This window comes from Streptomyces diastatochromogenes, from assembly GCF_002242805.1.
GTDB lineage: Bacteria > Actinomycetota > Actinomycetes > Streptomycetales > Streptomycetaceae > Streptomyces > Streptomyces diastatochromogenes.
The window spans coordinates 55660-99149 of the sequence record NZ_MCGQ01000002.1; the positions used below are offsets into that span (position 1 = coordinate 55660).

At 67.9% G+C, this 43490-nt stretch carries 19 protein-coding genes; 7 read left to right on the forward strand and 12 right to left on the reverse strand.

Annotated features, from left to right (window positions below; all coding sequences use genetic code 11):
• Positions 1-881 precede the first annotated feature (881 nt).
• The 6 genes from BEK98_RS00985 (at position 882) to BEK98_RS01010 (ending at position 12861) form a co-directional block, all read left to right on the forward strand.
• Entirely contained in the window at positions 882-3659 is a 2778-nt protein-coding gene (locus tag BEK98_RS00985; protein WP_167444066.1) for a protein kinase domain-containing protein, read from the forward strand.
• Positions 3660-4095: 436 nt separating this feature from the next.
• A complete protein-coding gene (locus BEK98_RS00990) occupies positions 4096-5556 on the forward strand; it encodes a hypothetical protein (RefSeq protein ID WP_167444067.1) in 1461 nt (486 codons plus the stop codon).
• 253 nt (positions 5557-5809) lie between these two features.
• A complete protein-coding gene (locus BEK98_RS00995) occupies positions 5810-8734 on the forward strand; it encodes a putative dsRNA-binding protein (RefSeq protein ID WP_094214391.1) in 2925 nt (974 codons plus the stop codon).
• A 320-nt stretch (positions 8735-9054) separates the two neighbouring features.
• Entirely contained in the window at positions 9055-9264 is a 210-nt protein-coding gene (locus BEK98_RS01000) for a DUF6243 family protein (RefSeq protein ID WP_093896585.1), read from the forward strand.
• 646 nt (positions 9265-9910) lie between these two features.
• Positions 9911-11410, forward strand: a complete 1500-nt coding sequence (locus tag BEK98_RS01005; RefSeq protein WP_094214392.1) for a DUF4365 domain-containing protein — start codon at positions 9911-9913, stop codon at positions 11408-11410.
• Positions 11410-12861, forward strand: a complete 1452-nt coding sequence (locus BEK98_RS01010; protein ID WP_094214393.1) for an argonaute/piwi family protein — start codon at positions 11410-11412, stop codon at positions 12859-12861. Before BEK98_RS01005 ends, BEK98_RS01010 begins: the two co-directional genes overlap by 1 nt.
• Before the next feature lie 207 nt (positions 12862-13068).
• On the opposite strand, the gene BEK98_RS01015 is transcribed toward BEK98_RS01010, so the two are convergent.
• The 9 genes from BEK98_RS01015 to BEK98_RS01055 all read right to left on the reverse strand — a co-directional run bounded on the left by BEK98_RS01015 (position 13069) and on the right by BEK98_RS01055 (position 39449).
• Positions 13069-15216 carry a UvrD-helicase domain-containing protein gene (locus tag BEK98_RS01015; protein WP_094214394.1) on the reverse strand — a complete coding sequence of 716 codons (2148 nt, stop codon included), beginning with the start codon at positions 15214-15216 and terminating at the stop codon, positions 13069-13071.
• Positions 15216-21821, reverse strand: a complete 6606-nt coding sequence (locus BEK98_RS01020) for a DEAD/DEAH box helicase (RefSeq protein ID WP_094214395.1) — start codon at positions 21819-21821, stop codon at positions 15216-15218. Before BEK98_RS01020 ends, BEK98_RS01015 begins: the two co-directional genes overlap by 1 nt.
• 9 nt (positions 21822-21830) lie before the next feature.
• Positions 21831-26747, reverse strand: a complete 4917-nt coding sequence (locus tag BEK98_RS01025; RefSeq protein WP_244201693.1) for an Eco57I restriction-modification methylase domain-containing protein — start codon at positions 26745-26747, stop codon at positions 21831-21833.
• Complete coding sequence (locus BEK98_RS01030; protein ID WP_208642971.1) at positions 26744-29680, reverse strand: DEAD/DEAH box helicase; 2937 nt, start codon at positions 29678-29680, stop codon at positions 26744-26746. The genes BEK98_RS01025 and BEK98_RS01030 overlap by 4 nt, the downstream gene beginning before the upstream one ends.
• Positions 29681-29755: 75 nt before the next feature.
• On the reverse strand, positions 29756-30916 hold the full coding sequence (locus tag BEK98_RS01035) for a serine/threonine-protein kinase (RefSeq protein WP_244201694.1): 1161 nt from the start codon (positions 30914-30916) through the stop codon (positions 29756-29758).
• Positions 30917-30926: 10 nt separating this feature from the next.
• Positions 30927-32204, reverse strand: coding sequence for a TIGR02679 family protein (locus BEK98_RS01040; protein ID WP_094214396.1), 1278 nt, complete (start codon positions 32202-32204; stop codon positions 30927-30929).
• Positions 32201-36520 carry a TIGR02680 family protein gene (locus BEK98_RS01045; RefSeq protein WP_094214397.1) on the reverse strand — a complete coding sequence of 1440 codons (4320 nt, stop codon included), beginning with the start codon at positions 36518-36520 and terminating at the stop codon, positions 32201-32203. The genes BEK98_RS01040 and BEK98_RS01045 overlap by 4 nt, the downstream gene beginning before the upstream one ends.
• A complete protein-coding gene (locus tag BEK98_RS01050; RefSeq protein ID WP_244201696.1) occupies positions 36517-37866 on the reverse strand; it encodes a DUF2398 family protein in 1350 nt (449 codons plus the stop codon). Before BEK98_RS01050 ends, BEK98_RS01045 begins: the two co-directional genes overlap by 4 nt.
• 71 nt (positions 37867-37937) lie before the next feature.
• Positions 37938-39449, reverse strand: coding sequence for a TIGR02677 family protein (locus BEK98_RS01055; protein ID WP_244201701.1), 1512 nt, complete (start codon positions 39447-39449; stop codon positions 37938-37940).
• A gap of 479 nt (positions 39450-39928) precedes the next feature.
• Between BEK98_RS01055 and BEK98_RS01060 the strand changes: the two genes are divergently transcribed.
• Positions 39929-40780, forward strand: a complete 852-nt coding sequence (locus BEK98_RS01060) for a DUF5655 domain-containing protein (RefSeq protein WP_094214400.1) — start codon at positions 39929-39931, stop codon at positions 40778-40780.
• Between the two features lie 172 nt (positions 40781-40952).
• On the opposite strand, the gene BEK98_RS51065 is transcribed toward BEK98_RS01060, so the two are convergent.
• The 3 genes from BEK98_RS51065 to BEK98_RS01070 form a co-directional block, all read right to left on the reverse strand.
• On the reverse strand, positions 40953-41762 hold the full coding sequence (locus BEK98_RS51065; RefSeq protein WP_341868946.1) for an SPDY domain-containing protein: 810 nt from the start codon (positions 41760-41762) through the stop codon (positions 40953-40955).
• Complete coding sequence (locus BEK98_RS51070) at positions 41738-42208, reverse strand: hypothetical protein (RefSeq protein WP_341868947.1); 471 nt, start codon at positions 42206-42208, stop codon at positions 41738-41740. The genes BEK98_RS51065 and BEK98_RS51070 overlap by 25 nt, the downstream gene beginning before the upstream one ends.
• Positions 42209-42382: 174 nt before the next feature.
• Positions 42383-43490 (reverse strand): DnaB-like helicase N-terminal domain-containing protein (locus BEK98_RS01070; RefSeq protein WP_244201697.1); only part of this gene is annotated, 1108 nt, incomplete at its 5' end.

Genomic DNA, 43490 nt, shown 5'->3' on the forward strand with positions numbered 1-43490 from the left:
GCCCCGCCTCAGCGGACTACGTCGACCTGAAGAGGAAAGGTTACTGCAGGCGTCCGGGCTGCTTCTGATGCAGGCGCGCGGCTGGGTGGAACTGGTCGTCCCGCCGTCCGAGCAGTGCCGCCTCGTGGCCTTGCAGTTGCTGCCGACATCCTTCAGCTGTAAAAGCCGGGCGACCAGTTGTGGACACGGCAGTGGAACGGCCTCGCTCCTTCCCTCGGGTCCATGGCCCTCCTCCTGCGCTCCCTCACCGAAGACGGCTTTCTGGACAACGACGCCGGCATGCTGCCTTTCCTCAGGCCGGAGGCGGAACGCCATCTCAGCAAGCGACACTTCAACGAGCTCACAGCATCCGGCGCAGCGCTACTGCAGTTCACCGTCCTGTCCGGGTGCACAGAGATCGGTCATCCAGACCCGTCCCCTCCCGACCGAGGAACAGCTTGGACCTCGGAGGTTGCCGTACTCCTTTTCCGGGCCACCGGCCGCCTTGCCCGGGGAGTGGCTTGTCGGACGCTGGGCGCTGGTGCTGCTGAGTGTTGACCGGCCGGGCCGGCTGGGGATCCTCCTGCCGCTCTCTATTTCCTCTCGACTGACACCACTTGGGGGACGCGCTCGTGGGAATATCACACAACTGAGACTTCCTGCTGCCCTATCGTCCGGCAGGTGCGCGCCGATGGTTCATGCAGGGCGGAGGGTGCCTGTGGTCAACACCCGCGGACGGCCCGATGCCCGGCCGGGAAGCAAGAGGCGGCGAGCGGCTCACGCGCGAGATCCCAGGTGGGTGTGGACGGATCTCCCTGAACACCGCGCGTCGTGTCCGGGTGTGGGCGACAATCGCTCCGCAGGGTGTGGTGCCCGGCAGGCACGATGCACGGGGCGGGTCGATGGAGGACGTACGGGAGCTGCTGGCCGAGTACGGTCAGTGTCACAGTGACGAGGTGTCGGAGCGGGACAGGCACCGGCTCCTGGTTAACGTGGTGGCGGCCCTGATCCGGCGAACCGACGCCGAGGCGACGGTGGACTACCACTCGCCCGATGATCCGGCCGTGTTCTTCGAACTCGCCGGACGCGACTACGTGATCACCGTGACGGCTGCGTCAGGCACCGATGTGGCCGAGTCGGCCACGGCCGCGGCGCGGGCCCTTGACCAGCGGGACCTGCCTCCTGGTATGCGATGGGTCCTAGTGTGTGCGAGGACTCCGGCCAGTGCGGTGGATGATGGCCTGCGCGCAGTCCTGGGAACGCGGGGTGTGCTACTCGACCGGGACCATCTGGAGGCCGCCGTGTGCGCCCTCGTCCCGCTCGCGAAGCTGATCCGGTCGGCGTTCCGCACGCCACGGCCGCCGTACACCCCGCTGCACGAACTCCTGCTGCACGAGCCGGAGGAGCCGGCCCCTGCCCTGTCCCTGCCGACGCGGCCATCCGGACCGATCACCGTGCCGGCCCGGACGGAGCCGGGCATCGTGGCCTCCGTAGTCCTGGCCGGAGAGGACTGGCCGCTGCCGCCGAGCGGGCTTGCCTGGGAGTCGGCCGAGCGGGCGCTGATCACCACCGAGGCCGGGCTGGCCGAGGTGGATCTGCAGCGTGGCGGGGTGCGGTGGCGGCTGCCACTGCCCGGTGTGCATGGCGCCGCTGTCGTGCTGCCGGACGGAGCCGTGTGCGTCCCGTGCGGGCCTGCGGTAGTGATGTGGCGCGACGGTGAACTGCGGGCGGTGGGCGGGGGGTTCGAGCCGCATGCGAGCCTGCTTCTCGGCCCCGACGCGAGCCTGTGGGTTCTGTCCGGGTCTGGGGCGACGCTCGGCGCCGGCGCCGGCTCGACCCTTGCACTCACGCGTCTGAGCGATGAGGTCGGCGATCAGCAGCGGTTCTCCATCGCCTTCGACGCGGCGGTGCGGTCGGCCGACTGGCTTGACGGGCGGCGATTCTTCCTCGCCGCTGGCGGGCACAGCGCCGTCGTCGACCTCGCCGTCGGTACGAGCGTCGGCGGGCGGGAAGACTGGACGCCGACGCCTGTGTCCTACCCGGGCCACATGGCCTGCATGGGGAGTGACACGGTCCTGGTGGCCGGGCGGGCCGGATCCGGTATCGGCGTGGAACTGCACACCGTCGACGCGGCGGCCCACAAGAGCGACCCGGTGGCCGCGGTGCAGCTCGGCGAAGTCCTCGGACTCGCCCAGGCGCCGGAGGGCGGGCCCGCCTACCTGCTGGGTTCCTTGCCGACAAACGATATCGGCGTCGTCCACCCCGTGCTGGTGAAGATCACCGGCCACGCCCCTGCCGTCTCCCCCGCGGTCGAGGAGGAACCGGCGCCAGCTCCCGCCGCTGATCCATACGCCGCGGTGCGCCAGCAGGCTTGCGGCAATCGCGGCGACTACGCCCTGGAGAAGTTCCCGATGCCTGGCGGCGAGGGTGGTATGGGGATCGTCCACGAGGCCGTGCACAAGCCGACGGGCACCGTCGTCGCGTTCAAGAAGCCGAGGTCGCTGCGCGAGCAGCTGACCGCACGGATGCTGCGCGAAATCGAGGTCGCCCAGGCCCTCGGCGGCAACCGCCACGTCATGCCGGTCCTCGACTCGAGCCCGCGGGCCGAGTGGTTCGTCATGCCGCTGGCCCAGGACACCGCCGAACGCCTCCAGCCGCAGCTGCAGCACGACAGCCAGGAACTGCGGGCCCTGGTGGACGCGGTCGCGGCGGCCCTGGCCGATGCCCACCGCCTGGACTACCTGCACCGGGACATCAAGCCCGCTAACATCCTGCGCCTCGACGGCCGTTGGGTACTCGGCGACTGGGGCATCGTGCGCCGCCCCCGCGGCCAGACGACCAACCCCAAGCGCACTGGCACCAAGATCGGCACCGCTGAGTTCGGGGCCCCCGAACTGTCCGTCGACCCCCACAACGCGACACCCTCCAGCGACATCTTCAGCCTGGCAAAGGTCATCGGCTGGCTGCTGACGGGCATCGAGCCCGAGGCGAACGTGCCCCTTCTGCCGGCACCGGGCCCCTGGCGCAGCGTCGTGAGGCAGTGCACGTACCGGGACCCGCTCCAGCGTCCGCAGACCATCGCCGAATTCCTCGACCTCGTCGAGCGGGAGACCTCGCCTCACATCGACTTGCCGATCGCACGTGCCCAGCAACTCGTGACGGCCGCCCAAGAGGGGGACACCAATGCCGTCGGCCGGCTGCTCGCACTGGCCGCCGACCACAGCGACGACTACGAGCTCTACCTGGACGTCCTACCGAACCTGGAGATGAAGGGCGCCACTCCGCTCCTCCTCGCCAACCCCGAGCAGGCCCTCACCCTCGTGCATGCGATGACCGGGCACGTCCACGGCGATGGCAACGGCCAGCCTCACTGGAACGAGTCCAAGAGAGCCATCGCGTGGCTTCGCGGCGTCGCCGTCCGCGCCGCCCGGGAGAAGCAGTGGGAACTTCTGGAGGAAGCGGCCCGCGGTATGTGTACCTGGGACGCGGCGTCCAACGAGTGGGACCAGCACGACGCCATCCGGGACTGGCTGCGCCAACTGCGCGGGCAGGCCGCTCAGATCCTCGCCGCCGTCCTGCGCGAATACCCCGACAGCGCGGGGCACTTCGCCGACCTGACGCGGGAGCGCACCGTGGACATGGCCATCCGCGGCGCCATCAACTCCGCAACCAGTGGCTGACCCCACCCCACCCGGCGAGCAGTTTCGTGTCTGTTCATCACCCCGGCCGACCATACGCCCCCGTGACGGTTGGACAGGCGCGGACTGTGCGCATCACCAGCAGAGCCTGCACAGCAAGGAGTTCACGAGGGACGCCGGGCAGTACGAGCACAGCCATACCCATGCAGCAAAGCACAGCGGTGATCGGCTACTCGCAGCCGCGTCCCGGCATAGGAAGCCACCAGTTACGGACATCCAGCCCCGCCGACCGTGTCGTCGACCCCGAACGTCTGGAGAGTGTGTCGTGATCCGCCGGGCGCCCGCGTAGCCGATTGCGGGCCGAGCGGTGAACTCTTATTGGTGACTGTTCGGCTACTCATCAGCTGATCTCAGGCGGGCTGCCTGGCGAGTCGGCCGTACGCCGACCGGGTGTCAACAGGGGTGCTAGCCTGCGGCGATGAGCAGCTCAACCACCGGCCTGGTGCCGGTGCACATTGGCCAGCCTGAGCCCGGCTCCGAGGAAGAGCAGGGGCTGCTGCTCCGCAGGGAGCGAGCTCTGAACCAGATGGGCCCGCCAGAGCCGCTGCGTGTCCCCGGCGACGTGCCCTGGGAGCAGCACGGCCTCGTGCCGCGATGGTGGGGCATGGAGAGCAGCGACTGTCCAGCGGCCGTGGAGCCGGGCTTCTTCTCCGGGCAGGGCCATGAGGAGTTCGAGCGCTTCCTCGGCGGTGCACGGCAGCGCGGCGAGGTCGCTCTGGTCTTCGCCGTCGTCGGCCACGCGGACGGCGACCGTCCGCGTAACCCGCTGTCGTCGGTGGACGCCTCCGTACGCCTCGGTGACCAGTCCACAAGCGCCGGTGGTCGGCGCCTGCCCAAGGGGATGCGGCCCGAGATCGCGCCGGGTCTGGAGGGCGCCGACCGTGATCTGGCGCTCCGGCTGCTGACCCGTCCCGAGGGCGCGCCGTGGTGGAGTTTGAAGTTGTACGGCTCTCAGTCGTACGACGGCTACCGTTCCGGCAGGGTGGACCACCCCGCTGCGGGCGAACTGCATCCCATCCTCGTCGACTCGCTCGGGGAGCCGGTGGTCGCGGCCTGGACGCCGCCGGAGGGCGACCAGCGGTGGTATCTCATCCCCGATGCCACCCGCTGGGAGAGCGTCCTGGGCTGGCTGGTGCACCGGGCACTGCCGAAGTACGTGCCCGCAGCGCTGCGCCGTGCCCGGTCGCCGTTCTTCATCGACCCCGATCTGCAGACCGTCGGTGAGCAGAGCGCCCGCGACGCGCTGGAGGATCTGGAGGCGCGGTACGCGGCCGAGAAGCATCGCCTGGAGGATGAACTGCGACAGGCCAAGGAGACGGCGGAGCCGGTGCGGTACGGGCTGCTGTACGGCAGCGGCACCGACCTGGTCCATGCGGTCGCGCGGGTGCTGACCGCGGCGGGAATGCACACCGTGGACCTGGACGAGGAGCTCGGCGGGACGAAGTCAGCCGACCTGCTCGTCGGCGCCGACGGTATGGCATCGCGCCTGGTCGAGGTCAAGGGCGCCTCCGGTCCCGCACAGGAGCATCTCGTCGGGCATCTCCAGCGGCATCTGGAGACCTGGCCGCAACTGCGGCCCGACGAACCGGTCTCCGACGGCGTACTGATCGTCAACCATCAGCACAAGCTGCACCCGTCGGAGCGGACGGCGGCGGTGTACGCGCGGCCCGAGTTCGTCGCCTCGCTCGACTCACTACCGGTGACGGTCATCAGCACGGTGGAGTTGTTCAACTGGTGGCGTGCCGCCGACTGGGCGGCGATCCGCACCGCAGTGCTGGGCGACGCGGCCGTGACCGCACAGTCGGCGGCGCCAGTGAACCCGCCGCAACCGCCATCCGCCCAGCGGCGCCGGTGGTGGAGCGGCGGACGGCACCAGTAGCGGCACGTGGTGGGGCAACTGGCTTCACCTCTTGCCCGCGATGCAGCCCTTTCCGAACCCGCGTCAGGCGGCCTACGCTGATCGGCCAGTGCCGCCGTGATCACCGGGAGTCGTGAGGCGCGGCGGGAGGAGGGGACAGCAGGACCGGGGGCAGACCGCCGCCCGTACGCAAGCACCGGGACAGCGCACCGACGCTACCCGGGAGCGCGTGCCGGGGCCGGGCAGGGCCGAGTCACCCGGCAGGGGGAGGGCCATGAACCGCTGGGTCGGCATCGTGTCGCTGCGCGAGACTGCGCCGCCGACACCCGTGCACCGCATCGCGCTCGCCATCGATGCCGCGCGGAACCGGACGTCGTACCAGCTGGCCGGCCAGACGGTGCCGTACGCGCGGATGCGGTCGGCGCTGCGCACGCTCGGTCAGGAACACGCGCGCCACCACGAGTGGGAGCGGTACGCGTACTGCGTTGACCTGGCCGGCGACTTCTTCGACGGCGGCCACCCCCCGACCGGACTGCCCTCCTGGCTCACCAACGAACTCCAGAACCTCCTGGACGGCAGGTATGGCACATCGCCGACCGGCGGGCGGAAGGCGCACCCTCGGCGCACCGACTCGCGTCCTGCCCACCAGCGCCCGGCGTCCACCCGCCGGGTCCGGACCACACCCCCCGAAGCCGCCCGCCCGCCCCGGCCCGCGCGGTCGGCCCCGCCCGCGGCCGGACAGCGTCCGTCGCCCGAGCCGGTCCGGCCCTACTCCCGCGCCGAACGGCGGCTCGACGTCCACGACGTCACGTACCCGGCACTGTGCGAGCCGCCCGTATCGCTGGTGGGCACGTACGGGCAAGAGGTCCGCGAGATCGTGGGGAAGGCCGTGCGCGGATGGGACGCCGGCCCCGAAGTCACCGCCTGGCTCGGCCTAGCCGCCGAACACCGCAGTCACCTCTACGAGAGTCACCACGCCGACCAGGTCACACCGCACGTGCTCGGTCTGCTCGACCGGCTCGGTGCCACCGCGCTCGACGTGATTCTGCTCGACGCCTACGCGCGACGGGCGACCCCTCGGAAGGTGGGCGAACAGTCGAGCGAACACGCCCGGCGTCGTGCCGCCGCCGACCTTGCGCTCGGCGCGTGGGCTGCCAAGCAAGGGCTGGTGCGCATGGGCGCGGGGGAGGCGCAGCAGCCCGCCAGGTCCGTCTTCGAAGGAGTGGCCCGGCAGATCCTCGGCGTGCTCAGTCTCTGTGGCGAGCACGATATCGCGCAGAGGCTGGTCGCCTCCGTGTGGCCCGACCTCGACCGGCCGTCCTCGAAGACGGGAGCTGATCCCGTCACTCTGGCGCATACGGCTTTCCACAAGGAAGGACTGACCTATGACTACGACGAGGAGGGCCCGGACCACCGCAAGGTCTTCCGCGCCGTCGTCCGCACCGGAACCGGCCGCACGGCGGAAGGCACCGGACAGTCCAAGAAGGCGGCGCGGGTGGCTGCGGCACGAGCGCTGCTCGACGCATACCCGAAGGTGGCTGCGGCGGCGGGCGCCGAGCGGAAGGCGACACCCGCGAACCTGCCTACCGCGTCGCCGCTGCCCTACGCGCAGCCGGGCAACCGGCAGCGGGACGCCGTGAGCGACCTGTCGGCGATGTTCGAGCTTGGGCATCGCGCGGACGGGCTCCTCGCCCAAGCCCTCACTCATGCCTCGTGGGTCCACGAGAACCAGGCGGCGGTGACCGCCGCCCGCCAGCGCGACAACCACCTCCTCGCCCACCACGGCTCGCACGTGGTGAACCACCTCGCCGCCCACGTCCGCGTCCGCCAGACCCTCGCGCACGGCCTCACCCCCGACGAGGACGAGGCACGCATCCTCACCACCTCTGACGACGACACCGCCCGGCTCGGTGCGACCCTCCAGCTCGCCGAAGGGCTGCTGACGAGCCGCGGTGAGAGCGGACAGAGCCGCACAGCGGTGTCGGACGCCACCCAGGCGGTTGTCGCCGCGGCCTGGCGCGTCCACGGGCCTCGGCTGCTCAGGCGCCGGCCCGCTGTCCTCGACGACTGGCTCTCCGGCCTGGAACACCAGCACGACCCGGTGACCATCCTCGCCATCATGGCCACCACATACGGGATCGACCACGATTACACGTACGACGTCTCGGGGCCGGACCACCTGAAGAGCTTTACCGCCACGATCAGGCTGCGGGACGCTCGGGGCCGTGTGCACCGGTGGACCGAGCGTTTGCCCGGAACCCCCGGGAAGCCGGAGGCGAAGAGGGCGACCGCCGAGGCTGTCCTCGACATCCTCGCCGCCCCCGTCAACGGTGCCGTCGACGATCTCCCCGCACCGGAACGGGACCTGCTCGTCTTCCTCCTGCGCGCCCAACTCGATGGCCTCGGCCAGCCGACGGAAAGGCAGCGCGCCCGCATGCTCGCCCGCGGCGACCTCGGCACCGACCTCCTCACCACGGGTGACATCGAGGCGTTTCTTGCCTGGGCAGAACGCATCCGCCCCATGCTCGGGCCGGACGGCACAGCCGTACCGGACGCGCTGCGCGAGCTGTACCCGAAGGTCCTCGACGACACCCGACTCGGGCCTGGATCGCTCCTACGCCGTATGGCTGCCGAACCTGGACCCGACGTCGCGAGCGTGGTTCGGCGAAACGCGGCGGACGCCGTACGGCGAGCGCTGAGCAGCGGGCCGCAGGCCGCCTCCGTTCGCGACGTCGTGCAGGACTGGTGGCGCGATCAGGCCCCGGCCACCGGCGTCACGGTCCGCGACGACATGCGTCAGGAGGTCTTCCGCCCGCTCCCCATCCACCTCGGCGCGCTGGACGAGACCCTGAAGTGGGGCGGCGAAGCCGCCGAGGCGGCCGATACCCGCATCGACGTCGAGCTGACGGTTCAGGACGGCACGCTGCACGTCTGGCTCGGCCTCGACAGGGTGGACGTCCGGGCGGCTTGCGACGATTTCGCCCGCCTGCTGTCGCACACCCTTCCGTACACCGACTGCCTGGTCGGTGACGACCATGTACTGCTGCGCCTGCACGGCGATCTCGAGACAGATCCCCTTCATCCCTTGGCCGCCGCAGGCATGGATGCCTACGCCTCCGGGCCGAAGGACCGGCGACGGCTCATTGAGCAAGTCGCCGACGGGCCTGCGGAAGCACAGGATAAGCAGCCGTATTCGTGAGCCCGTAACGCGAGCCGGGCCACGTTCTTCGCTCCGCTTCAGCGTGGCAAGGGCGTGACAGGAATGGCGCTGCAGAGCCCCTGCTGGCTCTGGAAGGAAACGGCTGCCCCTGGGCCCTCACCGAAGGCCCGGCCGACGCCGGGACGGTGAGAACTTAGTATGCGGAGCCGACGGGACCAGGTAACGTCTTGCTCATGTTCTTCCAGACGCCGATTTACGAGTGAGAGCGTGATGGGCCCCTGCTGACGTCCTTCGACGTCGCCGTGCCCGTCCCCCACCGATGAATCCGTAGATCACTTCACAACATTCCGGGAGAACCCGTGAGCAAGAACATCAACAACCCCGTGGGCATGGGCGGCGGCCAGCGCAAGAAGCTGTCCCGCGCCGAACGGCAGAACAACGGTCCGCACCGCAACCTCGACCGCCAGGGTGCCGCCGACCAGAAGGCGGAGCTGGTGCGCAAGATGCGCGAGAAGGCAGGCACTGCGGAGGGCGCCGGGCAGACGGGCGACAACACCGCACAGAGCTGACGCACCGCCACCGTAGGGCGGCACCGCACGGGGCAGGGCCTGGACCGCGACACGTGGTCCGGGCCCTGCTGCCGTACCGGGCGCGGCCTGCCCCGCTCAGCTCTCGGCCGAGCACCCGCGTCTCAGCCGGCCAACCGGGGCAGCCGCAGATTCAGCAGCCCCGTCACCGCCACCACCCCGAGCTGCACCAGCAGCGTCACCAACAGCGCGTTCCCCCGTGCCCAGCCCGGGTGACACCGCCTCGCTGAGTTGGCCAGCGTCGACGCGCGCCAGCGGGCCTCTTCGAGTCTGAGTCGGGTGCAGTAAGCCGTCGAGAGAGGTTCGAGTGCCTCCGGAGGCAGGCCCGGTGGGCGGATGGTCGAAATCGGGTTCAGTGTATGAACTTCACCATGTCGCTGACCTGCGAAAATCACATCCCAAAGTCCGAGTGGCCGACACGTCGAGTTGGTGCAGCCCGGTGCCGCTCATTCGCTTTCGTCGTTGGTGACGGTCTCGAAAATGGTGTCGGCACAGGCATCGTCACGGCTGATCGTCAGCGGAGCGCTGGATGCGGGCGGGCCTGACTGTCAGTGGTGCCGCATACCCTGAATGAGCACCTCAGTCGGCTACTTGTCGACGAGCCGTGTCCAGCAAGGAGGGTGGGGCGATGGCTGATCGCAAGACTGTGACGCGCCAGACGTTCATCGGTGAGAAGGGCATCGCCCTGATCGAGCGACGCTGCCTGGAGATGGGCCACCTCTTCCATCCCCGGCGCGTCGATCACGGCATCGACGGACACATTGATCTGGTCGACCCCGACAGCCGTGCCGTGCTGAACATGACCCTGCTGGTCCAGAGCAAAGCGCAGGACCGGCGCTTCTCTGGCGAGACGGACGACGGCTTCCATTATCTCTGCGACCAGCGCGATCTTGATCACTGGCTGTCCGGTAACTCGCCGGTCATCCTGGTCTTTTCCCACCCCGGGAGCGATGAGGCGTGGTGGGTTGAGGTCAAGGCGGCGTTCCCGGACGCGGTCAGCCGTGCTACCCGCCGCGTGGACATCGACAAGCACACCCAGCGCTTCGACCGTGACGCCGCGCAGGCACTGCTGCGCTTGGCGATGTCTCGGACGACGGGCCTGTACTTGCGCCCCGCGCCGATCACCGAAGTGCTGACCACGAACCTGCTGCCCGTCATCGAGATGCCGTCGACCGTGCATCTGGCCCCGACGGTCTTCGCCGACTACCGCGCGGCCGGTGATGCCCTGGAGGCGCAGGGCCGGCGGGAGTCCGGCTGGATTCTGCGGGACAAGCTGGTCCTGTCGTTCCGCGACCTGCGGGACTCACCTCTGCGGGTGCTGTGCGACGGAGATCCCGAGCGGCACGAAACCAGAGAGTGGGCGGACAGCGACGACCTCGACACCCAGCATCGTTTCGCTGATCTGCTCTCCCGGACTGTTCAGGACTCCTATCCGGAGCTGCGGTGGCACAAGAACCGCAAGCACATGCACTTTCGCGCGACCTCGCACCTGGGGCCCCGCAAGGCGGGCAGAGGTCACGGATCACGTGGCCGGACCGTGTTCGGTCCGCACTATTCCAAGTCCGATCCGCAGCGCGTTGGCTACTACCACCACGCCGCACTGCGCACCAGATTCCGGCGCCTGGACGGAGTTTGGTATTGCCAGCTGGAACCGGACTACTGCTTCACCACCGACGGGTACACCGAGTACCCGTTCGCCGACCGGCTTCTGGCGGGGATCAAACGTCTCGATCGGCATCCGGCGGTCAGAGGCTGGACCCGCGTGTGGGCCAACTACCTGCGTCAGGAAGCAGATTTGTTCACGGAAGCGCGGCCTGTCCAGTTCGGTGAACTGGCCACCATGACGGTCGAGCGCGGTATCGACGACCGGTGGTGGGGGCCGGCTCCGTCCGGGGCCGCACCCGAGGACGACCAGGACCCCTCCGCCGGAGGACAGGAAAGCCTGGACGCCGTCCTGGCTGTCGCGGATGCGGACACCCAGGATCTCCTCAGCCTGCTGCAGGAAGGCGAGAGCGGCGAGAGCGATGACGGCGCTCCTCGACGAAGAAGCCCCGGAAGCAAAGCCAGGTCTGCAGGGTTGCGGACGCCCCGTCAGGGACGGGCGAGCGGTGCGAGGCGAGGCCGGTGATGGACTCGGTGATCCTTGACGAACCAGAACTGGAGTTCGGCGGAGCGGCCCGGCACATCGATCCACGGTTCGGGATCACGAACTACGGCCCCGCCGATCTCGGCGCGGCCGACGCGCCCCGGGAGATCCGCATCGGCTTGGTCGGTCCTGCGGACCAACTCGACGGGCTGCGCCGATGGCTGGAGCGCTGCCGGGAACCCATCGCGGCTAAGGACGAGAAGTACCCGCATCTCTTCCCGGAATTCCCCGGCTGCGCCATCGACCGCGGCCTGCACACCACCCTGGTCTTCAGCGACCGCAATACGCGGGCGATCAGCAGCCGCGACCTTCGCGCCATCGAGGCCGCCAGCCAGCCAGCAGCCCTGACCAACGCCGTGAGTATCTACGCGGAAGAGATCAGGTCACTGGCTGATGAGAACCGCGTCGACGTACTCCTGGTCGCCAGACCCGAGCAGCTCATCGACACCGTCGGTCGATCCGCCAACGGCCTGAAGGAGGCCGGCGACCTTCCGGCGCAGGACGGGCACGACGAGCCGACCCCGGCCCGGTTTGCCAACTTCCACGACCTGCTTAAGGCCCGGCTATTGAATCTGCGCCAGCCCATCCAGATCATTCGCCGCAGTACCTGGGACGAAGCCACCCGGCCTCCCGAGGGCCACAGCCGCCAGGACGAGGCCAGTCGGGCCTGGAACTTGCACGTCGCCCTTTACTACAAGGCCGGCGGCGTCCCGTGGCGCCTCCTACGCAATCCCGCTGATCTCACGACCTGCTATGTCGGTGTCGCGTTCTACCGCAGCGACGACGGGAGCTCTCTGAGCACCGCGGTCGCGCAGGTCTTTAACGAGCGCGGGGACGGGGTGATCGTGCGCGGAGGGCCGGCCAGGATCAGCCGCACCGACCGCCAGCCCCACCTTGCCCGTGCCGACGCGCACGCCCTCCTGGTTCATGCCCTGGACGCCTACCGGCGCGAACATCGCACCGCACCCGCGCGCATCGTGCTGCACAAGACCTCGGCCTTCACCGACGAGGAGGCCGGCGGTTTTCAGGACGCCGCGGACGAACGGTTCATTGACACGCTGGAGATGAGCTGGATCACCAGCAGCGAAGGTGCCGCAGCTTTCCGTGCGGGTGATGCGCCGCCCCTGCGCGGCACCCTCGTCATCCTCGGTGAACGCGAACTCGCGCTGTACGCCACAGGCAGCATCGAGTTCTATCGAACCTACCCCGGCATGTACATTCCACGCCCGATTGGCATCAGGCCCGTGGGCCCCACCCGGAACCCGCGTGAGCTAGCCGCCGAAGTTCTCGCTCTGACCAAGATGAACTGGAACCAGACACGTCTGGACGGGCGCCTCCCCGTCACCATGCGCACGGCCAACCAGGTCAAATCCGTCCTGCGCTTCTGCCCGCCCGACCAAGCCGTCGCCACCCGCTACGCCCACTACATGTAGTCAGCCGACCGGGCCTTTCCCTGTCCGTCGGCTCGGGTCGCACGCCGTTCGGTCCCGCTGGACACGGCATGTCACCGCTGGTCTGACGGAGTGATCGGTCGCTGATGCGACAGGCTGTACGACTTCACGTGGAGGCGCCGAGGTGCAGACGGCCGCAGCCTCACCTCGGCAGTCCATGGTCGGGATACTGGTCCCGCTCGACATTCTTTAGCCGGATACGCGAGGACCTAGGAAATGGCTGGGACGGCCTGACCAGGTGATCGACAGCTGCTCGCGGGCGCGAGTGGCGGAGACGAAGAGCAGAGACTGCTCCCGGCGGACGTCTGCGGCGCACTGGAGGCGGTCCTCGGTCTCTGGGGTGACAGCGCTGGGCAGCGGCATGTGCTGGGCGCCGGCTCCGACGATGGCGACAGCGCGGTACTCGAGTCCCTTAATGCGGTGCATCGTCATGACGTGGATGCCTTCGTCGGGGTCGGGGACGCGGTAGTCCTCGACCTTCACGGCGGCTAGCGTGGCGTCACGCAGTGCCTGAACAGCGCTGTCGGCGATCGCGTGGGTTCGGGCTACGACGGCGATCTCGTGGGGCTTGATCCCTTCCTGCTGCCAGATGTCTACGCGCTTGGCCAGCGCTGTCATCTCCTCGGAGGGGGTGCGATAGCCGGTGGTTTCAGGTCTGGCCCCCGCCAGGACGGAGCGGTATCCGCGCAGATGCTCCGGGCTTCCGTCGAGGTCGTCGAACTTGGAGTCGCCGAGCAGGTTCAGGGATGCGGCGAGGATTTGCCGGGTGGTGCGGTAGTTGAGGGTCAGCCGCTTGGAACGGCCACGGATCTTGATGCCGTGAGCACTCAAGGACGTCCGATTGTCGTAGATCCGTTGGTGAGCGTCGCCGACGATGAACAGGTCGTCGTCCCCTTCGGGGACCAGCGCGCGCAGCAGTTTCCAGTGGGCGGCGTGCAGGTCCTGCGCCTCGTCCACGACGATGTGCCGGTACGGCCGCTCCTCGTCGGACCAGCCTGAGGCGATCCGGGCTGCCTGAACGGCGAGCTGGGTGACGCCGGCGGCCTTTTCGCGGTCGAGTCTGCGCTCGAATTCCTCGACGAGGGACCAGACCTGGGCGCGTTCGGGGCGGTTGAGGCGTCGTCCGCGCCCGGCGCGGCTGGCGGCGAAGTACTCGTCGCGGCTGCGGATGTCCTGCGCCAGCACGACCTGCTTCCACTCGGCGTCGAGGAAACGGCCGTCGAAGCGAGGCGTTTGCTGCTCCTGGGAGAGTTCGATCCAGCGGTTGAGGATCTCGCCGTCCTTGAGCCTGCTGGGCGCTTCCGCGCCGAAGGTCTCCTTCACGGTGCCGTAGGCGACCTTGTCGATGTTCCGTACATCGACCTTTGCGAGCAGCTGGGCGCCGCCAAGGTCCTTGAGCATGGACTTGAGCAGGTTGGCGAGGTTGGTGGTGAAGGTGGTGAGCAGGATGGCCTGCCCGGCGGGCAGGCGTTCTGCGAGGGCCTTGACGCGGTGCAGGGCCACGACGGTCTTACCTGTTCCAGGCCCTCCGGTGACGCGGACGGAGCCCTTGTAGGGGCTCTTGCGCTCGGCCAGCGCCCGCTGTGCCGGGTGCAGGAAGATCCGCCAGGCTGACAGGGGCTCGGTGAGGATCCGCCCGAACTCGGCGAAGTCGCCGGTGACCACGAAGGCTTCCTTGGTGGCAGGGCGTTCGATCGCGGCCTCATAGTCCTGGGTGTCGACTTTGTCAGAGGTGGCCGCGAGTGAACTGACTTGTTCCCAGACCTCTTCGACGGACATGCCGTCGGCAAGGCACAGGATCACGTCGCGAGCCAGCTTGGGAAGGGTCTCGACGATGCCGAGGACCGCGTCCTCGCTGCGGATCTCGCGGAGCGCCGGAACGATGGAGGTGTGGACGCCCAGTCGTTCGAAGTCAGCGTCGGAGACGCCGGCGAACAGCGAGGGGGTGTCGGGCGCGATGTCGGCGGCCTTCGGCTGTCCGCTGAGCGTGCCATAGAGGCTGCCGAGATTGATCAGCTCGATCCCGCCGGTGACCTTGTTGATGTCGAAGAGGATGTTCGCGGCGAAGTCGTAGGCGTCGTCGTGAGGCAGCACTGCGACCAGGTAGTAGATGCGGTCGGCGTAGTGCATGAGCACGGCCCGGTAGTTGTCGGTGACGCGTGCGGTGCGGACCCTCTTGTCCTTGGCGCCTTTCGGCGGCTTCAGGTTGAGGCCGTTGGAGTCCGGGTCGCGCTGCATCTTCATGATGAACTGCAGCACCTGCGGCTGGACGGAGCCGTCCAGCGCGTCATAGGACTTCCCGAAGACGTCCGCCATGATCACCTTGGCGCCGGACATCAGTTCCCCTCCAACTTCTTGATGAGCTCAGTTACATTCACGGCGCTGGCTCTCGCGACATACCACCCGTCGCGTGCGAAGAGGGCATCTCGCTGCTCGTCCAGGTCGATGAAGATGGCGACCTTCTCGTCTGGCCAGGCGAGTTCGGCCTGCATCGCCTGGTCTCCGTACTCGAAGCCGACTTCCGGAACGTCGATGCGTCCATGGCGGGCTTCCTTGACGAGAGCGAGCAGGACGTCCTCGACCTGGGACGAGGCCCATTCGATCGCTTCGGTCCATGCCTGGGGCAGCGGCTGTGGGGCTCCTGCCTCTGTGGGCAGCGCACTGGTCAGGAGAGCCACAGTGTGCGGATCGACCTGGTCGCTGGTGGATACCGCGACCTGGTGGAAGGAGCGGGGGAGCTCGTCGCCAGCGGCGGGCTGCAGGAACTGCAGCAGGTTCGACCAGCGCAGCCAGTCCGCCCAGCAGTCCTTGTGCCCGTTGCCTGTGATGGCTTCCGGCCGGTCGTCGAGCACGGCCAGCGCAGACCATGCCCGCATGTCCGGTTGCTTGCTGCGCGGCTCAGGCCGACGGTCCAGCAGGCCGATGATCCGCGTCTGGCCGGTGGCGCGGGCGTCGAACGCGACGGCCTCTGCAGCCGCGGCCGAGGCCGACAGGTTCGCGCCGCGCAGTACGTCGGGAAGCGCTCGTCCGGTCTCTTCGCGGTCCACCGGCTGGGGGCGCGCGGCTGCTCCGAAGCCGCCCAGCAGGCCGGCTGCCCTTCGAGCCCACTTGGCCCGGTCGGGGTCGGCGAGGAACTCCAGCAGGGTCTCGACCGGGTTGCGCAGCACCGGGTCGAGGGTGTCGTCGGGGCGGGCCTGGCCGACCAGGCTTTGGTGGATCTGGCGGGCGAGCTGGAGTGCGGCATCTGTGTGAAGTGGCCTGGTGTGAGCACGAACCTGCTGCCCTTCCGCGGCGCTGCCGACACCTGCTGCCCACGTCATGACGTCGTCCCAGGTCAGCTGCCACACCAATACTCCGTCCGCCCGGAGGGCCGCTCGCTTGGCGGCGTCGTCGGCGATGCGGTTGACCTTCTCACTCGCGTGGAAGGCGAAGCCGTCGAGGAAGACCGCGACCCGTTCCGCTGGGCCGTCGGTCCGCTCCAGGAGGAAGTCGGGTTCGCTGGGCACGGAGGTGTTCAACCGTACGTGGTCCCGCATGCGCCAGCGCGTGGCCGCATCACCGCGGGTGAAACGGAGTTCGTGCTCCACTCCGCCCTGGCCGGCCTTGGCGGCGACCGATCCGTCCTCCTCGTCCCTGCGGCCCCAGGTGATGAGGGTGCGGACGAACCGGTCCTCCAACTCGCTATCGACGAGCTGGTCGATGCGTACGCCAGAGAGAGTGTCGACCGCTTCGACCGCCCAGTCCTTGAGGATCTCGTCCAGGAGTTCCTTCGCAATGCGCAGCGAGACGTGCGGGTGTTCGCTGCTGGATACGAAGGGGAGCAGACAGCGGTGGCAGGGCGTGCGCTGCTCCTCCTTCTGGCAGGGGCAGTCCCGTAGCGCTGCCTGTGCCAGGGTCAGAACGCGGTGCAGCACCGCGGCGTCGGCCAAGTGCTCCAGGTAGCCGGTGCCGCCGGGCATCGAGTCGTGCAGGACGAGGAACCGCCGTCGCAGTTCCTGACTATCGCCGGGCATGCTGTCAGTGACCACACGGATGTGATCGGGAGCGCCGCCGAAGTGCTTGGTGATGCCCAGGAGCAGGGCCGCCTTGAAGGAGATGAGGCGGTCGGCGAGGTCCATCGTGGAGACGGGCAGCAGGATGCGCAGCGCCTGGGTGGTGAGCTCGTGGGCGAGCAGCAGCTTCTCTGTCGGCTCGTGGGTGACGCCGTCGTCACGGTGTGAGCACCAGTACGCGTGCCGGGTGCCGATCCGCTGGGCCGAGGGGTCCCATGCCTGCGGGTGGGTGCCGCGCACACCTCCGCATTCCAGGCACGTCTCGAAGCCGGAGACCTGGACGTCTTCTCCGCGGATCGCGTGGGTCGACCCAGGTGCGGCTGATGGTCCGAGGTTGATCGTGCGGATCGTCGCCACGCGGGCGAACTCGACGCCGAAGGGCAGGCCGCTGCCAGAGCGGCGCCACGCCCTCAGCCCTTGCGGCTGGTCCTTGTCGATGTCGACGAGCGTGACCACGTCGAACTGTTTGCGCTCGCGTTCGTCCCGCTCGTCGGTCAGCCGGGCGTCTTCGCGTCGCTCGCGGGCGAGGACCCGCTCGGGCACCAGCACCTTGTGTACGGCCCCCGGGTCGGCGATCTGCGGTGCCTTGCAGCGCGGGCAAGCGGTGATGTCGAGCCCGGTTTCCTCGGTGGCCACGAATCCGCATTCGGGGCAGAACCGCCACAGGGCGTACGCGGTCTCGCCGCCGCCGACACCGGTGCCGAGGTCCACGGTGCTGACGATGAACTTGTAGCCGTCGCTGTGGAAGATGTTGCCGGGGGCAAGTTCGGTCAGCGCGAGCCGGGAGCCGCGGCCGTAGTCGGTCGAGCTCTCGTCGAACTCCCCGTCGCTGTCCTTCCACCACAAGGTGGCGTCTAGGACGGTCGCGTCGTCGTGGAGGGTGTAGTTGGGCAGCAGGCCAAGCCGCACCAGGGCGTTGATCGAGTTCTCCGAGACGAGGGCGTCCCGGCGCTTGCGTACGGTCCGCTGCTCGGCGAAGAGCTGGCGGCGCTGCTTGTCGCGTTCGGGATCACCAGAAGCGGTAGACAGCGCGTCGAAGGCCCGGCCGATCTGCCGCATCCTCGAGCGCAGGGCAGCCACTCGCTTGTTCCACGCGCTGGCCGCGGCTCCGACGGCTTCCTCCAGGCCCTGGGCGGCGAAGTGCTGGACACCCTGGGCCGCGGCCGAGGCCATCGCGGGGAACAGAGCGATGAACGCGGCGGACAGCTGGGCATGGCGAGCGCCCGCCACGTCGAGGAAACGCCTGAACCAGCCGTCCTCGGCCAGGCCATGTCCGAAGAGCTCGCCGATGCGCGGCGGCATGGGTCGTTCGGGGATCGACGTGCCTTCCCACAGGCTGCGGTCCGCGGCGCGGTCGAAGAGGAAGGCTAGGTACTGGCGGCGCAGGATCTCCGAGGCGTCCAGGTAACAGTCCGGCGGGATGATCCGGCCCGCCAACATCTGCTCCGGAACGTGCAGGTAGTAGTGGCTTCGGGCGCCTCGCGGTACGAACGTGACGGTGAGCGAGTTGCCGGTGCTGCGGCCCGCCCGGCCGATCCGCTGCGCATAGTTGGCAGGTGCGGGCGGCATGGAGGCGAGGAGTACTGCCGACAAGTCGCCAATGTCGATGCCGAGTTCAAGGGTGGGCGTGCAGGTGAGAACGTTCGGGTCGAAGGCCGAGGCCCGGTTCTTGAAGGCAGCTTCGACACGCTCACGCCGCTCCCGGCTGAGCGCACCAGTGTGTTCCGCGGTCAGTACGTCGCCCGGACGGTCGATGGTGTACAGGTGCCGGTAGTAGTCGGCGGTGTAGTCGCGGTCGTCCTCCACGAAGTGGCCCGAGCAGTGGAATCGCAGGCACGCGGTGCCCAGCCAGCCCTCGCGGCGGCTCGGTGGCACGGTCTGCCGCCAGGTGCAGGTGTCGCAGCGCACTCCGCACGCGTTCACGCCGTCTTCCCCGCTTGGTGCGGCAGTGTCGTCGATGCGGTGTATGAGGACGTTGCGGGGCTTGAGCGCGTAAACGAGCGCGCCGCCCTCGGCGTGGTAGGTGGCCAGGATTTCGCGCTGGGCGAGCAGCTTCATGGCGAGCTCGGCCACCGCGCGTGCCTCGCGCCGGTCGCAGCCCAGCGAACGGTGACCCCAGTCCGCGAACCAGGTGTTGTCGCGGGTCAGTGAGTCGAAGCCGGTGGTGCGGGTGCCGCCCGACACGGGGAAAGCGGGGGCAGCGAGGCCCCTCGGAAAGGCAGGCATACCGGTGGGACGGCCGCCCCAGACCGGCCAGCGTCTTGCGCCGGCCTGCCGGATGTACTCCTGCAGCCAGGGGTGATACAGAGCGCCGCGCAGGCGGAGGCGCTCGGCCAGACCGCGCAGGAATACCGCGTACGCCCCGTCGTCTGGAGGCAGTGAAATCTGCCCGGGCAGGCGCTGGTGCCGCTCCCGCAGTTCGCTGCAGAGCGCGGGCAGATCCTTGAGGTCGACCTCCGCGGCAGCGGTTCGGGTCAGCTCCAGCGTGCGGCCCAGGCGGGAGCGCAGACCGAACTCCATGAGGGTCTGGAAGACCATACGGCTCTGCAGCATGTCCGCGCCGGCATCGCTGAAGTCCTCTGTTTCGTCGAGGAGGGTGAGGATGTCGGGGTTCTCTCGCAGATCCGGTGGGACGATGGAGGCGAGTTCGCTGCGCTTGCCCGCGCCTGCGGCCGTAACGACAGCCTCGGCGGCGTCAGCGGCGAGGTCATGTACAGCGACAGGCTGGCCCGCCGTGAGGTGCTTGGTCAGCAGACCACGGAAGGTGAAGCCGAAGCTGCGGTTGGCGATGAACGCGGCGCGGTGGGTGGCGTCCTGAACCGAGTCGGTGAACACGAGCAGCTTCCGCTCGTCGCCGGCGAGTCCCCGGTCGGAGAAGAGCTGCGTGGTGGTGACCGAGGCGAGAGTGGCGGTGCCGGCACCGAGGAAGCGCATGCCGTCGTCGAGACCACACGAGGGGCACTCCTCGTCAGGGGCCGCGGGCAACGGCCCATGGGGCGTGATGACCCCGACGGTGTCCTCGGTCGGGTTGGTCGTCAGCCGCTCATTCTCAGCGTGCAGGTGCAGTACGGGGAACTCGTCCGGGCGAGCCCGCAGCATCCAGCGTACGGCCCGCTTCTTCTGCGCCGAAGCCTTGTAGATCTCCAGGGTGTTCGTCTTGAGCTGCTGCCACTCCAATTCCGTGGACAACGCAGCCCAGCCGGACCGCCCGCAATGACGGCAGTAAACGGCAGGAAGATGCCGCCGGTAGGGCGGCCCAACAGGGCGACGCGACGCATCGGTCCGCTCTCCGCTCTCCCCAGCGCTGTCGACCTCCGCCGGCTGATAGATGGCGAGGTTGGCGGGGTTCGGCCGGGAGTCTCCGGTCGGCCCGTCATCGTCGTACCAGCGAAAGTGTGGCTCGGAGGTCGCAGCACGGATGACGCGCCGGACCTCACGCACCCATAGCTGGGCCTCAACCCGCAGGAACGGGCCGGGCTTCCCTGTCACCGGGTGCGGGGTACGGGCATGGGAGATCAGGGCGAGAATCCGTGCGAAGGCGAGCTCGACGAGCCGAGGGTCACTGCGTGCGGCCTCGTCCCAGGCCGGTCCGCCACCGCGCTGGGCGAACTCGCGCGCGACGTCGGGGATGCTGACCGGGCTGCTCCCGGCCACGTCGAGGATCGCCTTGACGAGGATGTGCTGCTTGAGCTTGGCACCGATCTGCATCGGATCACTCAGGGGTTGGCCGAGCATGAGCTGGGCCAGCTCTTCAAGGGCCGACTCGTCGTCCAGCGGGTCGGGCAGCGCAGCCAGCGCCCCAGGCACCGGCGAGGGGAGCAGGAAGTCAGGGTCGGTGACGACCTCTCCGGGCAGCAGCCGGTCCTCTCCGATGAGCGCGGCGTCGGGGAACGGTGTACCGAAGACTTTCTCCGCGAACTCACGCAGCAGTTCCCGGTCGGACCTCTCAGGCCCCTCCAGAGCCAGCGACGACGTGCTGCTGGGCATTCCCCCGCCGAGCGTCGCCGACGTTGCCACAGGCGTGATGTCGCCGAGGGGGCGGCCCTCACGGGCTGCCCCGGTGGCTGCGCCGAGGCGCCGCAACAGCATCGCCACGTCGGTGCCCTGGGCACCGTCGTAGGTGTGGAACTCGTCGAGGACGACGAAGGCGAGTGAATCTGATTTCCAGAGCGGGGCATCCGGAATGCGCTGGAGCAGGAGGTCCAGCATCTTGTAGTTGGTCAGCAGGATGTCTGGCGGGTCGGAGCGGATTGCGTCCCGATCGGTGATCAGGTGCTTGATGGTGGGATCGCCGGTGAGTGATGTCGCGCCGGTGTCGCGGCCGTACGAGCCGGGCTCGTTCTCGTCTTCGTCCGAAGCCGAACGCGGTCCGGAGGCGCCGCCGATGTAGATGCCGGCGGTGACGTCCTTCAGCGCCGGCTCCGTACCGAGGAAGTCGTCGATTCGGCGAGCCTGGTCATCAGCCAGGGCGTTCATCGGGTACAGCAGCAGGGCCTTGACACCTTGCTGTCCCGCGGCGCGAGCACGAGCGCAGTGGTCCAGGATCGGTACGAGGAACGACTCAGTCTTGCCGGACCCGGTGCCGGTGGTGACGATGGTCGGCTCCGGCCGCCGCCCCGCCTTCGAGGACAGCCGCTGCCAGGCCGCAGCTTGGTGCGTGTACGGCGTGAAGTGCTTCGGGCACCAGTCGAGCGCATCCTCCCAACCTGGGCCTGCCTCCCGGAAGGGAGTGCGCACACGCAGATACGGCCCCCGGAACAGCCGGCTGTCTGGCCGCTCCAGGAACGCGTCGAGCTCATCGCGTACGTCGTCATCGGCGAGAGCGAAGCTCGTCGTCAGGTAGGTGGCGAGGGCGCGGCGAAGGTCCTCGGCGACCAGAGAGGGCAGCATGACGGCGTCTTACCTGCTTTCTACCGGGACGTCGGCGAGGAGCTGCTCGGCTTCGGCCGAGCCGAGGAGGTTGCCGTGATCCCCGTGCTCGGCCGAGTACGCGGCGTAGTCGCCGTACTCGCCGGCAAGCAGTCGCGCGGTGAAGTCCGCATGGGCCCGGGTCATCTCGGCCTCACGGTCGGGCTTCACCCAGCCCTCGGGAGCCTCGGGCGTCGGGTCGCCGGCACGAGCAGCCTTCACCCATGCCTTGACGAAGACTGCCTCCTCCGGCGTCTGACGAACACCCACGTTGTGTGTGGCCGCCCCGATCTTGTGGCCGTCAGCCGCGTAGAACGCCTCCCACTCATACTTGCGCAGCACTGCGAACTGAGAGCGGTACATGGCACACAGCTGCTCGGCACTGAGACCGAGCATCACAGCCACGAGCGCATCAATCTCCACAAGGGCCATCCGGCGGTCGTACTCGGTGCGCAACGGCGTGGCCATGGACCAAGCCTCGCTCACCTGCTGGAGTGCAGGACGGGAGGTGGCGGGATCGGTCCAATGGTCTTTGAGCCAGATGGGGTCGAAAAGCTCCTCCCACAAGGGGGCGTAGTCACGCGTAAGGCAGTTGAGGCGAAGGGTGCGCAGCAGGAGAGGGGTGGCAAGAGGGTGGGAGAGGGGCGTGGGGAAACTACGGGCTAGCTCGATATTGACCTTGGAGGTGCCTGAGACCTTGACCAAGTAGTCGAAGGCGAGCGAGGCCCAGAGACCAGCCACGATGCCGGTGCCTCGGTTTGAGTCGAGGGCCAGGGTGTGAACTGCATCTACGTGAGTTGGTCCTGGAGGCAACAGAGCAGGCTGAAGTGAGCGCTCCGTATTCGACGTGATCATCCTGCGCCATGTGACTCGGTAGAAGTCCCCCGAGGGCACATCGTCCCACGACCGGCGCGCCGCAGCGAAGTCCACCTTCGAGCATGCCCTCGCGTAATTGGTACGGGGCACCAGTGTCTCGGGCAGCATTTCCAGGTCCCAGTCGGTGTAGTCCTTGTTGGACTTGCATCCTGGGTTGGGCTGCTTGGCGAAGGGAGTAGCGACTGAGAAATGAGGGCCCTGGAGAACGGCCTCGTCCCATGAAGCATGGACGGCGCTCCGCTTCTCGATAACTCCCTTCTCCCTGGAGGTTTTCTCGTTCAATTCGGATGACCACCAATAGACGTGATCATGTAGCCGCTCGCCAAATGCCGCGAGGACTCGCAGGGCTTGGTTGTCTTCGACTGTCACCGGGCGCAGCACCCTGGCCTGCTCGGCTGGAGTTCCAGGCTCGTCGATGACGGCGGCCCAACTGGCGAGGACCCGCAGATCAACCGGAACGATACGGTCCCGGTGAGGACGGACGTCCCAACCGCCCTCGGGAAACTGGATCCCCGGCAGTGCTCCTTCGCCGCTGTGCGTGAAGGAGTCGTCCACCGTTGAGGGGTGGACGGCGCGGGCGATCTGCAGAAAACGGATCTCGCGCGGGGGACCGTATACGCTCACCCCGAAGGGCTTGTTGTTGTCGACATCTTCAAACAGCAGAATGTTGTTGCCGTATTGGAAGTGGCGTCGGAGCCTTGCGTAAGTGGCAGCGCGAAAAGAACCGCCCCTGGGGAAGAAGAAGTGGTTTTCCTCGTGGATCAGCGCGGTCGTACCTCTTGGGCGCATGCTCCGCCAGGTGCGCTCCATGAAATTGAGGTAGAGGTTGGTTCGAAGTCCATTCAGCATTGGGTGGTCCACAGCCGAGCCTAGGTGTGCGTCGCTACCGACCCAGGAAGAGAGGTCTGCGAGGTAGGCCCGCAATGCCTCAGGTTCGGACAGTGCCATCGCCCGCCGTTCAGCTCTGACGCCCTCGGATGCTTGCTTCTCCAAGCCGAACCAGGCGTCGTACTCTGCTACTGCGAGATCGTCTCTCCACTCGGAGTTGAGCCACGGCGGGTTCCCCACCTGAAGGTCGAAGCCGCCTTGGCTGAAGATATGGGCGAACTCCAGCTCCCAGTGGAAGAAGCCTTCCCGACGACTGATCGCGTCGATCTCGCTCAGCCAGGGGAAGCGCAGGGCGATCGCTGGCATCTCCGCGCACTGGCTCATCAGCCGGTCGTTGGAGTCGTCCACGGCGAGTTGGTCGAAGTCACCAGTGTCGCCGAAGAGACCGAAGAGGTCGTCGTGTCCTGCGGCGCTAGCCTTCTTGACCCCCTTTGCCTTGGCGGCCTTCGCTTTGGCGGGTGGGACGCCGAGGACGGCCTCGCAGAAGTCGAGCCATTCGACGAGGTCCGGGGGCTCGGGTGTATCGTGCTGGCCCACTGGCCAGAACCAAAGGGCGCACCAGGCGTCCATGACCAGCTTCAGTCGGCCCAGCGGGGCGCCAGGCTCTTTGAGGGCTGTCTCGATCCGCTCCCGTGAGACGGCTCCCGAGGATCGAGGCAGTGGCCGGTCTGGCTCCACCTCCCAAACGGCGATGTCACGGCTAATCTCCCTCTCGGAGATGACGAGCCGCCGCCTGGCCAGCTCCCAGAGACGCTCGACTCTGGTGGCCAGAGCCAGCAGCTGCTTGCGCTGGGCAGTGCTCGGGGTGGACGTGGCTCGACTACGCCATTCGGCAAGCTGATCCCGGTCTTCCTTGGCCAGCTCCCTGGCTTCGGCTGAGTTGGCCACTGCTCCCCAGCCCTTGGCAGGGAGCAGGAAGTGATGGATCTCCTCGCCTTCCTTGAAGCCGCCTACTTCGGAGCCTTCCCTCAAAGGGCGGTCGACTGGCACTGCGGTTAGCCACAGCTTCTTCTTCAGAGCCTCGGCTGCATAGACCGCCCGGCGCGCACCGATGAGGGAATTGCCGCGGCGCAGGTGGAGACCGAACCACGGGGCCTTGAGGCCCTCGTGCATTGCGTTGAGCCACAGCGAAACCTCGGCCAGCTCGACTGCGGTGTGGTTGAGGTCGACGCCGTAGCAGTTGTGGAGGGCCAGGTACGCCTTGACCTTCTGCAGTTCTGCCTCGTATTGGTCCGGCGGCAGCTGCATGTCCTGGCCGCGCTCCACAGAGAGCTCATTCATACGGCGGCGCAGATATTCGGCGGCCAGCTGGTTGATGGCCTCGTTGAGGAACGCTCCCGAACCGAGGGCTGGCTCGCACACCACCAGGTTCAGGATGTCGCGAGCTGGTGTGGTATCGCCGTCCTGGTCGAGCAGTTCGGCCAGTGCGTGCATGACCGTGCTGCGGGTGAGGACCTCGGGGGTGTAGTACGAGGCGGAGCGCTGTCGCTCGCGGCCAGAGAGGCGGTAGACGAAGGAGCCCTTCTTGTGCTCGACCCGCCTGGGTACGCCCGTGATCTCGTCGGGGCGCTTGACGAAGACTTCGTCGTCGTAGTTGTCGGCTTCGCGCTGGGGGACGACCCATGTGCCGGCCAGCCCGTCCGAGTCAGGCTTGGCTACCTCGTACAGGTCCTCGGAGGCGAAGAACCCGGTGTACGACATCAGGCCCTCGTACACCGCGCCAAGTTGGTTGATGCCGAGCTGGGCGTAGGAGATGAAGCCTTTGCCGGTGCCGTGGCTCAGCATGAGGCGGTTCAGCACCCGCCACAGAACCTTGTTGCGCAGCCGGGTGTCGACGCGCTGGCCGTCGATGCGTACCGATCCGATCAGCGGCGTGGCATTCGCGTGGAACAGGTCACTGCGCAGGGACTCGAAGCGGATGCCGTCCGCGTCCCATCGGGTGCCGCTCGGCTCCTTCTCTTCCAGTGCGCGGTGCCCCTGGTCGACGAGACGGAACAGCAGATCCAACGACTCGTGGAAGTGGAAGCCGTCTTGAGCCTCGTCCGGAAGGTCGTACGAGGCGAGTTCACCGAGTCGGCCGAGCCCGTAGCCGTCCTGGTAGGCGTCGTCCTTGCTAGGCAGGATGCCCAGTTCCGGTCGGGCTTCTGCGTACAGCAGGAACAGAATGCGGTAGAGGTAGCGCAGCGATTCGCGGGTGAGCCGGTTGGCGAGTTCGGTGCTGTCACCGAGCTCGGAGGGGTCTCCATCCTGATCGTGGATGCGGTCCAGGATCTCTTGGGCGATCAGCTCGACGGACTGTCGCAGGCCCTCCCGCAGCTCTTTGGAGACGCCGACGGCGTGCTTGCGACCCTTGTCGACGAGGCTGTCCAGGAATCCAGCGGCGCCGCCTTCCGTCAGCAGGGACTCCGCACCGAACAGGGCCGAGACGGCCTCCAGTTCGCCGCCGTCGGCGGCAAGGTTGCGGTCAAGCGCAGCGTCGATGCTGACGCCCAGGAAGCGACCCTCGTGCCACGCGGTGCGGTCGGCGAGCAGCACGGCACCGCCGGCGAGCAGGAGTACGAACCTGGGCGCGTAAGCGTCCTCGCTGCCGAAGAGGAAGGTGACAGCATCTGCCGCGCTGGTGATCTCGGTTCTGCCGTCGAGGGCGATGGGAGCGAGCAGCTGCGCGCCGCCGTCTTCGATGTCTGAGGCGACGAGTTCGGCGTCTGTGCTCCAGGTGACGTCCAGCGCGATCAGCTCGACGCCCCCCGGGCCCTTCACCGCGAAGGCGACGGGGACTTCGCGGGGCTTGTCGCCGTGCATGACCTCGAAGACACACCGCTGGACCCTGGTGTGGGTGTCGTCCTCGCGTTCCGGAGGCTCGTCTCCACGGGGGATGTAGGCGAGCGCGGCGAGCAGAGCGTCGTTGAGCTTGCGCAGCTCGGATCCGCCAAAGTCGTCTTTCTCGGTGATACGGACCTTGGCCTTGAAGTAGTCGCGGCCCAGGTTCCTCATGCCCGAACGAGATGTGGGCTGTCCGGCCCGGTCCGCTGCTGTCCAGCGTTTACGCAGGTCAGCGAGGTCCTTGGCGAAGAGCTCGGCGAGGTAGTGGGCGGAGATGTACTCACCGCGGTTGATGATCGCTTCGAATGCCACGGTGGTCACGCACCCTTCTGTTCACCGGTTGCGGCGGCGGGGGCCAGTACCCCGATGACGCGGATCATCGAATCGCCCTGGGTGGCGAGCTGCTCGATCAGCTGCTCGACCTCTATCGCGGTGGTCTCCACCCGCTGTTCCTCGTGCTCGCGTCGGATGCCGAGGGTGAGCTGCTCGAACGTCGACTGGCTCGCCTTGCGCCAGGCTGCCAGGCGCTTCTCGTACTCGGCCAGTTGCTCGATCAGCGGTTCTTCCTGGCTGCTACGTAGAGTGAGCAGGTGCTGCCGTGTGGCCTCGACCGCACGCGGCACCAGATCGCGTAGGGCATCGATGTCCCCAGCGAAGGGCCGGTTGAGCATCTTCGGTTGCACGCCGGCGCGCTCCAGGACTCCGACCAGGTCGTCATCGAACACGGGGGTGCCGCGTTCCAGTCCGGTCACGCAGGACCAGGCGAGGACTGTCGGGTGGCCCTTGGCGTTGGAGTACATGCCCTGCATCAGGAACACCGGCCCAGGGACGTTGGCCGTGATGACGGGCGCGGCGTTGCGGGTGAGCCGGACCAGGACCTTGTCGGTGAGCCACTCCACCACCGGGTGCTGGTCTGTGAGGTAACTGACGTCGGGCCAGCCGGAGGTCTCGCGCCGCTCCTGCTTTGTGACGGCGCCCTTGGTCCTCTCGCCGCTGCGCTCGCGGGCGCGGTCCAGGCGCTGCTGAGCGAACCCGGGATCGAAGGTGACCCTGAGCTTGTCGAGCACTCCACGCTCGTCCAGGTAGGTCTGCGGGAGGACGAGGAGGCGCCGCTGCAGTTCGCGGTCCGGGGCGAAGGAGAGCATCTCGGGGTAGTCCTTGTCCCACGCCTTCCCGATCTTCTCCTCGGGGTTGCCGTAGACCTCGTCGAGTGCCTCCTCGACGAAGGCCCGTGTCGAGGCGAACAGCTGCGGCACGCGGTAGTTGGCCCCCGACCCGTCGACGGTGTGGTGGGCCATGAAGAGGCTGAAGGGATCGACCGGCTGTGCGGGGACGATCTCGTCGAACATCCGCCCATCCGCGAGCCCCGCCTTGATCGCGGTCTCCTCCGCCTCCTCGTCGCGTAGCCCGAGGATGGAGGCGGCCTCACCGAGCGTGCGGTGGACCTCGTCCTCGCGCTCCAGCAGCCGCCGGGAGACCAGTCGGTCCGCGGAGGGCACATCTGGGTCCTCGTCCTGGCGGACTAGAAGCAAGGCGCGGACCTCCGGGGACGTCTGCTGGCCGTACCGGTCGATACGGCCATTGCGCTGCTCGATGGTGATCAGCGACCAGGGCAGGTCATAGTGGATCATCTGGTGGCACTGACGGTGCAGGTTGACGCCCTCAGAGGCGATGTCACCCGTGAGCAGGACGCGCAGCTCACTGTCCGCAAGGCCGAAGTCCTTCACAGTCCGCTGCTGTTCGTCGTCGGGCCGGCCGCCGTGCAGCTGGCGGATCGCCCCGCGCCCGTTCTCCTCACTCGCCTTGAAGCCCAGCTCACCGGGCAGAGCGTCATGGAGCATCTGCAAGGTGGCCCGGCGCTCGGAGAAGACGACGACGCGCTTGTCGGACCCCGGCCCGACCCCCATGGCCTTCAGCTCGTCGACCAGGCGGCGGAACTTCGCCGCATCCACCACCGTGGCCTCGCCGACGAGCTGGCTCAGCCGCGTCAGCGCCGATCGCTCTGCGGCCCGCTGCGCACCCTTCTCTGGGTGCTTCTGGACCTCCTCGTTGATGCGCTCGATCCGGTTCTCCACCGTCTCGGCCAACGCCTTATGCGAGGAGAGGAAGGCTTTCAGGAGCGTATATGGAAACAGCCGGGCGCCCCTGCCGCTCACCGGAGCCGACTGGCCCGCTTCCGGCCTGATCCAAACGTCGTATAGCTCTTCGAAGATCTTCTGCTCGGCGGGGTTCGCGACGCAGTCGAAGGCCACGGGCGGCTTGCGGGTGGCCCACTTGTGGCCGATCTCCGCCGAGACGTCGGGGGACATCTTGTGCCGGCGAACGTACAGGTGGTCGAGCTGGGTCTCGTCGTAGTCGCTGGTGTCGGGGATAGCGGTCGGGTCGAGCAGGCTCAGCAGCTCACCGAACGACTCGCGCTGACCGTTATGGGGAGTGGCGCTAGCCAAGATCAGGGCATCGGTACGTGGGGCAAGCAGCCCTGCGAGCCGGTTGTTCTTGGTCCCCGTGTTGATCAGCTTGTGTGACTCGTCGATGACAACGGCGTCCCAGGTGACCTGCATGAGGTGGCTGCGCCAGCGGTCAGAGCGCAGGGTGTCGATGGAGATGATGGCGCGCTTGTAGTACGAGAAGGGGTTGCGGCCGGCCGGGATGTTCTGGCGGATGCGCTCGATGCCGGTCGAGTCCAGGCGTACGAGGGGGATCGCGAAACGCGTCCACAGCTCGTGCTGGAACTGCTCCAGGATGTGCTTGGGCGTGACGACGAGGATGCGCTCACCCCTGCCCCGGCGGATGAGTTCCGACAGCAGGAGCCCGATCTCTAGGGTCTTGCCCAGTCCGACGGCGTCGGCGATGAGCAGCCTCGGGCGCAGGCCGCGCAGCGCTGCCCTAGCAGGCTCGCGCTGGTAGGCGAGGTTGTCGAGGAGGTGCGTGCCGACGGTTGCAAGCCGCTGTTCGGACAGCGGAAGCGGGGTCTTGCGGATCAGCGCGTCAATGAATAGCCGGGAGCGGCGGCACTCCGGGGAGTCGTCAACGACCAGGTCGGTGTCCTCGGGCCGCAGAGGGGTGACCTGGTCCAGGGCTTCGTGGGCGAAGAAGACAGCTCGCTGGTCGCGTACGAGCGGGGAGATGCCGCGGACGTCTAGGCGCGTGCCGTCGTGCGAGGTCTCGGACACCTCGACGACCAGCCAGTCCTCATCCCGTGCACGAACCTGCATGCCCGCGGCGAATTTGGCTGTGCCTGCGGCGCTGGTCACCGGGTTCTCTCCTTCGATCACTGTTGAACTGCCTCGTCGTGCTCTACTGCCTGTCCCGCCGTGCACCCGGCGGAATCAGCCGCCGAAGTCAGACCGCCGATCGCGGATCTTTCCGCGCCAACGGTCAGCCCATGCCGCGCCTGCGCCACTGGACGCGCCTGCGACGGCGGGTTCCGCGGGCGATACCTCGTCCCCGAGGGCAGGACCCGCAAGACCCTCCTGAGCCGACACTGCCTCAGGAGGATCCGGCGGCACCGGAGGCGCACCTTCCACCTGCAGGACGTCCGTGAGGAACGCACCAGGCAGTGGTGGGTATAGCGGACCGCTGACGGGCACGGCGTGCTCTAGCAGCCGGTCCATGGCTGCCTCCAGCACACTGTGGGCGGTCGGCCGGTCCTCCGGAGCGTAGGACAAGGCACTGACAACGAGTCCTCGCAGGCTCTCGGGCAAGCCCGAAAGATCGGGGGGGACGTCCAGTATCCGCTGTACCGGAATATCGGCGTAAAACGGGGGGTGCCCCGTCGCCGCATGCACGAGCGTCGCGCCCAGGCTGTACACATCCGCGGCTTCACTCGCCTTGCGGGAGTCCATGGCCTGCTCCGGTGCCATGTACACGAGAGTGCCGACCGGCGCGTCGCCGGAGGTGAGGCCAGTCGCACCTCCGACATGGCAGACGCCGAAGTCGATCACGCGAGTGCCCTGTGTGGTGACCAGCACATTGCTGGGCTTCAGGTCGCGGTGGAGGAGCCGCACAGAGTGGATGTGAATCAGAGCATCGGACAGACTCGCGGCCAGCCACCACGCCCCAAGCTCACTCACCGCGCCATGCTGGTTCAGCAGTACATCGAGCGAGGGAGCGTGTACGTACTCGGTGGCAATCCAGGGCTGTTCCGCGTCCGGGTCGGCGTCCACGAGCGCCGCGGTGTGGAATCCACCGACACGTCGGATCGCCTCCAGCTCCTGCGCGAAGCGCTGACGGAAGTACGGCTGGTCTGCCAGCGCCGGCTTGATGACCTTGATCGCCACGGGGCGGGGGCTGCGGTATCCGAGGTAGACGACGCCCATCGCGCCCTGGCCGAGGCGCTGGGTCAGCCGAAAGCCCGCGATCTCTCGGGGGTCGTTCTCCCGCAGCGGCTCGAACACCATCGCCCCCCGTTCCGCGACCGGGCAGATGAAGGCGAAATGCGCCGGACGCGATGCGTCACACGTCAACGACGCTGAGATTATCAGTGGCACGAGCTACTTCTTATGCCTCGCTGGATCTGCCCTGTGACTCATATGACCAATCGGCCAGAAGTATGTCGGTGACCGCCTCCTCGTAGACAGCGCGGTTCTCCCTTTCCATGGCCTCGGCGAGCTCTGGCTCCCAGCAGGTGTCCTGCCGCTTTCCGCTCAGCTGGGCGTGATCGCTGTCGGCGCGAACACCGCCTAGGTAGTCCGCAGCGGTCATCCGCCAAGGTTCGGCCTGGTAGCGGGCGCGGAGCTGGTTGGTCATGTCGATGCCGGGCCAGTCGAAGTCCCCGTGATAGCGCAAGGTGCCGCCAGCTTCGACGATCAGTCGCGCCAGCCGGTGAAAGGCGGTCGAGGGACGGCCCTCGGCGCAGATCAGCGGCGGACTGCCGGCACCGAGCTCACCGGCGGCGCGGCGGAGCACAGCCGGGTTCTCGCAGACGTACACCGTTGGCAGGTCCACGGTGATCGGAAGGGTGATGAGCTGGTGGAGGGTGACGTGGAAAGGAGTGCCGTAGCGGGCGGCGTCGGTGAGCCACTGGCCCAGCCCCTGGCCGGCCGCGGGTAGATTGAGGACGAGGACACGACTGGCGAGGTCATCGACGATGACGTCGAAGGCGTCCCACAGCTCGCGCCGAGCCTCGGCTCCTGACTCGAGTGGGATTCCACGTGCCATGGCCAGGGCCCGCAGGACCAGAGTCGGCAGAGAGCCGCGGCCGGGGTTGAGGGCTTTGGTGTCTCCTGTGGTGGCGTCGGCCAGGGCGGGCAGCATGATCGGTGGAGCGTCGCTGGGCTGGTTGTAGAGGTGTTCCAGGACCCGGACGGCCTGGCTGAAGAAGTGGGTGTCCTTCTTATTGATCAGTCCGGTGATCGTGCCGTCGGATGCGAGGCCGGCCAGCCACTGCCGGTACCAGGAGTGCTCGGCGTGCAGCGGGCTGGCCTCGCCCTCGGCGCGGATCGTCTGCCGGGCCTGATCGAGTGCGGTCCGCTCGTCGGCGCGAAAGCGCAGTTCGGGGCCGATTCGTTCCAGGACATCGCGGAGCGACATGGCTGTGACGTTGCGGACGCTCTGCTCCAACGCTGAGAGGGGGACGGTGATGCGGCGGACGTCGGCTGACCGGTATGTACCGGTGATGCCGATGATGGCGTTGCGCTCGGCCGTCGTCGGGTTGGTCAGGCCGATGGAGCCCTTGATCTCGCCGCCGTTGCGCTCGAGCGAGCGACGGGCAGCGGCCAGGAGCCGACGGAACTCGGGGGCTCGGTAGCGCTCGTATGCCTCTGCTGACCCGGTCATTCTGCTTCCTCGGCATCGTCGTTCGTCGGCTCGTCCTCAGGGATGTCCGCGAGCAGTCCTGCCTCTGCGGGAACGTGCCGGCGGGGCGCGAAGCCGAGGAGTTCGGCAGCCAGATCGTCGGATCCGGGATACTCGAGGTCATCGAGGATCTGCTCGCCGTCCCAGACCAGCAGCATGGCGGAGACGGTGTGAGACGCCTCGTCATGCTTCATGTCGTAGTGCGAGATCTGCGGCACGTCAGGGTAGGTGATCCACAGGTCGTAGCCCGTCATGAAGAGGTCGAGGTCGAACTTGGCCGTAAGGGCGAGCAGGTCGGGGCGGTACTTCTCGTCGATGCCGGCGAAAGCCTCGTCAAGTGCGATCAGCCGCGGGCAGGCAGGGTACGCGGAGCTGTACTGGGCGTGAGCGGCTGCAAAGAGCGGCAGGTGGATGGATGCGGACTTCTCGCCGCCGGACATCACGCTGTGCTTGGCCTTGGTGAGCAGTTCTCCCTTCTTCCGCTCCTCCTCGCTCATGCCCGGCCGGAACAGACGGAGCTCGAACTTGCGCCAGGCGCGGTAGTCCAGGACTTCCGCGATCACTTGCTGGTAGCTCCTCTTCTTGTCGGCCGCGGCCTTGGCGCGGATCTGGCTGCGCAGGTGGGAGCGGAGTTCGGCCAGTCCGGCCGGGCCAAGACCGGAGGCGTCCTTGTCGAGCAGTTTGTTGACAGCCTGCTGGGAGTCGGTGAGCGCGTCGGAGATGACCCAGTTGATGCCCACCGTCGTACCGGAGGACATCGGCTTGGAGCGGGTGTCGGCGTCCATGTTCTTGACCAGGTCGCGGGCGGCGACGGTGCGGTCGTGGATCTGCTCGGCCAGCCCGGTCAGGAGTCCGTCCTCCAGGACAGTCCGTTCCTTGTCTTCCAGCAGCACGCTCTGATCAGCGAGCTGTTCGGCAAGATGGCGGGCGAAGTCCGCTACGGGAGCTGGCCCTTCGCTGTCGGTCACCCGGGCCAGGATGATGTCACCAGCCGGCTCCCATTCAAAGAGGTAGCCCTGATCGGACTCCAGCAGGGCTGCCTCCAGCGCGGTGATAGCGGTAGAGATCTTGGTCGTCACGGTCTTCAGGAGGCTCGCGGTGATCGGCCGGCCTCGGGTCGCCTCGTCGAGTGCGCTGATCAAGGAGGCGACGGATGCGGGGACGACGTTCTGGGCGGCCTCCGTGCCCGTGAGAGAAGTGCCGGGCGAGGTCAGGCGGTCCATGAGGGCCTGGACTGCCTGCTCGGGGCTCGGCCACATGTCGTGCGGCAGCCAGACGGTCTCGGCGTTCGCTTCGAGGAGGCCGAGAAGGTCGGGCCGGGCATACGGCTCCAGCGTGAGCGTGGTGCGCACCTGCTCAGCCACGGCCGTGGCCAGTGCTGTACGGCCGAATTCCAGGGCATGGTCAGCCTTAAGAAGCCGATCTCGCTGCTCTTCCGCGTCCTTCTTCGCACGGCCGTACGTCTTCTGCGCCGAGGTTAGCTGCTCTTCCGAGGACGCGATCTGCTGCAGAATCTCTTGCAGCGGGGCTTCGAGTGTCGCTTCCTGGGTGCGCAGACGTTCATCCTGAACGGCGAACTCATCCTTACGCGCCTGTAGCGCCTCAGCCTGTTCTGCGCAGGACGCGGTCTGCGTTGCGATGATCTCCCTGCGGCTGGCGATGTCGCGCTCGGCGGCATCGGCCTGCTCACGGCAGGTGGAGAGCGCCTTGCCGGCGTCGGCGAAGTCGTCGATGGCCTGGGCGACGTTGTTCAGTTCCTCACGGAGGGTGGGCAGCCGTGCGGTTGAGGCGGCATGCCGAAGCTGGCGGTTCTTCTCGTGGGCGCGTGCGATCGCCCCGTCGAGGCGTTTGCGGGTTTCGGTGAGGCGGCGGCGGGCGCCGGCGACCTTCTCCGCCACCACGGCCACCTCGCGTACCGCCTCGGTGATCGGCTGGGCGCGGGGGAGTTCACCCCTGGCGCGGTCGAAGTCGTCGTACGCTTCTTGCGCGTATCGCTGTCGTTCTTCGATGCCGGCGAGCTGAGCTTCCAGGGTGGCGATGGATTCTTCGAGCAGGCGCAGCCGTTCGCGCCGACGGGCGGCTCGCGCGGTGGCTCCGATGTACTCCGGCTGTTCCTTGGGATGTGCACCGATCTGGACGCCGAGGCAGAAGTGGGAGCCTGTCGTGACCGCAGGGCCGTACAGCGCGTCGTCCGTTGCAAGGGCGTCGTCCCTTACGGCGATGGACGCCAGGACGGCCTGCACGGCCGCGGCGTCCACGAGCTGCTGATCTTCGACGACCAGTACATCGGCCAGGGTGCGTCCGGTCGGCCGCTGCGCGGGAGGCAGTGCGCGCAGATAGGCGTCGGCGACCTTGTCGTGCAGTGCCTCGTCGGTCAGTGCAGGGTCGGGGTGCAGCCAGGCGGTGAGCAGGCCGGCCGCGTACAGGGCGCCCTCCACAGCGGCTGCGTGGTCGTCGGGGACGTGATCGGCGAACTGCACGAGTTGCCACAGCGGAGCACCGTGCCGCTCATCGCGGTTGGCAGGACGCAGGTCACTGGGTGGGGGCGCGTCATCAGCCTCGGCGGCCACGGTGGCGCGCTCATCCTGTTTGCTGCGCAGAGCGTCCGCAGTGTCGCCGTGCTCCCGCTTCAAGGTTTCGACGCGGGTGAGGGCCTTGGTGCGGCGCTGGTCGGTGAGGGAACGAAACACCTCCGGCAGGGGGGTCGCTTCGGGTTCCCCCACCGCGCCGATCGCCGCGCGCAGCACGTCACCGTCGGCGGCGGCCAAGACCGCGATGTCGTTGCCGCTGCTCCAGCGGCCGATGAATTGGTCCAGCTCCTGGCTGGCCGTGGTGCGGGCGATCCCGAGTTTCTCGGCTGCCGCGGCGGACTGCCGCTCGGTCTCAGTCAGCTCACCGTCGGCCGCGTCACAGTGGTCCTGCTCGCGGTCCTGGTCTTTCCTTGCATCCTCAAAGGCGCTGAGGTGGGCGCGTACGTCCTCCAGTTCGTTGCGACGCGCGGCTACGCGACCTGCTAGGTCCGTGTGCAGCTCGGCACCAAGATCCAGCGCGGCGTCGTCGTGCAGGATGCCGCAGCGGCGTGCGGCGTCCATCAGGCTGTGGGTGTGCCGGGAGGCCGCTTTGCGCAGCTCATCGTGCCGCTGGAGAGCGCGCTCAGCCTCTCCCCTGAGGGTGGCCAAGTTCTTCTGAGCCTGGTTGAGGTGGCGTTCGCTGTCGGCGATGCCCCGGCGTTCAGTGCGTACGCGGTCGCGCAGTTCCTTGAGCCCGTGCTGCTGCTTGATGGCGTCGTGGTTCTTGTATTCGGCCAGGCGTGCGCCGAGCTCGTTGCACTGGCGTTCGGCGCTATCCCGCTCCTGCTGTGCGGAGGCCAGCTGCCGCTCGGAGGTGCGGCGGTCCTCCGCCGCCTCCATGATCTTCTCGCACTGGGCGGCCGTGTCCTGGATGCGCCCGGTGACGTGGTCGACGCGGTCACGGGCATGGGCGCGCAGGTAACTGGTGTATTCACGCAGGAAGTTGCGGACCGCGGTATCCGCCTCTGTCAGGGCGTTGAGGAGCGCTTGAATCTCGGCGAGGTTCTCGAAGTCGCGGGCGGCCTGCAGGATGAGGTCATCGTCGACGGGGCGCAGGCCGGCGGTAAGGGTGTCGGACAGCTTGACCGGGTCAAGATCCTTGGCCAGCAGCGGGCGCCGCAACTGGAGCAGAAGGTTGACCAGCTGGCTGTAACGCTCACGGCCCAGCCCGAAGAGCCGGTCATCGATCTTCTCCCGGTACGCCTCCGCCGTATCGAGGATGGCCTTCTTGCCTAGCAGCTTCTCCAGGGCCTTCTCTCGCAGCGGGCGTGAGGCAGCGTCCAGCAGGCCGAAGTCGATGCCGACTCTGCCGTCGGTGACGAAGAAGAAGCGGGCGGGTGTGGCCATCTGCTTGGTCACCCGCATCCCGATCCCCACGGTGACGGCTTCGAGGACCTCCCCGTCGGGTCCGGTGCGGGCAAATTCCATCCACACATAGCCGTAGGCGGACTCCTGCCCTTTGTAGAGCAGGTTCGACTTCATGGTCCGCTCCTCGCCGCTGAACGGATCAAGACGCCTTGCGTCGAGGACACCGTCCAGCACGAGGGGGAAGAGCACTTCGAGGGCCTTGGTCTTGCCGGAGCCGTTGTGCCCCCGCAGGACCAGTCGGCCATCGGCGAAGACGAACTCCTCGTCGGTGTAGTCCCAGAGGCCGATCACTCCGGCGCGGGTGGGTTTGAAGCGGACCTCCGACTCGTCAGCGGTGCGGGAGTGGGGGATGAGAGTCATGGAGAGGTTTCCTCAGTGGGGAAGTCGAGAGCGAACTGGCCGTCGTGCGCGAGGCGTGGCAGGACGGCGGTGATGTTGCGGTAGCGGCCGGCCGCGGGCCGGACCAGGATCCCGCCGGGGACGACGTGGACCAGGCGCAGGTCCGCCAGGAGTGCGACTGCCTCTGCTAGCAGCCCGCCGGGGTCGGCCTGCCACTTGTTGGTGAAGGAGGAGGGGCCGAATTCTTCATAGAGCTCGTTGATCATCTGCTCCAGCGTGCCGTGTTCCACGAAGGGCAAGCCCGTCTGTCCTTCATGTTCTGGGACGTCCGGATCGGCCTCGTCCGCGGACCAATCAGTGTCCGCATCCGGGTCGTGCGCCAAGGCTTCGAGCGTGCCTGCCTGCGGCAGCGCCATGTCGATTCGGCTCAGCAGGTCCGCGTGTTCCTCTCCTGGACCGGCGGGCAGGAGGTACTGAAGACTGCTGGCCCGGTCCGGGTCTTCCCGCAAGTCCGCGATCTTCGCGAGCATCAACCCGGCAGTGCGGTTGACCGCTCCGCCGCGGCCGGGGAATCGCTTGTCAGTGAAGTGCCCAGTGGTGTCGACGAGCATGATGCCCTCGGCCCGGCGCTCGATAGGCAATCCGGTCAGCCGTGCGATGTCCTCGGCGAGGGTGGGCTGGCGCAGCGCTATCGCTGTCTCCGTGTCGGTGTCGCTGAAGTAGACCACCGGGTACTCGATCAGCATGCGACGGGCTCGCTGGGCAGCAAAGCGCCGACGAGGGTCCCGTCCGGTGCCGGCGGTCTGGGTGTCCAGCAGGCCGGCAGCGCTGACCAGGTGCTGCAGTGGCTTGTTCGGTCTGAAGAGCGCCGCGCAGGTGTCGTGGTCGATGTCGAACAGTGCATCGCCGCGGTCGTGGTCACGGGCCCAGTCCTCCATGGAGCCATCGGAGATCCGCAGCGCCCCTCGGTCGACAAGCCAGTCCATCACGTCAACGACTGCGTCCTTGTGGCCCGGTGCGGTTGCATCGAACCCCAGGTGCTCGATCGCGTTAGCGGACGGTGTGAGCAGCTTGACGAGATCGGCGAGGTTGATTTCGATGCGTGACCGGTGCAAGCAGGCCAGGATCAGGCATAGGTAGGCCAGCCGTCGCCGGTCAAATGGTTTCTTGCTCTTCACCGTGAGGAACGCCTGGCTGGCATCAAACGCGTCCAGCCGCCGCAGCAGCCGTGCGTGACGCGCGCTGGTCTGCAAGGAGTAGCCGAACAAGTCACGGAAGTCCTTGGCGAGTTCGTCAGCCCACTGCAGCACCAGCGCAAGCGCCTTGGCTCGGGGATAGCTCTCGGTGACGACGCCGTGCAGCAGCATGAGTCGGGCAGCTTGCTGGTACGAGCCAAGGTCCGCAGCCTCTACGGAGGCGGCTACGCGATGGGCGGGCATCAGGGCTTCTCCGTTCGGCGTCGGCGCATCGAACCATGGGGCTTGATCTCCAAGGCGAAGCCGGGGAGGTGTAGCGTGCCGGTCTCGGTCCGCAACTGGCTGCCGCGCTCGTTCGGGACCAGGCGCAGCGTCAGCACGTCGCTGCTGCCGGTGCCCGAACGCAGCCGGCCCGCGACGACCGTTCGCGCCTGGAGGGCGCGAGTCAGCAGCTTGAGTACGGCGCGGGTCTCCGCCTCGCTCAGCACCCGGTCGTGGGGACCGTGGTCCAGGAGATCCGTGGCGGCCTCCCGGTCCGCGGCCCGAGCCGCCAGCTGCTGCTCTCGCAGCCGGAGATGCGCACCACGGCGCGTACGGACCGGCTGCGGCCCGCCCGGTGCGGGCCGCTTGCCATGCCGGAACAGGCTGATGCTGATCTCCACACCGGGCGCATCCCACCATGTCGCCCGCGGCGAGATCTGGTCGTCATCGTCGTGAGCGCCTGACAGATGCCGTACCGAACGCAGATCGAAGGCGGCGGACACCAGCGCGTTCGCAGCCTGCTCATCCGGCGCAGCCGCCGCCCAGGCGGCCAGATGCCGCAGCTGGGTGGTCCGGCTTACCCCTCCTCGACGTGACTCCGTCACCTGCCGCAGCAGGGCGATCACCCCGGAAATGGCCGTGCGGGTAGCGCCTTGCAGCTGAGCCGCCTTGGTCTCCACAGGACCGTCGGCCAAGAACCACTGGCGCAGCCCCATCCAGCGCCGCCGCCAGTCCTCAAGCCGCGCGGCCGGCCGCATCATCGGCCGTTCATCCACTGCGGCCGCCCGCTCCAACAGGGTCTCCACCCCGCTGTCTTCCACCTCGTACACGGCCTCGGCCAGCCGGGGCGCGTAACGCTCCAGTTCCGCCGTGAACTCACTCATGTGCGCCAGCAGAGCGTGCTTGTACCGCAGGAACGTCTCCGGGGAGATGTCCGTCGTACGCGCCACGTCGTTCAAGGTCAGATAGAAGCGTGCCGCTCGCTGGGTCATGTCCTCCAGCACGGTGTCGAGCCGGGCGAGCTTGCGGTACACCTCGTCCTGGTCGCCCTCCCGGTTCGCACTCGCCAGCGCCTTGAAGTCCGCCAAGATGTCGGCGAAGACCAGCCGCGACAGATTTGCGTCCTGCACCCGGGAGCCGATGACCTCTTCCACCGCGCAATAGACGCGGTAGCCGATCTCCGTGAACTGGTAGACCGACTGCCGGTTCCGGTACGCGGCCAAGTTGCCGCACCGCGCTGCGTCCTCCACTCGATACAGGACCTGCTCGTTGTCCGACGAGAGATTGTCGAGCATGGCCCGCAGGTTCAAGCCAGCAGCGGACGGCACCTCGTCGTGCGCAATGGCGAGCTCGTTCAGTGCGTTCGCGACGTCGTCGGGGTGGACCTGCAGTTGGTGCACGGCTCGTAGGACGTTCATCGCCCGCAGCACCCATAGATAGGCGATGTGGTCATCACGCTGCGTGAAATTGAACAGTCGCAGGCGGTCACCCACCGTCAATGAATCAAGATCGAATGACTCGGAGACTCCCGAGTCATCACGTCGTAACACCTGTGCCCCCTCAGTCCGTTGCACACTGCGACATACCCTGACAGGTGCCACTGACATTCGTTCCCTGTACGGGGAGTTAAGGCTGTTGTTGACAAGCTGCGGAGTGGGGTGGGAACCGTGTGTCGGCTGACGGCTCAGCGCTGCTTCGTGTGGTGCCGACGGATGTCGGCGAGACGAGCGAGCGGTAACCTGCGAAAACGCAGCACTTTATGCGGTTGTTCCAGGGATCCGTGGGCCGTATGTGGGAACAGCAAATCCCCGAGAAGCGTGCGCCTCGGTGGCTCGCAGGTAGTCCCTCACACCATCTTCACAGGACCGAAGCCTCCCGTGGAAACAATCTTGCCGCGGTTGGGCGTTCATGGTCTCTGAGCCGAGGAGGGGAAGGTGGCGGCCTGAAGCTATTCCACACGGCGAATAGCGGCATGACCGAGGTCATGCCGCGTCTTGCTGAGGTCGAGGCGGAGGTACAGGGCCTCGTCGAGGCGCACATGGAGATGCTGCTGGGTGTGAAATTCCTGGCGAGCGAGTACAGCACGGGACCGGTCCACGGCGGCCGGATAGACTCGCTCGGTCTCGACGAGAACGGATTTCCGGTCATCGTCGAGTACAAGCGGGGTGTCGATGCCGGCGTCATCAACCAGGGCTTGTTCTACCTCGCGTGGTTGATGGACCACCGCGCCGAGTTCGAGTACCTGGTCTGCGACCGGCTCGGGGCGACGGTCGCGTCCCAGGTGCTGTGGAGCGAGCCGCGCCTGATCTGCATCGCCGGCGATTTCACGCGCTACGACGTGCACGCCGTGCGCGAGCACCGGAGGTCGATCGACTTGGTGCGCTACCGACTCTTCGGCAACGACCTGCTCGGGCTTGAGACCGTGGCGTCTGTGAGCGGCGGGACGCAGGTAGCCCGTCGGGCGCGCCGGCAGGCTGTCGCGCGCGCGGCAGCCGATGTTCGGGGCGCGTCGATGGTAGAGCTGGCGACCGCGGTCGACGAGGCATTGCTCGCTCTCGGGGACGGTGTGAACCGCGTGGAGCGCAAGCAGTACCGGGCGTATCAGCGTGTGCGGAACTTCGCCTGCGTGTGCCCGCCTCAGCGGAGCAAGCTCCTTGTCTACCTGAAGGTCGACCCGAAGCACGTCGATCTTCTTCCCGGGTTCACCCGGGACGTGTCCGGGCTCGGCCACCACGGGACTGGCGATTTGGAGGTGCAGCTCCGCACGCCGAGGGACGTGGAGCAAGCGCAGAATCTGTTCCGCGCGAGCTACGCGGCTGCCTGATCGCTCGACGGCATCCTGGCCATGAGCGGTAGGTGTCGGATCTGTGGTCGTCGAGTGATCCCTTTCGACGTGCGGGCAGGTCGTGGCGGTGGACTATCAATGATTCGCGGGATCGCCGGTTTGGCTAACCGGCGATCCCGCGCTATGTTGCGCCGCTCTGACGGCCTGGTGATCAGCGTGTACGGCTGGCTGCGGGACTGGCCGTGACCGCCGCGATGGCTGGCAGCGTGGTGCCGAGGCTCGTCTTGCATTCGCGGCCCGCGGTCTTCGCCTGACGGGTGCCGGTTCCGTGGGCGAGGTTCTCGGAGAGGGCGGTCAGCAGCGAACTCGGGGTGTGCGGGGACGTGGTGAGGGTCCAAGTCGGGCGGTCGGGTTCTGGGCCAGCCCAGACGGTCCAGGTGGCGAGCGTCTGCTGCGGGTGCTGGGTGGCGAAGGCGTCGAACTGGACCCCTGCGTCCCCGGCAGGGGACGTCCAGCGGATCCATCGCCCGTCCAGGGTGTGCTTCCACCCGGCGTCGGAAAGGGGCTGCGTGGCGGCCGTGACGGTCTTCTCGTCTGCGCTGGCGTCCGCGTCCCAGCCGTCGGCGAGGTGATCCAGCAGCTCCCGCAGCACGGGGGCGGGGGTGCCGCCGGTCAGGGTGAAGACCCACATGCGGTCGGATACCGGGCTCTCGTAGGCGGCCACGGTCCACGCGGTCTCGTGGGAGGGCGCTTCGTGGATGCGCTCGATGCGCAGGGTCTGGGATTCGTGGATGGCGTGGGTCGTTTCATCGGACCAGGTCCTCCACTTCTCCCAGTCGCCGTGCGCGTCGAGGAACGCTTCGAGGAGGGCATCGTGGTCGCCGGCATCGGCTGCGTACGCCGGGACCGTTTCCCGTTCTGGGCGTGTGGGGTCAGGTTGGATCGAGGGTACGGCGAGCGGGGTTCGGGCTTCGGCGGCGGCGCGCTCGGTGTCCGTCATCGGCGCCGGGCCGGGGAGCATGGTGGCTCCGTGGATTCGCTCGAAGGCGACCAGGGCTTGGGCGGGCGAGTCGAAGACGTCGGCGACCTGCCGCAGGTGGTCCTCGCCGTGGAGGTAGACGCTCTTGCCGCTGCCGAGGTAGGTGCCGACCGCAACGATGGTGTGGCCAGTTCCTCGGCGTGGGCGTGGATGAGGAGCTGGCCGTGGCGGATGTCGTCACGGATCTTCTGGGGCTCGTTGGAGACCTCGCGGACCTCGCTGCGGGTGCACCAGGGCATCGGGTAGTCGGCCCAGGTCCATTTCTCGGCCATGGCTTCCTGGAGCCGGGGGGTGATCTCGACGGTGATCCCGCCAGCCGTCAGTTGCTGCCCTGCTTTCTCGGCCCAGTAGGGCTCCTCGTGATCGACGCGGGCCAGCACCAGGGTGTTCTTGGCCACGACGGTCCAGTCGGCGGCCTCTAGGCCCACGGAAGGATGTGGGCCTGGGATCCGGCCAGGACGGCGGTCACGGCGCTGGGATGAGTGGGGTGAGTGTCGAGGCGGACGTGGGCGTCGATGGGGGGTGTGTGGTGGTCATGTTGGGCGTCGTCGCTTCTGCCGGTGACCGGACCTCCGGGGGCCGGCCACCGGCGTAGTTGGGTGCTATCGGGTTGCTCGGGCGGCGCGCGCGGCCGTGGTGGTCGGCGGGCCGGCGCGGGTGGTGGCCGCGGGGCGTGGTCGCTGTGGTGGGACCAGTCCGGTGGCGTGCTGCCAGCGAGTCCGGATGGCGCCGAGGTCGGCGAGGGCCCGGCGGGCGCCGACGACGAGTTGGAACGGCGTGGTCGCCGGGTCGCAGGCGTACGCCTCGATGCGACGGCCGGCGTAGTCGGCGGTGGTCAGCAGGGAACGCTGCAGGGTGCGCTCGCCCCAGTGCTCCACGGAACCTGCCGGTTCGGCTAGGAGACGGAGCACCTCACCCGGCTCACTGTCATGGTCCAGCAGGCCACGCTGTTGGGCTTCCCATAGGACAGTGACGGGGTCGACAGGGTCGCCGCGCCGGGTCAGGGCGGAGAGGCACTTCCACAGGCTGGCGTGCAGGGGGTGGTTGAAGTCGTCGGGGGCCAGCCACTGGACAGATTCCATGTCCGCGGGGTGGGCGGTGGCGGTCGCGAGCAGCAGCTGCTCCTCCTCCACCACTTCGGCGTAGTTGGGTGCGGGGGTCGGCGCTGGTGCCGGGGTGCGGGGCATGGCGCCGGCGCGGGGTGGGAATCGGGCTGCGATGTCGTCCACGACGGCGGCGAGCGTGTCGGCCTCGGCGAGCACCGTGTGGACGGGGTGCGGGAGGGAGGCATCGTGGACGGCCTGGACGAGGCGCTCGGCGGCGGCCCGCAGACCGTGGCGGGCGTGCTCGGCCTCGACCATCCGCGCGTAGGCCGGCGCGTGGCGGGGCCAGGGGCAGACCTGGATCAGGGTGTGCAGGTAGGAGGCAGTCAGTCCGCGTGCCTGCGTGCGGGCCGTGGCGAGCACTTGGTCGAGCCACTTCGTGTTCTTCGCGTGCTCGGCTGGGTCGGGGGCGGGCAGCGTGTTGATCGCGGCGAACAGGGCGGCGTGCGCGGCGGTGGAGAACGAGGCGGCGGCAATCCCGGTCACGTCGCCGAGACGATGCGGATCGAGAAGAAGAGCGCCGAGGAGGGCCTGCTCGACGTGGAATATCGGTCGCGGCGGAGGAACGGTGTCGGGGTAGTCGTCCTCGTCGGGGTCGGGGTCGGGG

What these genes read in the sequence shown, in the direction of transcription:
- BEK98_RS00985 (WP_167444066.1), top strand. Translation starts at nt 882, where the DNA reads ATGGAGGACGTACGGGAGCTGCTGGCCGAGTACGGTCAGTGTCACAGT.
- BEK98_RS00990 (WP_167444067.1), top strand. Translation starts at nt 4,096, where the DNA reads ATGAGCAGCTCAACCACCGGCCTGGTGCCGGTGCACATTGGCCAGCCT.
- BEK98_RS00995 (WP_094214391.1), top strand. Translation starts at nt 5,810, where the DNA reads ATGAACCGCTGGGTCGGCATCGTGTCGCTGCGCGAGACTGCGCCGCCG.
- BEK98_RS01005 (WP_094214392.1), top strand. Translation starts at nt 9,911, where the DNA reads ATGGCTGATCGCAAGACTGTGACGCGCCAGACGTTCATCGGTGAGAAG.
- BEK98_RS01010 (WP_094214393.1), top strand. Translation starts at nt 11,410, where the DNA reads ATGGACTCGGTGATCCTTGACGAACCAGAACTGGAGTTCGGCGGAGCG.
- BEK98_RS01015 (WP_094214394.1), bottom strand. Translation starts at nt 15,216, where the DNA reads ATGTCCGGCGCCAAGGTGATCATGGCGGACGTCTTCGGGAAGTCCTAT.
- BEK98_RS01020 (WP_094214395.1), bottom strand. Translation starts at nt 21,821, where the DNA reads ATGCTGCCCTCTCTGGTCGCCGAGGACCTTCGCCGCGCCCTCGCCACC.
- BEK98_RS01040 (WP_094214396.1), bottom strand. Translation starts at nt 32,204, where the DNA reads ATGACCGGGTCAGCAGAGGCATACGAGCGCTACCGAGCCCCCGAGTTC.
- BEK98_RS01045 (WP_094214397.1), bottom strand. Translation starts at nt 36,520, where the DNA reads ATGACTCTCATCCCCCACTCCCGCACCGCTGACGAGTCGGAGGTCCGC.
- BEK98_RS01050 (WP_244201696.1), bottom strand. Translation starts at nt 37,866, where the DNA reads ATGCTGCTGCACGGCGTCGTCACCGAGAGCTATCCCCGAGCCAAGGCG.
- BEK98_RS01060 (WP_094214400.1), top strand. Translation starts at nt 39,929, where the DNA reads ATGACCGAGGTCATGCCGCGTCTTGCTGAGGTCGAGGCGGAGGTACAG.
- BEK98_RS51065 (WP_341868946.1), bottom strand. Translation starts at nt 41,762, where the DNA reads ATGCTCCCCGGCCCGGCGCCGATGACGGACACCGAGCGCGCCGCCGCC.